Origin of the sequence: Acidovorax sp. Leaf160 (assembly GCF_001424265.1) — a bacterium.
Classification (GTDB): Bacteria; Pseudomonadota; Gammaproteobacteria; order Burkholderiales; family Burkholderiaceae_C; genus Paracidovorax.
In genome coordinates, this window is the sequence record NZ_LMOV01000028.1 from 56629 (window position 1) to 112979 (window position 56351).

Genomic DNA, 56351 nt, shown 5'->3' on the forward strand with positions numbered 1-56351 from the left:
CGGCGTCGAACGATTCGGCATGCAGCACCTCCTCGGCACGCTCGCCGCTGCCAACCCAGTCCACCGCGTAGCCGGCGTCCGTGAGGCCGAGCTTGATGCCGCTGGCCAGCATGACGTCGTCTTCGACCAGGAGCAAGCGCATGGCAGAAGCCGTGGAAGCGGTCGGTCGTTGGGCAGCGGGGCGACGGGAGGAAGGAGCCGGATCAGTGGCTGCGGATCATCGTGCCGTAGGCCTGCTCGGTCAGGATTTCCAGCAACATGGCATGCGGCACGCGGCCATCGATGATGTGCACGGCGTTGACGCCCGCCTTGGCGGCGTCGAGCGCACCGGCAATCTTGGGCAGCATGCCGCCGGAGATGGTGCCGTCGGCGAAGAGGCCGTCGATCTCGCGCGAGGTCAGGTCGGTGAGCAGCTCGCCCGCCTTGTTCAGCACACCGGGAATGTTGGTGAGCAGCACCAGCTTCTCTGCCTGCAGAACAGTCGCCAGCTTGCTGGCCACCACGTCGGCGTTGATGTTGTAGCTCTCGTTGTCTTCGCCGAAGCCGATCGGGCTGATGACGGGGATGAACGCATCGTCCTGCAGCGCCTTGACCACGCTGGGATCGATCGAGACGATGTCGCCCACCTGGCCGATGTCGTGTTCGATGCTCGGGTCCTTGTTGTCCACCATGCGCAGCTTCTGCGCGCGGATCATTCCGCCGTCACGGCCCGTCAGGCCCACGGCCTTGCCGCCGGCTTGGTTGATCAGGCCCACGATGTCCTGCTGCACTTCGCCGGCCAGCACCCATTCGACGACCTCCATGGTCTCGGCATCGGTCACGCGCATGCCCTGGATGAATTCACCCTTCTTGCCCAGCCGGTTCAGCGCCGTCTCGATCTGCGGGCCGCCGCCGTGCACCACCACCGGGTTCATGCCCACCAGCTTGAGCAGCACCACGTCTTCCGCGAAGTCGGCCTGCAGGGCCGGGTCGGTCATGGCATTGCCGCCGTACTTGATCACCATGGTCTTGCCATGGAACTTGCGGATGTAGGGCAGCGCCTGGGCCAGGATTTCGGCCTTGTCGCGCGGGGCAATGGATTGGAGGTCGGTCATGGAAGGCGCGCCGTCAGGCACTGGAGCGATGGAGAAGATGGGCAAATTGTGCCGCAACTGCGGGGCATCGCCGCGACAGGCGTGCCGGGGGGCGGGCTGCGCGGGCCGCCCGGGCGTTCAGTGGCGCAGCCAGTGCGGCACCTTGAAGCGCACGATGCCCAGGTAGGCCGCCACGTAGAGCGCTCCGAAGATGCCGCAGAACGTCATGAGCACCAGCGTGTTGTTCCAGAACAGGACGGCTGGAACCACGGTCAGCATGGTGAAACCCCAGAGATACGGCGAGGTGCGGTTGTTGCGCATCAGCACCCGCCGCGCTTCGTCGTCGTGAAACACCCCGCGCACGATGCGGCGGTAGATCAGCTGGTGGAAGTGCAGCGCATCGGCCACGCCCGGCGACACCCCGCGCGCCAGCTTGCGGTAGATGGAAAACAGCGTCTCCCAGACCGGGTAGATCAGCAGCAGCAGGGGAAACCAGGGAGAAACGTCGGGGTTGCGCTGCACCAGCGAAATGCTGGCCAGCGCGATGACCACGCCCCACACATAGGCCCCGCCATCGCCCGCGAACAGCATGCCGCGCGGGTAGTTCCACACCAGGAACCCCCCCGTAGCCGCGGCGGTGCACACCAGCAGCGCGGCGAGCGAGCGGTCGCCCACCTGGATGCACACATGCGCCAGGGCCAGGCAGATGATGAGCGCCACCATGCCGGCAAGGCCGTTGTAGCCATCGATGATATTGAAGGCGTGGGGGAGTCCGGTGATGGCGAGCAGCGAGATGCCCAGCCCCAGCCAGGGAATCCAGTGCAGCAACGTGTCGAGCCAGGGCAGCCCCAGGCGCGGGATGCTCACGCCCAGCAGCACCAGCGCCACCAGGCCCGAACAGCCTGTCAGGAGAAGCCGGTAGCGCACGGCCAGCCGCTGGGTCAGGTCTTCGACGATGCCGCCCATGGCGGCGGGGGTCAGCGCCAGCAGCCACCACCAGACCCAGCTGCCCAGCCGCAGGGAGCCTGGGTCGCCGGACGAGGTCTGCCAGATGCCCAGAAGCCAGCTGACGGTGATCGCCAGCCACAGCGCAAGGCCGCCCAGGCGCGGCACGTCGCCGACGTGAAACCGCTGCGGCATGCTGTCGCTGTAATCAGCCGCACTTCCGCCAAGCCAACGGACAATGGCTCCGGCAGCCACGAGGGCGACGAAGAAGCTGACAAACGACAACCAGATCATGAAGCGGCGATCGTATCCGACCGGGGTGTAGGGAAATGCAACAAAGCTGGTGGGCACGAACCGGGCGGGTGCAGCGTAGGCGCCAGAAAGCGCGCACCAAAACAGGCAGGAGTTACAGATGCAGAGGAGATCTGCGACCGCCGCATCACATCAGCGCGCGGAAGTATCGGCCGCCAATGCTCGTCCACGTGTAGTCGGACACCGCGATCTGCGCCATCTGCCCGCCCACCGCTGCCGCCCTTTGCGGTGTGAGGGCGCGGACTTGCTGCACCACGTCCTCAGCCGTCTGGAAGAACAACGCGGCCTCGTGGGTCGTGTGGCGATTGAACGCGCAATCGAAAGCCAGCACGGGCACGCCGAAGTGCATCATCTCCACCAGCGAAGGATTGGTGCCTCCGGCGGAGTGCCCATGCAGATACAGGCAGGCGCCTGCGCGCAGCGTCCGCAACGCTCCCAGGTCGTACTCCGGGTCGTGCAGGGAGATATTCGCGCAGTGCCGGTATCTCGACCGCACCGTGCGGCCGAATTCGCTCGCGTTCCAGTTGCCGATGAAGACCAGCGGCCGATCCGGCAGCCGCGCATAGGCTTCCAGGATCATCTCCACATTGTTCTCGGGCTCGATGCGGCAGAGAGCCAGCGCGTAGCCATCGGGGAGGGGCCGCGGATAGGGGGTGGCCGGGACGGCCATGGCGTGATCGCCGCCATAGGCGATCACCGTGCACGACACGCCGTAGCGCGACCTGACATGTTCGGCCACGGCCTCGTTGTCCGCCACGACCTCATGCGACCAGTGCACGGCCGCCCATTCGGACCAGCGCAGGAAGGTGCGCGCGAGTCGGCCCCACTTGGCTCGTCGCCATTCGATGCCATCGATGTTGGTCACGATCCGCGTGCGCGTCAGCAGGCGCATCAGGCCCAGGCCGATGGCACCGGACACGCCCAGTACCAACACGGCATCCGCACGCTCGCGGGCAGCGACCGCCAGTGACCACAGGTCATAGGGAATGCTCGACAAACCGTTGGCCTTCAGCGGCAGATAGCGCAGCCGGGCCCCGTGGAACTGGTCGGGCCGGTCCAACGGAAGCGGCTCCCCGCAGAACACGGTCAGCTCGACGGGCAGGGCCGAGCGCTCGCTGTAGACCACCAGGTTTTCCGCCAGTGTTTCGAATCCGCCGTAGGCAGCGGGCACTCCGGCGCAACCCACGATCATGATCTTGCGGCGGCGCTCCCCAGCTTCCGTCCGGTGCGACACGGTGGGGCTCATGGTACGAGGACCGCACGGCGGATCGCGGCCTGGAATGCATGGGGCGACAGACGCCGCGCCACGGCACGGCCCGCATGCGACATCTGCATGCAGAGCGCCTCATCGCCCGCCAGCGCCAGAACCGACTGCCGCAACGCGTCCGCGTTGCGTGAGTCCACCAGGTAGCCCTGCACACCGTGCTGCACCAGCTCCGCCGGGCCTCCCACGGGCGGAGCGATCACCGGGATGCCGAACGCCATCGCCTCCAGCAAGGTCAGGCCGAACGTCTCTTCGCACAGGTCCACCCGCGACAGGTTCACCACCACACTGGCACGGGCGTAGGCGATCGATGCGTCCGTCAGGCCCTGGGTCAGGACGAGATTGGCGGGACGGTCTCGGTCCGCGAAATAGGCACTCACCGCCGGGGCTTCGTCGCTGACGACCAACTCGAATTCGATGTCCGGCCGGTCGGCCAGTTGATGCGCCAGGCGAAGCAACTCCGGCACACCCTTGTAATCGCGCAGCGAGCAGAGCATGCAGACCCGAAAGACTGCGCCGCGTCGGGCGGTATAGCCGTGGCGCAAGCCGGTCGCGTAGAGATCCGGCTCCACGGCGTTGGGCACGACCAGCGCCCCCGCCACGCCCAGGGCCTGCTTCTGGAAATCCGACACGCAGATGACGCGGTCCGCGCTCCACAGCGCGGTGCGCAGCAGGAACCATTGCAGCAGCCGCGGCCGCATGGAGGCTTCGTGCAGATGGCACACCACGCGCCGCCCGGTGAGCCGTCCGAACATCGCGGCAGCGAAAGGCAGCAGGGTGTTGACGTAGATCACGGCGTCCGTGTCGATATCGCGCGCCTTGCGCAGCAGGCGCAGCAGGCTCCACTGGCTGCCGAGATAGGCCCAGAGGGTCGCCCATCTTCTGGAGTGGCGGCGGTAGGGATAGCGACGCGCGCCAGGCACGGCTTCGCCGAGGAATCCGTCGCCGCCCTCCCCCAGATACAGCAGGTGGTCAGGATCGACACCCTTGAGCGCCCCCATCACGCTGAGCAGCACCCGCGGACTTCCGGAACGGTCATTCAGCAGGTGGGCAAATACGATCATCGGGCCTTGGGGTCGGGGGGAAGCGCTCGGGTGGGATTATCAAGGCTAGCAGGACCCGCTCCACACGGCGAAGCGCTGCCCTGCCGATGGGGCGTTGCCTGCAATGCATTCGTCATAATCGCGCCCCATGACTCAAAACGCCAAGGACCAGCACATCTATCTGCGCACCATCGATTCCGGTGAGCGCACCTCTCTTTCCGTGCTGGCAGGCCTCATTGAGCGTGGTTCGCGCGTGCTTGACCTGGGCTGCGGCAGCGGTTCGCTGGGCCGCTACCTCCAGGAAACCCGGGACTGCACCAGCGACGGGGTGACCTGGAGCGAAACCGAAGCCCGGATGGCGCGGCCCCACTACGACCAGGTCGAGGTGGCCGACCTGGAAAGCTGCGACCTGATTTCGATGTTCGGCACACAGCGCTACGACGTCATCGTCTGCGCAGACGTGCTGGAACACCTGCGCCAGCCAGAACGCGTGCTGGCCCAGTGCCGGTCGCTGCTGAAGGACGGCGGGCGGGTGCTGATCTCGGTGCCCAACGCCGCATACGCCGGGCTGATCGGCGAGCTGTCGCAGGGCGAGTTCCTCTACCGCGAAGAAGGCCTGCTGGACCGCACCCACCTGCGCTTCTTCACCCGCCGCTCGCTCGGCCGCTTCCTGGGCGAAGAGCGTTGGGCGGTGAAGTCGCTGGACACCATCCAGCGCGAACTGCCCGAATCCGAATTCCGCGTCGCCTTCGACCAGCTGCCGCCCGCCGCGGCGCGCTACCTGCTCGGCACGCCCGACGCCCTCACCTACCAGTTCATCGTCGAGGCGCACCCGGTCGAGGCCGTGGTCGACAACCACCATGCCGTGCAGGTCGAGGCCCGGGCCATCGGCCCCGAGAGCGCCGGCGCCGGCTTCACCGCGCAGCTCTACCTGGGCCGCGATGGGCATTACGAAGAAGACGACAAGCGCTCGGCCGTCGGCCGGATCGGCCTGACACGGCAGGTGCTGCGTTTTTCCCTGCCTGCGCAATCCAGCGAGCGGCCTTTCACGCAGATCCGCTTCGACCCGGCCGATCGCCCTGGCTTCATCCATCTGCATGGCATGGTGCTGACCAACGCTGCGGGCGACACCCTGTGGTCGTGGCAAGCCGGGCAGGGCGCACGGCCGCTGCTGGAATCCGCCGCGCACCAGCAGATCGTCGGGGGCGACATGCTGCCGGCGGTGGCCGCCGCCGCGCTGCTGCTGCTGACGGGGGACGACCCCTGGCTGGAGCTGCCCGTGCCCGCGCAAGCGCTGGCCCTGGCCAACGGCGGCGCACTGGCCGTGGACCTGGGATGGCCGATGTCGGCGGACTATCTGACCCTGGCTGGAAGCGTGCAGCCGCTCCAGCGCCGCGTGGCCGAGCTGGGCGACGAACTGCACCACGCTCAGACCGTCGTGCAGGACCGCGACGCCACCCTGCGCGAACTGCACGAGCAGATGGCAGCCAAGCACCAGGCCCTGATGGACGCCGAAGCCCTGCAGGCGAAGGAGCGCCACAAGCTCGAATCGCTGGTTGAAAAAGAACGCACCCTGGCCGCCGAGACCCGCAATCTGCACGCTGGCGAACAGCGCGAAATCGCCCACCTGCGCGGCGCCCTGTCCAACGTGGAACGCGAGCGCACCCGGCTGCAGCAGGAATACGCCCAATTGGTGGACACGGTGAAAGCCGTGGAGAACTCCGCCGTCTACCGTCTCAGCCGCCCCGTGGCCCGCATGAAAAAGCACATCGATTACTGGCGCGGCCGTGGCCCCCACCCCGACGCTGCCGCCCAGGCGGCGGCCCACACCGCCGTGTCGACGGCGCCGGCTGCGCAGCGGATCACGCCACCCGACCATCCGGTGGACGTCATCGTGCCCGTCTACCGAGGCCTGGCCGACACGCAGCTGTGCATCGACTCGGTGCTGGCCAGCCCGGTGCGCGTGCCCTACCGGCTCGTCGTCATCAACGACTGCAGCCCTGAGCCCGAGGTCACGCAGTGGCTGCGCGACCGCGCTGCGCAAGACAGCCGCATCCTGCTGCTGGAGAACCCCGAGAACCTGGGCTTCGTCGGCACGGTGAACCGGGGGATGGCGCTCAGCGACAGCCACGACGTGCTGCTGCTCAACAGCGACACCGAAGTCGCCAACGACTGGCTCGACCGCATCCGTGCAGCCGCCTATGGCGATCTGCGCATCGCATCGGTCACCCCGTTTTCCACCAATGCGACGATCTGCAGCTACCCCGAGTTCTGCAAGGACAACGCCCGGCCCCCGGGCTACGACACGGCGCGCATCGACGCGCTCTGCGCGCGTACCCACCCGGGCGCCGTGGTGGACGTGCCGACCGGCGTGGGTTTCTGCATGTACATCCGGCGCGACAGCCTCCAGCACGTGGGCCTCTTCGATACCGAGAATTTCGGCAAGGGCTACGGCGAGGAAAACGACTTCTGCCAGCGCGCTGCGCAGGCCGGCTGGCGCAACCTGCATTTGCTCGACACCTTCGTGCTGCACACCGGGGGCGTGAGCTTCGGCGACAGCAAGAGCCCGCGCGAGCAGGCCGCCATGGCCACGCTGGCACGCCTGCACCCGCAGTACGCACGGGACGTGCATGCCTTCGTGCAGGCCGACCCGGCCCGCCCCTACCGCCTGGCGCTGGACGTGGCACGCATCGTGGAGTCGGGCTTGCCCGTCATCCTGAACGTGCTGCATGACCGCGCCGGAGGCACGGTGCGCCATGTGCGTGAACTGGCCGCCCATCTGGCGGACAAGGCGGTGCTGCTCACCCTCACACCCGGGCCGGGATACACCGTGGTGCTGCGCTTCGCGCGCAAGGAGGAAGGCTTCGAACTGACGTTCCAGTCGGGCAGCCAGCAGGCGGAATTGCTCGACGTGTTGCGCCGTCTTGGCGTAGGCCACGTGCATTTCCACCACCTGCTCGGGCACGACCCGATCATTCGCGACCTGCCCCACCTGCTGAACGTAACGTACGACTTCACCGCGCACGACTACTTCAGCTACTGCACCCACATCACCCTCACCGGCACGAAGGACCGGTACGTCGAAGAGCTGGGCCCCGGCCAGTGCGGCTGCTGCCCGCCCGACATGGGCGCGCCCTCGCACGGCAACGTCGCCCACTGGCGCGCGGCCAATGCACGGCTGCTGGTGGGCGCGCGGCATGTGCTGGCGCCCAGCCATGACACGGCACGGCGCATCGCCGCTTTTGCGCCGGCGGTGACGGTGCTGCCGATTCCGCACACCGACGTCACCGACGTGGCCTCGCTGCCTTTGCCGGCGCCGCGGCTCGTACCCGCCCAGGCATCGCTGAAGATCGTGGTGATCGGGGCTTTGAGCGCCATCAAGGGGGCGGACGTGCTGGAAGCGGTGGCGATGGAGGCCGCACGGCGCAAGGTGCCCATCGAATTCCATCTGATCGGTTTCGCCTACCGTCAGCTGCAGACCCAGCCGCGGGCACGACTCACGGTGCATGGCGGCTACGCGGAAGAAGACCTGCCCGGCCTGATCGAATGGCTGCAGCCCGACCTGGCGTGGTTCCCCGCCCAGTGGCCCGAGACCTACAGCTACACGCTGAGCGCTGCCCTGCAGGCAGGCCTGCCGGTCGCCGTGGGAGACCTCGGCGCGTTCGCGGAGCGCGTCGCCGGGCGCCCCTGGAGCTGGATCTGCGACTGGGATCAGCAGCCCAAGGAGTGGGTCGACACCTTCCTCGCGATGCGCAACGCCCACTTCGTCACGGGAGAAGCCCCTTCGTTGGCGCACACGCAGCCCCAGCCGCTGCCGCCGATGGACGCGCCCGACTGGCACTACGAGTCGCACTATCTGCAAGGCCTGACCCGCCCTGTGGCCAGCGAGCCCGGCGCAGGCCAGCTGTTCGCGCCCGGCGAGCTGGAACGTTTCGTGGCGCAGCCCACTGCCGCCGACCACGCCAAGTCCGGCGTGCTGGATGCCATCGTGTTCCTGCGGTCGCTGCCGTTGCTGCGCAAGGTGGCGCAACAGGTCCCGCCGCACTGGCGTCGGCGCGTCAAGAGCTGGCTTCAGCGCTGACCTGGGCGGCCCGGGCCGGCGGCCGGAGCCGGTGCCGGCGCCACGGCCCGATTGCTATCTATTCTGTAGCTATACGCCCGCGATCAGTGGGCACACGAAGCCCGCAACGTTGCCAAACCTCGATCCTGCCAGCGCAAGCTGCTATGGTTTTCAGCGGAATGGCAGTGCCCTCCACTAGCACGCAGGGTCCATAACGGCCCGCCTTCGGCACGCCGCCGACGGCGCCCGCACTGCCCCGATTGCTGCGCCCTACTTGCTGAGCAGCAGGAAGATCTCGTTGTTGAGCAACCATTCGTCGGGATACCGGCCGCGCAGCTCTGCGGGAATCTCCATTTCCACGTTCCGGCGTTCCTGCCGCACCACGTGGAAGCCCGCCGCTGCGGTGAACTCGACCAATTCGTCTGCCGTGAGCCGGTTGAGCGCTTGGTACTCCTTGAACACGAAGCGCTTGTAGCCGTCCACACCGAAGTCGGCAAAACCGAAGTCCACCTCGGCCGCATCGATGGGGCCGTCGTGGTCTTCGATCACCTTCCACAGGGCTTCCTCGCTGGTCAACAGGTGGTGCCAGGGCACCTCGTCGTAGCGGCGCAGGTGGGAGCCATAAGGCGAGTAGAACAGTGGCTCGATCTGGATGAAGAAGAAGCCGCCAGGGCGCAGGCAGGCGTGGAGATCCTTCAGGATCGGCAGCAGCTGGTCGCGCTGCACATGCTCGAATGTGGACCAGCTCATGATCCCGTCCACCAGCGGACGCCGGCCCGCCAGCGGCGCGCCCGGCGGGATGGTCTCGAACGTCAGCGCGGCCGGAATGCGCGACATGCCGAGCTGTTCCCGTGCGATGCGGGGCAGCTTGGCGTATTCCTGGCGAATGTCCACGCCGTGGATGGACGTGGCGCCATGCCGCAGCACCAGGGACAGGTCGGTGATGCCGTCGCCGCAGCCGAAGTTGAGCAGCTTCGCAGTGCGCAGATCGAGCGCACTGCCGACCCAGTGGTGGACCACGTCGGACGCATAGTCGAAGTGCGCGCGAAACCATTCGTCGGTGATCTGCTTGGCGTCCCAGGGGGCGATGCCCCAGAGCTTTTCCTGCAGGCGCAACATCCAGTTCATGCGTGTTTCCTTGGTCGAAGATCTACGGGCTCGGCTTCGGCCATCGGCACCGCGACAGCAGAAGAGGCGGCAGCAGCAGCGGCAGCCAAGGCTTGCCGCATGGGGCTTAGGCCTTGCGCAGGACGTAGGCGTCCTGGTGGTTCCAGAAATGCACCAACGCATGGTGCTGGAGGGCATCCGGTCCCCACACCTCCGCGATTTCCTTGAGAACGAAAGCCTCGGACGTGAACGCCGTGCCGTATTCGTGGGCATCGATCGCATTCGATTCGCTCGATGGGGCGAAAAAGAACCCTTCAGCATCGAGCGTCACGCTGTCGAAATCGGCTGCCTTCACGCCGTGCGTGCTGAACACCAGCAACCCGCCCGGCGCCACCGCGTCCTGCAGCACGCGCAGCCAGCGCGACCAGGTGCTGCGTGGCAGGTGGCTGAACAGGGACAGCACGAACACCAGGTCGTACTGCCCCGGCCAACGCACGTCCTCCGGCCGGCTGGCCGACGGGAATCCCTCGACGCCGAACGTGTCACGCGCGAACTCCACCGCGCTCGGCACCACGTCAGACACCGTCACCCGCGGCGCCCCCAGGGCCTTGACAAGGTGGCGGGTGAAGCGGCCATGGCCGCTGGCGAATTCCAGCACGCGCGGGGTGCGCAGCAAGGGACGGTCCACCGCCTCCAGCAGCAGCATCAGCTCGGACAGGGTGCGCCAGCCGTCGGCGAAATAATCGCGCAGCGGATTCAGGCTGGAGGGGTGGCCGGCGAAGAAGTGAAAGATGTCGTCGCTGGGCGAGATGCGGCAATCCAGCCCGGTCATGTTGGTGAACGAGCCCACCAGGGCATGCTCTTCGATCAGCGCATGGGCTTCCAGCAGCGCGCTGCGGTCGGCGCGCGCGCGGGTCAGCACTTGGGCGGCGCCGGCGCGGTCGCCTTGCGCCAGCAGCTGGCGGCCTTCTTCCAGCAACTGCGCGCCGGAACTGCCGTGGGATGGGGGGGATGTCATTGTCATGGGAGCGTCATTATCCTTGGCGAGGCCGCGTCGAATGGACGAAGGCGGTCAGAGGGCGGGCGCCGGAGCCACCGGGCGCAGCGGTGCCTGCGCGGCACCGGCAGCGCACCGCCGCGCTCCGCCCGTGCATCACGCCCAGTGATGCGGCAACCGCACCAGACCCGGCAGCGGCTTGGGAAAGATGAAGCGGAAGTGCTTGAACTGAAACCACTCGTCGTACACCGCCAGCCCGGTTTCATCGAACAGGAAGGCGCTGATGACGTAGTCTCCGCTGTGCAGCGGCAGGTCGGGAAAGGTGAGCACCGACTGCCAGGTGCCGTCCGGCAGCTGCCGGGGCACGGCGCCGTCTTCGTGCGTGGCGAGCGAGGTGATGCCGACCCCCTTCGACTGCTCGATCATGAAGCCGATGTGGGGGCGCTCGTTGCCCCGGCCACGCGCAGTGATCGTGACCACCAGGTCCATGCTGTGGAGCACGGCGGGCTGGCTGCCTTCCGGCTCGCCCAGGTCCTTCACCTCGACCGACAGCAGGCAGGCCGCGCCCCCATCCACGGCCGCCACCGGCTGTGGTGGGTCTGCAGCCACGGCAGGGTCCACCTCCGCATCCTGAGCAAACGGCGTTTCACCAGCCGCCGGGGCTGCCACGGGTTGCTGCGCCGCTTCCAGCGCTTGCTGCTCCTTGGCCTGGCGCTCCCGCGTGTGCAGGTCGTAAGCCGCCAGGACGGGCTCGGTATCGCCAAACTGCTCGACATGCCCAGCCTTCAGCCAGATCGCCGCATCGCACAGGTGCCGGATGTGATAGGGGCTGTGCGAGCAAAACAGAATGGTGCAGCCGTTGTTGCGGAACGCCATGATGCGTTCGATGCACTTCTTCTGGAAGTGTTGGTCGCCCACGGCCAGCGCCTCGTCGATGATCAGCACGTCAGGCTGCACGGCGGTCACCAGCGCGAAGGCCAGCCGCACGGCCATGCCCGACGAGTAAGTCTTCACCGGCCGGTCGAGCGCTTCGCCCAGCTCGCAGAACTCGATGATCTCCGGCTCCAGCCGGGCCATTTCGTCATGGTCGATGCCGATCAGGCTGCCGCCGAAGTACAGGTTGTCGCGCCCGCTGAAGTCCGGGTGGAAGCCGGCACCCAGTTCCAGAATCGCCGTCACACGGCCAACGCGTTCGATGGTGCCCGTGGAAGGCTGCAGCGTGCCCGCCAGCAACTTCAACAGCGAACTCTTGCCCGCGCCGTTGTCGCCCACCACGCCGATGCACTGGCCCCGGCGCAGCTCGAAGGACACGTCGCGAAGCGCCCAGTGGCTGCGGTGCGTCGCCTTCCCGGTCACCAAGGCCCGCAGGCGCGCACGCGGTGACGGGTACAGCTTGTATTCCTTGCTGACCTGGCTCACCTTGAGCACGGTCTCGTTCAGATCGGGACCTGCGGCCTGGCTGGCACCGGCACCGTCACCGGCACTGGCACTACCCGCCTGCAGTTGCGCAATGGTCTTCACTGCTGCCTCGTTCATAGCCAATCCACCAGTTGGTCCCGGCTGCGCCGCACCACCACGTTCAAAGCCAGTGCGAGCACGGCCAGCCAGACCCCGAGCGCCATCCACACTGCCGCGGGAGGCCACGCCCCCTGCAGCAGCACCTGTTGGTAGCCGATGACGAGCGCCGTCATCGGGTTGAGCCACAGCACCCAGCGCCAGGCTTCCGGAAACATGGACAGCGGGAACAGGATGGGCGTGAGATAGATACCCACCGAGAGCAGAAAGCCGACGATCTGCACCGTATCACGCAGGGCAGCTGCCAAGATGGCCAGCAGATAGCCGAGCAACACACTGAGCAGCAATTGCCCGGCCATCAACGGCAGCAACCCGACCACCGGCAGCTTGAAGCCATGCAGCGGCGTGTAGGCCAAGGTGACCAGCGCCAGGATGGGGCCATAGATCACGCAGCTGGCGAGCACCGCCCGGGTGGTGAAGAGCACTGGCGGCAGCGGATTCTTCTGCAGCATGCCGCCCGCCTCGATGAGACTGTTCATGCCCCGCGAGACCGCGTCGCAGAAGGCCATCCAGGGCAAGGCGCCCACCACGAGGAAGGTGCCCACCGCATGCGGTACGCCACCGTCTTGAAGACGCATGGAGAACACGATGTCGAACACCAGGTAATAGGCCGCCACCGTGAGGAGCGGCTGAAGATAGGGCCACAAGATGCCCACGGCCGTGCCGGCGTGCCGCGCGGCGACTTCGCGCCGGGTCAGCACCCACACCAGGGCGCGCGCGCTGAAAACAGCGCGGCATTCGTTCAAAAGAGTCTGCATGCAATCACAATTGTTGGGGGCAACTCCCCCATGACATCACTGGCGAAAGCTGGGTAGCTTAAACCCTGTTCTTACCGTTCTGTAACTCGGGATTCGGCGCGCCGAAGTGGGACCGATTCCACCCTAATGGGCTAGCGATACCGCCTCACGGCCCACGAAAAAGGGCCGCCCTGTGGCGGCCCGAGATGAGAGCATGGTAGCGCGCCGTCTCTAGCGCTCGACCCTTACGGCTTGATCGGCACGTCGGTAGGTTTGAAACCGGCAGAGAACGCATTGATCGCCTCCTTGTCGATCTGCATCCCTTGCTGCAAGCGCTGTGCTTCCTCCGCGCGCGCCTGCTGCGTAACATTGGCGCGGATCTCCTTGATCAGATCCTCACGCACTTCTTCAAAGGGCCGTACCCCGGCTGGCTTGCGCTCTTCGAGCTTCATCACGTGGTAGCCGAACTGCGTTTCCACCACACCACTCAACTGGCCGGGCTTTTCCAATGCAAAAGCGGCTTGCTCGAAAGCGGGCACCATGCGGCCGGTCTGAAAGAAGCCCAGGTCTCCACCGCGGGCGGCGCTGGACTTGTCCGCAGAGCTGGCTTCAGCGAGCTTGGCGAAGTCAGCCCCGGCCTTGAGTTCGTCCAGCAACTTTTCTGCTTGGGCGCGAGACTCCGGCGTCGTGCCTGCAAACAAGATGTGGCGAACGCGCACCTGCTCCTTGTTCATGAACCGGTTCGGCTCGGCCCGGTAGACATTGCGGGCGAGCTTCTCCGCAGCCGCGTCTGTGATCTGGTGCTGCGCGTCGATGCGGGCAAGCCAGGCATCGGACAGGATGCGGTCCCGTGCAATGCGGAGCGCAGCCTGCATCTCAGGCGTGTTGGCAAGGCCAGCGGCTTCAGCCTCAGCGGCCATGGCACGCCGTGCATACAAGTTACCGGCAATCTGTGACACATTCGCAGAGCGCGACAGGACTTGATCGCGTGTCTCGGGAGGAATGCGCTCTCTGGAGTCAATCAGCACGTCACGATCGCTGATGGTGATGGAGCCGCCGCGAACCAAGGCTGAAGCAAGCTGTTCGGTTCCTGGCGCAGCTTGTAGTGCGGCGGGGGCCTGCGAGGTCATATGACCAGAGACAGGCACCGTGCCGCTAGAACCATGCTGCGCCACCGAGGCAGAAGTGCCCACCAAGCACACCAAGAAAATAGCGGCGCTCGGGAGCAACCGCCGACCACAAGGCATAGATGAATTCATCGAGCAATAGTTGAAAAGAGAAATGAAAAAAGGCGGGGAAAACCCCGCCTTTCGATTCGCTTAACAGCGATTTAGTGCCCTGACAGGGCAACTAAATGATTACTCCTGCACAGGAGCCACGAAACGCGTGAAGCGGTGAGGCCAAGTGATGCCGAAGTTGCCAGACACGCCGTTTGCCACGCTGCCGTTCGTCAGCTTCTGGAACGAGGAGCCCAGCACTGGCAGGCCAGGGCCGCCGTTGGTGGTGTCCATCACGCCCCAGCCATTTTCAGCGAAGCCGGACGTCAGGGTCTGACGTGCAACGTTGCCACCCAGCACCGAAGCGCCCGAGTCCTTGAATGCCAGCACGCTGGTTTCGCCGCAGAAGGCGAAGCCGGCGGTAGGCGTGCCTGGCGAGAAGATTGGGCCTTGGCCAGGTTGGCCGCCTTCTTCACGATCCAGGAACGTTTGACCGTCGGAAGCCACGCAGATGTTACCCACGGAGTCCACGCTGGTGTTGCCAGGACGGAACCAGTCGATCGCGGTGACGCCGGTGGTGCCAGTAGCCAGACGCGAGAACAGGCGGTAGTTAGCGCCGTTCAGGCCAGCTGCGTAGTTGGCAGCCACACTGTAGCGACGGGTAGGCATCGAGAACACCCAGTCCGTCTTGGCCGTGATGGCCGCGTCGGTAGCGTACTGGTTGGTGATCGACGTAGCAGCCAGAGCGCGCGTCAGTTCAGCAGCTTGCGTCAGAGGAGACGTGGCTGCGGTTGCGTCCACTGCAACGTAAGGCGTAGACATGTCAGGCAGGTCATAGAACGCAGCCTTCAGAACCTGGCTCACAGCCGTGGTGCCGTAGTCCGAACCGTTGGCAGGACGTGCGTCCGTACGGAACAGAGGGTCAGCGGTGTAACGGTCCACGTTGCCAACTGGCGTGCTCAGTTGTGGGAAGTGCACGAAGTTGCCGCGCGCGGCATTGCCGGCACCGTCAACTGCAACCACCGAGGTGGAAGCGCCCGAGAACGTCGTGGTTTGTGGGATGTTCAGGATGTACCAGTCACCCATCAGGCCAGTCGTAGGCGTGTTGAAACCCGACGTACCAACGTTTGCAGCCGTGTAGTTCGTGGAAGCAACGCGATCCAGCAGCGTGCGAGCGGCGGAGCCGGCCACCGAGCAAGGAGCAACGCCGTTCACGTGCTTGATAGCTTGGTACAGGGTAGGAGCAGCAGCGGTACCGGTCGTGTTGACAGGAATGTCAGCCATGCTGAACAGCTCGACATAACCTTCACGGGTCTGGTTAGCCTTGTCGCTGGCGACCAGGCTGGAGTTCAGACGGTCGGTCACAAAACGCTGGGGCACGTTCTTCGTCAGTGCAGGCACCGTGCAGCTGTTGTCAGCCGTGGTGATTTGCGCCACGCCGTCGGAGCCTTGCGTCACAGCAGCCGTCCACACGTCGCCGGGCGACAGGAACAGTTGGAAGTCAAGAATATCGTCGGAGTTGGAAGCGCTGCGGAAACGCACCTTCACGGCCTTGCCGTTGGAGGTGTCGGTGTTCACCACGTGGAACACGCTCATGTTGTTGTTTTGAGCGTTGAAGTATGGCACCAGCAGGTTGTGACCCACGCCAGCGTCAGAGATACGCAGCGTCGTAGCGTTGGCAGCAGTCAGACCGCCGCCAGTGCGGATGACGTCAGCCGAAGCGGTACCTGCCAGGCCCAGGCCACCAATCATGGCAGCAATGCTCAGAGCCAGAACATTTTTCTTCATACAAGGAACTCCAGTTAAAAAAGTTGGTAAGCGCAACTACCACGATTGATTACGCCGGGGAATGTTAGCACAGCGTACGAACGGGGAGGGTATCGGAGAAACTGTAAAAAAAAGCGTTGTTGATGAAATGCAACAACGCCCGGGGAGTAGCACGAACGCGTTCGCAACAAGCGAGGTCAGGGGGCCTCGAAGTGCCACCAGTTGCCATCCTCCAGCACCCAGACATCGTCCGAATACATCTCGATCGGGGCCATGTTCATCGCCACAATCGGTGGCACCACCGCCATCTTGATCCGAGCGACGCAGCGCTCTGCCTCGCACGTGACGCGCTCCACCTCCACCGCCTTCGCACCCAAGCCAGCATTGCGCACCCGGTACTGTTGCAGGTCCCGCACCTCACGATAGGAGGGAGCCGTCAATTGGTAGGCCTTGTCTGGCCGCCCTTCGAGGCGGGCTTGCCAGAAATCATTGGCGCGGCTCTTGACTGCACTTTCCGGGCCACCGAATGTAGCGCAACCGGCCAGCAAGGTGCTGACGCACGCAAAGGTAAGCGCCGCTGCGGCGCGCATCCGTCGATTGGGAGCAATTCTCATAGTCTTTTCCTCAAGGTTGCATCAGTTGTTGTGTCCAGCCGAGCATCGGTGCATCGCACCGTCACTGGGGCGGCAGCGGATTGATTGGAAGCGGCAGGTTCGCCGCCGGAGCCGGACTCGCACTTTGCGAACGCGGGTTCCGCTCTTCCACGGCGCGCAACCCGCGCAAACGATCCCGCAAGTCTTCGCTGACCTCGCGGATTTCCGGATCGGTCCGCACGACTCGAGGTGTGAGGATCACCAAGAGTTCCGTACGATTACCCCCCCGAGAGTTGGTGCTGAACAGGTTGCCCACGAGCGGAATGTCTTGGAGCAAGGGCACGCCGGACTTGTTGTTGGATTGCGTATCCTTGATCAGCCCCCCCAACACGACGGTTTCACCTGAGCGGACAGCCACCTTGCTCGCGATCTGGCGCTGAAGGAAGGTGGGCTGGGCCGCCCCGTTGGTGATATTCAGAGTGTCCGTCAGCGTCTGATCGATCTGCATGGTGACGAGGTTGCCCGCATTGACGGAAGGTGTCACCGCGAGGTTCACGCCGGTGTCACGATACTGGTACCCCTGCGTAGTGGCTCCGGTCGTGTCGCGTAGCAGGCTGGTAGGAACTGGGACCTGGTTGCCCACCGACATCTGCGCCACATGGTTGTCCAACACCATCAACGAGGGGTTGGACACCATTTTGACAAGACCTTTGCTTGCCAACGCGTTCAGAATGACGCGCACGTTTCCAGCAGAGTTCAGGAGTGAATAGGTGAACCCCTGACTCGCACTGATGGTGTTCAAACTGGTGACGCTGGGCGGGGCTTTCAGATCTCCTGATGCCAGGACTCCAGCGCCGTCGTAACTGCCAGACCCGCCGCTAAACGCCCATTGCAGGCCGTAGTTGAGTGTGTCGTCGAGCGTGACTTCCACAATGGAAGCATCAATCAGCACCTGGGTCGGCGGCAGATCCAGCCGCTTCAAGGTCGGCTCGATCTTCGAAAACTCGCTTTTCGTCCCCCAGACCAGGATGGAGTTGTTCAGCTCATCCGCCATCACGCGGATGTTGCCGATCAGTGCGGTGGAGGCTCCCTGGCCCGTTCCGCGGGTGTTGTTGGCGTTTTGCCCGAACTGTCCGCTCGACGTCCTGTTGCCGAAGGCGCTGCTGCCACCGAAGCCGCTGCTGCTGCCGAAGCCCGAGTTGCCGAAGCCCGAGTTGCCAAAACCGGAATTACCGAACCCGGAGTTGCCGAAGCCCGAATTGCCAAAGCCGGAGTTACCGAACCCGGAGTTGCCGGAGCCGCCGCCCAAGCCTGGCGCAATGCCGCTATTGGCAGAGGCGCCGCCGCCGGCCATGCCGCCGAAGATGCCGCTCAGCACCCCTGCCAGATGCCGGGCGTTTCCGTTCTGCACCTTATAGATATAGAGCTGCGGCTCGGCACCGTTGTCGATGGGCTGATCGATCTTCTCGATCCAGCGGCGCGCTTCTTCCAGCGCCGACGCGCGGGGCGTCACCACCAGGATGCTGTTCAGGCGTTCAACTGGCACGATGCGCACGCCGCCGAAGAAAGTCCCGCCCGTAGGCGCAGCCGCCCCTTGGCGACCGCCTGCGCCGCCCTGCCCCGCAGAGCCGGCCGCCACGGCCGACGAGCCGCCCCGGGCGGAGCCGGTAGCACCTGCAGCGCCGCTGCCCGCGGCCTCCAGCCCACTGCCTGTCATCAGGCGAATGGCGGTTTCGACGTCTTCGATCGAGATGTTCTTGAGCGGGATCATCCCGACGGACATGCCCTTGAGCAGATCCACGTCGAAGGTGTTCACCAGGTCCAGCCAGCCCTCTGCCTGCGTGCGCGTTCCGGCCATCACCAGCAGATTGCGCAGGGGATCGACCCGGATGATGGCCTCCGCAGGCACCATGGGCTTCAGGATGGCTGCCATTTCTGCAGCGCCGATGTACTGCAGCGGAACGATGATGGCGCCGTAGCCAGGTGGCAGCGGCGCGGTCTTGCCGGCCTGGCGGATGGTGCCGCCGATGCCGCGCAACAGGTCCGGCTTGCCCACGTGATAGGTACCCCGAGCGTCGCGCAACATGGCCAAGCCGTTGGCCTGCAGGGCGCTTTCCAGCAGGAACACCGCTTGGTCCGGCGCGATGGGCACGCGCGTGGAGAGCGTGACCGAGCCCGTGAGTGGCGGGTGCAGCACATAGGGCGTCTTGAGGATGTCGCCCAGCAGGGTACGAACCACCTCGGCCACTGGCGCGTCTTCGAAGTTGAAGCTGAGCGGGGCACCGGTGATGGGAGGCACCTCTTTCGCAGGAGCCACGACGACATCGTTGCCGCGCATGAAACGCGGCTTCGACTCGATCACCTCTTCTTGAGCAGGCTGCGCACCCGCTTGCGCAGGGACGATTTGCCCAGCAGGCGTGCCGGGCGCGGGCATGCCGCTCTCCGTCATGGCTGGGGAGGACTGCGCTGCTGCAGTGGCGGCGAGCGCGGCACAGGTCAAGGCGGTCAGTGCGGAACGGGGAAAGGTCATGTCTGAAGTACCGGTCATCACGGTGAAAACTTGCGCGCCGCGTGTCAGCGGCCGCCGAAGGTTGGCTGCGGAGGCGCCGGAGGCGCGCTGCCACCACCGTTGGCTTCTGCTGAATTGGCAGGCGACTGCTGTGCCGGCTGGGGGCTGACCCCCGCCTGTGGAACGGCCGCAGATTCGTACCTGACGGCCGGCACGGTGAACGCCGAGCCCGGCGAGCCCCGCCCAGCCCCAGCGCCACCACCCTCGCCCGTTTGCAGCAGCGAACGCTGCAGCGTCAGCACGCGCTGCTCGCCGCCCCGGACGAAAGTCACCGACTGTCCCTGAATGGACTTCAAGGTCCAGCCGTCCACCAGGTCGTTGATTTGGGCCCGCTGCTGCTTGCCCGCCACCTGAATGATGACACCGCCGGCGCCAGCGCCCTGAAACACACCCGAAAGCTTGGCAGTGCTGAGGTTATCTGGCGGGGGCGGCGGCACTGCCGCGGGCGGCGGCGGCGGAGGGGGCGGCGGACGGCGGGTAACGGAGAAGACCGGGCGGTCCAGCATGGCGATGAACCGGCTGGTGTCGGCAGAACCGGCGGCGGGCAGCGCCGGAAGCATCGCCTGGTAGTCAGTGCGCAAAGGCTCTGGCGGAACCCAGGCGCCGTTGCGGATAGATCCATCCGGCTTGAACCAGAGCGCCGCCAGAACCAGCGCAAGGCCCACGGCCAGCGCAGTCAGCAGGTGCAGTGCGTAACGCTTCATGAACGCTCCCGCAGCACACTGATGCCGAACTGGACGGACAACTTGGGGGCGAACTTGGGGTTGGCCGATGCCAGCCCGCCGATGACCTGGATTTCCAGGTCATCCAGGATCATGAGGGGCATCTGGCTGCTGAGCACGGCCAGAGCGCTCTGGACGGCGATCAAGTCGCCGTCGGTGCGCAGGGTGAGCGGTATGCGGTCGAAACCCTTTTCCTCTTTCGGGGGCAGCACCTGGCTGCTGCTGATCTGCAGTCCTGCAGCACTGAAGATATCGCGCACCCTTTGCTGGGCGATGTTGCCTGTCTGGTTGGAGTCCTGCGTCGCGGGATAGGTGTATTGCGCGCGCATCTGGTTGGCCTTGGCCAGCACGCTCGCGATGTCGGCACTCTGCGCCTCCAGCCCCAGCAGCCGCGCGTGACGCGGCTCCAGTGTGGCCATGTTGCCCTTGACCCACTGGTGCTTGGAATACACATACCAGCCGCCCGCTATCAAAGGCGCCAGCACCAGCAAAACACTGCCGGCCAGCAGCCCCCACTCACGCATGCGTAGCTTTTTCATCAGCGCGCCTTTCCACCGGCAGGGGCAGCGGGCGCGGCAGGCGCCGATCCGCCAAAGGTCGGGCTACCGCCAAATGTGGGCGCAGCTGCCGCTGGTGGCGCAGAAGGAGCTGCCGCCTGGGCAGCGGCAGCCGTGGGGGTTGCAGCGGCACCTGCGGCCGGTGCGTCACCGCCCGCCGGAACAGCGACCGCCACAGCCGGTGGCGTTGGCACCACGCCAAACTCTTTCAGATCCAGCATGAATTCGATGACAAAGGTTTCTTTGGTTGAAGCACCGACGCGCGTGGCGGGACTGGGCGCCTTCACGTCGCGCAGCCCGGGCTGCTCTCCCAGCAATTGCATCAAGGCCGACGCATTGCCGGCAATGCCGGACAAGGTCACCTTGCGGCCCTGCAGCTTGAAACCCTGCACCGCCGCGTCGTCCGGCAGCAATTTGGTGAGCATGTCGAGAACGCGCAGAGGCTCCACCCGATCGACTACCAATTCAGACAACGCGTTGAGCTTTTCGACAGACTTCATCATCGCTTCGCGCTGCTGTACTTGCGGCGCCACCCGGCCTGCCAGCGCAGCATGGGCGTCCAGTGCCTGCAGCGCACGCTTACGCAGTTGCAGACTGGGCGTCACGGCCATGGCCAGCAACAGCAGCGCGATGATCGCGAGCAACGCAAAGCCGGCGTTGCGCGACCGCCGGCCGTAGGCCTTGCGCGCGTTCTCGCCATAACCACGCAGCACGACCGGCGAGCCAGCAGCGCTCCGCACCCATACCTCATAGTCGGAGATGGCGCCCAGCCGGGACGCCTGCGAGGCCGAATACTCCGCCACCTGCTTGCGCGAAGCGATGGCGACGTCTGCCGCAATGCTGCCCTCGGCACCCGGACGGGTTGAATACCCCCAGACCAGATCGTCGGCAGGGAACGGACTGATGGACCGCGCCTGCAACGCGAGCGCGCTCTCCAGATCACTGGCGCCCAGCCGCGGAAGCGTCATCGTGCGGCGGAGCACCAGATCTTCTGGCAGCTCCAGCGCCGTAAAACTGGACTTGAGCCGCCCGACGGGCTGTGCGTGTCCCACACCGGCGCACCAGAACGACTGCCCGCCGTCTGCATGGAGCAGCACGACCTGCGGCTCAGGGGTCAGCCACGAAAGCGCAGGCGATTCACCCACGCTGGCCCAGGCCTGCCGGGTGTCTCGCCACAGCGTACGGAGATCGATACCCAGGAAGCGGGCGTCGGAGGAAAGGGACGGCATGTGTTATGGAGTAGTTGCGCGTTGAGTGGACTCCACACTGCGAAGGGTGCGGAAGGTATGCCACGGGGCGCCATCGGAGGCTCGGGTGTCGAGGGCGACGTTGCGAGCGACGCGCACCATCGACCCATCACCCATGGGAACTCTCGCCTGCACTCGGAATTGCCTCACTGCGGAAACGTCTGTCAGCGACCCATCGATAGACGAAGTGTCGACCCCCACCTGGCCCGCGGCTCTCTTGGATGCGATCTGTGCCGCAGCGCCTGCGTTGCCTCCGGTCAATACCTGCAGCACCTCAGGGGGGGCTGCCATCGGATTCACACGGCCCGAGCCGCGCAAGTCGGCCGTCAAAAGGCCAGCGAGTCTAGCATAGAGGTCATAGTCGATGCCGGGCACCTTGAGCAGGTCCTCTTCCGCCTCGAACCGCTGCCGTCCGCCCCGGGAATCGGGGGTATCGCGCACCGTGACCACCGCCTGCGCGGCCGCCTGGGCAGCGCCGGCAGGCAGTCCGCCAGCGACGGCAAACAAGCGCTCGAGGAGCGGCAGCGGCGCCGCATTGATGTCGATGTAGCCGTTCAGCGGAATGATCTCGACCTGCATCGACACGCCGCGGTAGACGACCGGGGACTGCACCAGTTGCTGCACCGGCTGGTTGTTGGCAACCAGCGCCTGCAATGCGACCTGGATCGCCCCGTCTCCCAGCGCCTGGGCCTGCACCGCCTGGCGGGACAGCGACATCATGCGCGCCTCATCTCGAATGGAACGGGTCAGCCCAGTCGCCAGAATGCTGAGCGACGCGACGATCCACAACACGGCGATCAGTGCCACGCCCCGGGAAGCAGCCTCATGCGCATGCCTGCGCCGCGCCATCACAGTGCCGTGCATGCTAGCGACTCCCGCCAAAAGTGGGCCGGCTGGAACGGGGGTCGCTCGCCGGCATGACGCGAAGCGGCACGACGAGTTCGGGCCACGCGCCCTCCTCCGTCTGTACCGACACCACCACCCGCTGCGGCAGTTCGTCGACCTCTTTCCATGCGGCGGACCATGCTGGCGGTTCGTAACGTGCGTCCTCGTACTGCATTGCCAGGCCGGTGACCCCTGTCGTCAAGGTATACGACTCGGCCACCGCCCAGTTGGGCGGCGTGGCGGCGTCTACCCAGGGGGTGTACTGGAGCACCAGCGCACCACCCGAATCGGCCGCATCGACGACTCCCAGACGGAAGTGATAGCGGCCGCCCACGCCATAGCGCCCCGGCATCACGCCGACCCAGGCCATCTGCTGCGGCTGCCCCAGGAAGAAGAACTGACTGGCGCCCGCTTCCACCAGCCCGGCGACCTTCTGCCCCGACACGCGCTCCAGCACCGAACGCAGAAAGGTCTGCGCCACACGCAGGTCGTCGGACCGCTGAAGGCGGGCATCCACACGGGTTTCAGTTTGCGCCGCCGTGCGCAGCGCGGACCCCAGGGCCAGCATGATGAGCGACAGCAGGGAAATCACCACCAGCAGCTCCACCAAAGTGAAGCCATGTCCACGGCGACGCGGCGCCCGTCTGCTGAAGGGAGCCAGCGGGCGACCAGGACGCTGATGAATGGGTTCTCGGGTGTTCATCGTGTGAACGCCGCTTCCGGGGGCTTGCGCTGGGGCCGCAGCGTGGCGAGTTCGAAACTGCGGTCACGCTCGCCGTCGAACCAGGTGACAACCACTTCCACCTCATGCAGCAGAGGAATGTCAGGCCCAGACAATCCAGTGCGATAAGGGGCGCTGCTGACCTCCCAACGATAGCCGCCGGATTCGCCCGACTGCCGCCAGCCTTGCTCTGGAACCGCATCGCGCAGGGCGGCGACGGATTCGGCCAACAGCACGGCGCGCTGGTAGCGCTCCACGTCGCCCGCGCTGCGCGCACTGCCGCCCATCGCCCGATAGAGCATGCCAAGCGCCAGCGCCATGATGGCGAAGGCCACCAGCAATTCGAGAAGCGTCAGCCCCCGCTGACGCGTGCTGGGCATCATGGCGTCAGAGCCTCCTGGCTCACCCGACCTGAAAGCCAGTCCACACGCAGGCGCGTACCCACCTGGGGAGAGCGCAGTATTTCGATGCTGCCACCAGTGGCGCCACCACTCGGGAGAAACAGGATGGAAGCCTTGCCGTCGGATCCCAGCTCGCGACCGGCGACGATGGCACGCAGTTGCAACGGCTCGGGCAGCGGCTTGCGCACGCCGTCCACTCCATAGGACCGGCTCTGCAGGTCGACAGTGAAGCGCACTTCGCGGCCTTCCGCGAGGGCAGTGCCCCTGGCCGCCCGCATCTGGCTGAACATGGTGCGGACGGCATCGCGGTACTGCGACGATTCGCGGAACCGCTCGAATGCGACTGGCACCAGCCCAATGACGAGTGCCAGGATCGCAAAGACCACCAACAGCTCTACCAACGTAAAGCCGCGCGCGCGACGCATGCTGCTGACGAAGGAAGAGAAAGCGCGTGCTTACTGCGTGTTCCGGATGTCAGCGGCCTCGCCGTCACCCCCGGGGGCGCCGTCAGAACCCAGCGACAGGATTTCGATACCGCCGTTGGCACCAGGACCGGTGTAGCGATAGGCGTGGCCCCAGGGGTCGGTAGGCACGCCTCCCTTCAGATAGGGGCCTGCCCAGCCATTGACGGCGCCGGGGCGCTTGACCAGGGCTTCCAGGCCCTCTTCGGTGGTGGGGTAGCGACCGACGTCGAGCTTGAACAGCTCAAGGGACTTGTCCAGATCAGCGATCTGAACACCCGCCGTTTTGGACTTGGCGCCGCCGAGTTGATTCAACACACGCGGCCCCACGAGGCCGGCCAGCAGCGTCAGGATGGCCAGCACGACCAGCAGCTCGATGAGGGTAAAACCGCGCGCGGACCGGCGGGAGGGCATCTGGCCGACGGTACGGCTTGCACGGGATTGCGCCATGAAAAACGGCTCCTTCAGTAAACAAAAAATTATACGGCGAGGTCGTTGATCGACAGGATGCCCAGCAGGATCGACACGATGATGGCGGCAATCAGCACGCCCAGCACGAGAATCAGCACGGGCTCGACCAGCGTCAACAGGCGTTTGATACCTGTTTCCACCTCACGGTTCAATATGTTGGACAGCTCCAGCATCATGGGCCCGATGCGGCCTGTTTCCTCACCCACACGGATCAGGTTGATGGCAAGGGGTTCGAAGATGCGGGTGGCGGAAACCGCCTGCACCACCTTGCCGCCCTCCTTCACGATGGGCGCCACCTTGCCCAGGGACTGCTGCAGCACGGTGTTGCCCACGGTATCGGTCGCGATGTGGAGCGCGGTCAGCATTGGAACCCCATTCCCGAGCAAGGTGCCGAGAGAACGGGAAAAAAGTGTCAGCTGGTATTTCAACGTCAGGCGGCCGACGAGTGGCAGCCGCAGGAGCCATGCCTGCCACCAAGCGCGCCCACCGGGGGAGCGGAGCCAACGCATCATCAGCGAACCCAGACCGAACAGCAGCACCGCAATGACGAGCCCGTAGCTCTTGAACGCATGGCCAAGCGCCATGACCCACTGGGTGGGCAGGGGCAGCGCATCGCCCATGTCGGTGAACAGCTTCTCGAACTGCGGCACGACGAAACCCAGCATCGCGATGAGCGAGAGCACTGCCACGCCCAACAAGATGGCGGGATAGATGGTGGCCGAGATCACGCTTTCGCGCAGGGCCCGTTGCCGCTCCATGTGCTCGACCAGCCGCTCCATCACCGCGGACATCTGCCCGCTGGCCTCCCCGGAGCGGATCATGTTGATGTAGAAGTCGCCGAACAGGTCGCGATGCGCCGCCAAGGCGCGGCTCAGCGGCGTGCCACCCTTCACGGCGTCGAGCACGCCCTGCAGCATCGCAGCCACGCTGGGCTTGTAGCTCATCTCGATCAGCACGCGCAGCGCGTTGTCGAGCGCCAGCCCGGCCCGCAGCATGATGGAGAGTTCGGAGGTCAGTGCCAGCACGTCGGAGGACTTGACGGGGCTCTTGTCGACCCGGCCCTTGCGCACCGGAGCGATGGCCGCCGCCCCCGCGGCAGTCGACGATGCGGCACCCTTGCTGATCGCGGCGCCGGGCGTGATGCCCTCCGTCACTGCCAGGGGCGTCATTCCCTGCTCCCGCAGCAGCTTCAGCACGGCAGCCTCGCTGGCCGCGTTCAGGTGGCCTTCGGTGATCTTGCCCGCCGCGGAAACACCCCGCCAAGAGTAATCAGGCATCGGACTGATCCTGCGTCACGCGCGCCAACTCGTCCAGCGTGGTCATGCCCGCCGCCACCTTGCGCAACCCGTCCTCATACAGGTTCAGCATGCCCGCCTGGGAGGCCAGTGCGTTGAGCGCGTTCGCGTCGCGGCCTTCGATGATCGCGCGCCGCATGGGTTCGTCCAGCACGAAGAGCTCATGGATGCCGGTGCGCCCCCGGTAGCCCGATTGCCTGCAATGCTCGCAGCCGACAGCGCGGTACACCGGCTGCCCCATGGCGGAAAACCGGCCCAGTCCGGTGCTTTCGCGGACTTCCGGGCCGGGCTCGTACGCCTCCTTGCACTGCCCGCACAGGGTACGCACCAGACGCTGGGCCAGCACGCCGTTGACTGCGGACGTGATGAGATAGCCCTCGACGCCCATGTCCTTCATCCGGATCACCGCGCCTGCGGCCGTGTTGGTGTGCAGGGTGGACAGCACCAGGTGCCCCGTCAGCGCGGACTGCACGGCGATCTGGGCCGTCTCGCCATCGCGCATTTCGCCGATCATGATGATGTCGGGATCCTGGCGGAGGATGGAGCGCAGCGCATTGGCAAACGTCAGGTTGATCTGCGGATGCACCTGGATCTGGTTGATGCCCTCCAGCTGATATTCCACCGGGTCTTCCACGGTGATGATCTTGTTGGCCTCGGCGTCGATCTTGGACAGGGCGGCATACAGCGTGGTGGTCTTGCCGGAACCGGTGGGGCCGGTCACGAGCAGGATGCCGTGGGGACGCGCCAGCAGCTCGTTGAAACGCCCCAGCGTGTCTTTCGCGAAGCCCATCTTTTTCAGATCGAGCCGCACGCTGGCCCGATCGAGCACCCGCATCACGACGCTTTCGCCATGCACGGTGGGCACGGTGGACACCCGCAGGTCCAGCTCGCGCCCCTTGACGCGGGTCTTGATACGGCCGTCCTGCGGCAGGCGACGCTCGGCGATGTCGAGATGCGCCAGCAGCTTGACCCGGGAGTTGACCGCGGCACTCAGACGCGGCGGCACCAGTTCGCCGACGTGAATCACCCCGTCCACCCGGTAGCGCACATGCAGACCGTCGTCGAACGGCTCCAGGTGGATGTCCGAGGCGCGCAGGTCGATCACCCGCCCGATGATGGAATTGACCAGACGGATCACTGGCGCTTCGCTGGCCAGATCCTTCAGATGCTCGACGAAATCGCCGCCATCGGTCCCGTCGCCAAAGCCGTCGTCGGTGTCCTCTTCGTCCGCGCCCTGCTCCACCACGGGCTCGGCCAGGGCCTTTTCGATGTCGGTGTCGAGCGCGAGATGGGGAACGATCGCGTGGCCCGTGGCGAGACGCAACCCCTTCACCACGAAGGCATCCTGCGGCACCGCCATGGCGACGTGCAGACGGCCCTCGGTCACCCGCAGCGGATAGACGCTGTTCGCTTGCAGAAACTCGGGCAGCAGCCCTTCGACCTCCGGCATGACTTCCGGAAACTCGGCGGCCGTGACGATGGGCACACCCAGTTGCCGCGACAGCGCCTGGATGACGTCCAGCTCCGACACCAGCCCCAGCCGCACGAGGACGCGGCCCAGCATGCCGCCCATTTCCTGCTGCGCCGATAGCGCGCGCTCGAGATCGCGAGCGCTCAACTTGGCCGACTGGACCAGCAATTCACCCAGCGCAGGCCTGTGCACAGGCGTTGGATCTACCAGGGGTTCGATGCGTTCGGGGAGGGTGTTGGTCGTCATGAAGGTGTGCAATGGCTCGCCATGGGCCGCGCCGCACGCGGCCGAGCGCGCGGCGGGGTGCAAGTGTAGCCGCGCCGGTCGGCAGCACGGAATGGCCCGGCCCGGGCGCTACGCGGTGAAGTGACCGACGTTTACTCGCAAGCCAACCCGGGCCAGCAGCCCCATCCCTGCATCAGGCAAATACTTCCGCCTGGCGGAGGGACGTGCCGTTCATGTCCTTGGCAGACAGGCTCGGCGCCCCCTCGAAATGCCAATCGATGGCCAGATCGGGATCGTTCCATGCGATGCTGCGCTCGTGCTCGGGCGCGTAGTAATCCGTGGTTTTATACAGAAAGTCGGCGGTGGGGCTCAGCACCACGAAGCCGTGCGCAAAACCCGGCGGCACCCAGAGCTGACGGTTGTTCTGCTCGCTGAGTTCCACGCCAACCCACTGACCGAAAGTGGGTGAGCTGCGGCGGATATCCACCGCCACATCGAACACAGCCCCCTGCACCACCCGCACCAGTTTGCCCTGGGGCTGGACGATCTGGTAGTGGAGCCCCCGAAGAACGCCTTGGGCACTGCGGCTGTGGTTGTCCTGGACGAACTGGTAATGGGTGTGGGTCTCGGCGTTGAATTGCTTTTGGTTGAAGCTCTCCATGAAGAAGCCGCGCGAATCGCCAAAGACTCTGGGCTCGATGACAAGGACTTCGGGGATGCGGGTGGCAGTGATTTTCATGGGCTCAGTTCACGTGGATCGGCGTGTCGATTGGCTGTTGGGTGTGCAAGGGTCGTATCGCTCTGACCGAGAACTGCCGAGGCGGGAGCCCCTGTCTGTGCCAGGCGACCATTTGCTCGTAGGCTGATTCCAGATCCTGGGCAAACGCTGCAGCGTCGAACAAGGGCGAATGCGGCTTATTTTGTGCAAGCCGGTCCTTGAGAGACTGCAGTTTGGCGGGGTGACGCGCCAGATCCAATGCCAGAGCCTCGTAGGCTTGCAGGTTGTGCGTGATCAGCTTCGGCAGATCCACTGCCTGAAGCAGGCTGGCCGCAACGCGGCCTGCGAACGAATCACCCAGACATGTCAGAACGGGCAGGCCCGCCCACAACGCATCGCTGGCCGTGGTGTGGGCATTGATGGGCAGCGTATCCAGGAAGAGATCGGCCAAGCGGTGCCGTGCCAGGTGGATGTCCACCGGCCTGCGGGGAGAGAACACCAATCGCCGCCCAGCCACACCTCGCCGCTCCGCCTCTTGGCGAAGGTTGCGAGCGACGCCTTCACATTCGCTGATGAACCACAGTGAGCTGTTTGGCACAGCCTTCAACAGCCGCATCCAGACGTCGAACACCTCAGGGGTGATCTTGTAGGTGTTGTTGAATGCAGCAAATACGAAGCCGCTTTCGGGCAGGCCTTCGCTGGCCCTGGTGAAAACGTCGGTGCTCATTGCACGCAGACTGTCGTTCGGCTGATAGCAGTGCGGCATCTGCACGATGTGCTCGGCATACCGATCTGCATGATCGAACGGCGTGACGACCTCGTCGCCGATGATGTAGTCATAGGCTGCGTGGCCCATGCTGCCGGGGTAGCCGAGAAAGTTCACCGCGATGGGGGCGGGCTTTCTTAAAAATAGCTCGAATCGCTCTCCGCGCGTGTGACCCTTGAGATCGACGACGACGTCGATCTGATTGGCACGAAGGCTTTCCACGATGTCTTCATCGGAGTATTCCCGCACCTCGAGGAATTCGTCGAAGGCGGAACGCAGCCGTTGCCTCATCGCATCTTCCGAGTCTTGACCGAAAGAGTAGGCATAGCTTCGAACCCGGCGTCTGTCGTGCCTCTCGAACACTTGGGCCATCAGGAGCGCCGTGGCATGGGCGTGGAAATCTGCCGACAGATAGGCAATGCGAATGGGAGCGGACGTAGATTCGTTTCGAGAATCCATATCGGCACCGGCACCGGCACCGGCACCGGCATCGGCATCGGCATCGACATCAAGCCTCGGCACGGCACGCAGAGAAGACTCCGCTCTATAGGCAAACTGCTCCGCATACCGGCGGTGCTCCAGCGGGTCGTCGCTCAGCCAGAGCATGGCGAATGGGGAGACGGGCAACAGACCCGCGGCGACACAGGCCAGCACTCGCGGGCGCACCGCATCAAGCTCCGGCCAATCGCACAGCGCAGCGAGGGACTGGGCCAAGCCGCCAAGCGCCAGTGCCTCGTCGGGTGACAGCACGAGCACCTGGCGGTAAGCGGCACAGGCCTGCACATGGCGGCCGAGCACCTGCAGCGCCTCGGCCTTGTTGAGCCAGGCGGCGGTGTAGTGAGGCCTGCGGGCAATGGCGCGCTCGCTGGCCTCGAGCGCTTCTTCCTGGCAACCGAGCTCCTTGAAGGCATTTCCCAGGTTGTGATACGCCACCGGGTCCTCCGGCCAGATCAGCAGGCTCTGCTGAAAGCACCGCAATGCTTCCCTGGCCTGTCCCTGGTGCGCCTTCACGATGCCCAGCAGATGCCAGGCCAGCGCGTGCTGTGGCTGTTCCTGCAGCACGCCGCGGTAGACAGACTCCGCCTGGTCGAAAAGCGTCTGCTGCTGAAATTGCAACCCTTCCCGCAGGCGCTGGCCCCAGGGATCGACGTTCCCTGCCTGAAACGTCATGGCTGCACGGGGTCCCTCAGGATGCGCTCCAGATATTTGCCATATCCGCTCTTCAACAAGGGCTTGGCCAGCCGCTCCAGTTGGGCGCTGTCGATGAATCCCCGGCGCCATGCAATTTCCTCGGGGCAGGCGATCTTCAGCCCCTGGCGGTGCTCGAGCGTGGCGATGAACTGCCCTGCTTCGAGCAGGCTTTCATGGGTGCCAGTGTCCAGCCAGGCATAGCCGCGCCCCATGATTTCCACATGCAGCGCGTCCCGCTCGAGGTACAGGCGGTTCAGATCGGTGATTTCCAGCTCGCCACGCGCAGACGGCTTGAGCTGGCGTGCGAGCTCCACGACATCGCGGTCGTAGAAGTACAGACCCGTGACCGCGTAGCTCGACTTGGGCGCTTCGGGCTTTTCCTCGATGGACAGCACCTTACCGTTCGCGTCGAACTGGGCCACGCCGTATCGCTCCGGGTCCAGCACGTGGTAGGCGAACACGCTGGCGCCCTGCTCCCGCTGCATGGCGTGGCCCAGCAGGTCCTCGAAGTCGTGCCCGTGAAAGATGTTGTCGCCCAGCACCAGCGCGCAGGGGCTGCCGGCCAGAAACTCTTCTCCGATCAGGAACGCCTGGGCCAGGCCGTCCGGGCTCGGCTGCACCGCGTACTGCAGGCTGATGCCCCACTGGCTGCCGTCCCCCAGCAGTTGTTCGAAGCGTGGCGTGTCTTGCGGCGTGCTGATGATCAGGATGTCGCGGATACCCGCCAGCATGAGCGTGCTGAGCGGGTAATAGATCATGGGCTTGTCGTAGACCGGGAGCAGCTGCTTGCTGATGGCCAGCGTCGCCGGGTGCAGACGGGTGCCGGAGCCCCCGGCGAGGATGATGCCTTTGCGTTGGATCATGGGTTTCCTGGGGTATCTACAGCGTCTCGCGCAGCATGCGTGCCACGCCAGCCTGCCACGGGGGCAGTACGAGACCGAAGGTGTGCTGGAGCTTGAGGGTGTCCAGCCGTGAGTTGTGAGGCCGGCGGGCCGGGGTCGGGAAGGCACTCGTGGGGACCGCATCCACGTCGCGACTGGAGGCCTTCAGCGGAAGGCCTGCCGCTTCGGCCTGCTGCAGCACGAATTGCGCGTAGCCGTGCCAATGGGTTTCGCCACTGGCCACCACGTGGTAGAGACCGGCCTTGGAGCGGTCGGCCAGCGTAGCGCGCACGGCATGCGCCGTGACGTCGGCCAGCAACTCGGCGCCGGTGGGCGCGCCGAACTGGTCATCGATGACGGTCAGGCGGTCGCGCTCCTGCGCCAGCCGCAGCATGGTTTTGGCGAAGTTGCCACCCCGGGCCGCATAGACCCAGCTGGTGCGAAAGATCAGGTGATTCGGACAGTGCTGCGCGACCTGCTGCTCGCCTTCGAGCTTGGTGCGGCCGTAGGCGCTGAGCGGCCCGGTGGCGTCGCCCTCCGCCCACGGGCGGGAGCCGCTGCCGTCGAAGACGTAATCGGTGGAGTAATGCACCATCAGGGCACCCAGCTCGTGCGCTGCGCGGGCGACGGCTCCGGGGGTCGTGGCGTTCAGCGTTCGAGCGAAGTCTTCCTCGCGCTCCGCCTTGTCCACGGCGGTATGCGCTGCGGCGTTGACCACCACGTCCGGGCGCAGCCGGCGCACGGTCTCTGCCACCTCCTCGGGACGACTGAAATCGGCCACATGCTCCCGGCTGTCGTGATCGAGCGCGGTCAACTCACCCAGGCATGCCAGGCTGCGCTGCAGTTCCCAGCCGACCTGCCCGTTGCAACCCAGCAGCAGCACCTTCATGCGGCGGCCTTCGTGTCGTACTGCCTGGCCACCCACTCGCGGTAGGCACCGCTTTGCACGTCGCTCACCCAGTCGGCATGCGCCAAATACCATTCCACGGTCTTGCGAATACCGGTTTCGAAGGTTTCGGCGGGCTTCCAGCCCAGTTCGCGCTCGAGCTTGCGTGCGTCGATGGCGTACCGGCGGTCATGGCCCGGGCGATCGGTGACGTAGGTGATCTGGTCCTTGTAGGGCTTGCCATCGGCGCGGGGGCTCAATTCATCGAGCAGCGCGCAGACCGTGTGCACGATCTCGATGTTGGGTTTCTCGTTCCAGCCGCCCACGTTGTAGGTCTCGCCCACCCGGCCGGCATCGAGCACGCGGCGAATGGCGCTGCAATGATCCTTCACATAGAGCCAATCCCGCACCTGCATGCCATCGCCATAGATCGGCAGGGGCTTGCCTGCGAGGGCGTTGACGATCATCAGCGGGATGAGCTTTTCCGGGAAGTGGTAAGGGCCGTAGTTGTTGCTGCAGTTGGTGGTGAGCACCGGCAGGCCGTAGGTGTGGTGCCAGGCGCGCACCAGATGATCGCTCGCAGCCTTGCTGGCCGAATACGGGCTGTTGGGCTCGTAGGGATGGTTTTCCGTGAAGGCCGGCGCATCGGCAGACAGGCTGCCATACACCTCATCGGTCGACACGTGCAACAGCCGGAACGCCGATCTCTCCTCGGCAGGCAGTTCCTGCCAGTACGCCCGCACCGACTCCAGCAAGCGGAAGGTTCCCACCACGTTGGTTTGAACGAACTCGCCCGGACCGTGAATGGACCGGTCCACATGGGACTCTGCCGCGAAGTTGACGACCGCACGCGGGCGGTGCTCCGCCAGAAGCCGGGCGAGCAGATCGGCATCGCCGATGTCGCCCTGCACGAACACGTGACGCGGGTCGGACTGCAGGGACGCCAGCGTCTGCAGGTTGCCGGCGTAGGTGAGCTTGTCAAGGTTGACGACAGGCTCTTGCGATGCGGCAAGCCAGTCCAGAACGAAGTTGGCGCCGATGAAGCCTGCGCCGCCAGTGACGAGAATCATAAGAAGAGAGGAGTCGAGAGGGGCCGGGTCGGCAGGGCAGGAATTATCACACCTCGCCTCCTCCTTCCTTGCGGGAGCCCGTCGGCTGGCCCGGGCCCACGGGCGTGCTCACCCGCCTGCGGTCTGCCCGTCGATCGGGCCCTGGCGCGACAGGCCGTGCTGCACTGCAGCGTGTGCATCGATCAGGCGTGGGGTAGAGTGGTCGCGAGACACCTTAACGACGAGACAGTGGAGGCAGCAGATGGCGAAGAAACCACCGCGCCGCACGGCCGAACGCATTCTGGAAACGAGCCAGGAGCTGTTCAATCGCTATGGCGAGCCCAATGTCTCGACCACCGCCATTTCGGCAGAAATGCGCATCAGCCCGGGCAACCTCTACTACCACTACCCCGCGAAAGACGAACTGATCAACGCGTTGTTCACGCGTTTCGACGTGGCGCTGCAGGAGGCATTGCAGCAGTGCAGCCTGGCACGCACCGTGAACGAAGCGTCCCTCAGCCTGCACAGGCTGCTCGAGCTGGTCTGGCAGTACCGGTTCTTCTACCGGGACCTGAACCACCTGATGTCGAGAAACCGGCAGCTGGAGGCGGCCGTCCAGCCGCTCATCGATCGCAAGCAGCATGCCCTGCAGGAGATGCTGCGTGGCTTGCGCAGCGAAGCGCTGCTGGACATCGACGATCAGGGCATCACTGACACCAGCAACAGCATGGTCGTCATGGCCACCTACTGGATCAGCTTCGAATACGCGCGCAATCCGCGCCAGGCACTGGAGCCAGAGAGCGCGCAACAGGCCTTGTCGCGCGGGGTCCAGCTGGTTCTCAATTTGCTGAAACCCTATCTCCATCCGCGCGTGCGGAGTGGCCTCGCGCCGACCCAGCCAGCAGCCGTGGAACTGACGGCCTGACGGCCAGTGACTGCGATATTTCCTTATGCCCGCCTGGACTCCCTTCCGCTCGCCAGAGAACTTCACCATGGACGCGGCTGCATTGCGGGCCGCGTGGCCCCAGCTGCATGCGGGCGATGCAGAACCCTGCCCGGATGAGGCCGATGTGCTGCACGCCTGGGCGCTGTTCCATGCCGGCGACTTCCAGCAGGCAGAACAGGCAGGCCTGGCGGCAGGCGCAGCGGGATGGACCGCCGCCAACAAGGCCACCATCGTGTATGCGCTCTATCTGGAGCCCGACGGGCGACGCCAGCTCGAGCTGCTGCAGCAGGCCGCCGTTCGGGCAGGTCAACAGGCGCTGAAAGATCCGCTCAACCCCAATGCCTGGTTCTGGCAGGCCTATGCCCTGGGGCGCTGTGCCCAGCGCGGCAGCGTCACCCAGGCCCTGGCAGAAGGGCTGGGCACCAAGGTGCGCGACCTGCTGTCCCGGGTGCTGGCGCTTGCGCCCCGGCATGCGGATGCGCGACTGGCGCTGGGAACCTTCCACGCGGAAGTCATCGACAAGGTGGGAGCACTCGTCGGAGGCCTGACGTTTGGGGCGCGGCGAGACACCGGCCTGGAACTGTTCCAGGCGGCGCAGGCCATCGACCCCCACAGCATCATCGGCCAGCTGGAGCATGCCCGGGCCGTGGTCATGTTGAAAGGAGATGCTGGCAAGCCGGAGGCGATGCGCCTCTACGAGTCGGCAGCACAGGCCCGGCCGCGCGACGCGGCCGAGTACCTGGCGCTCACCCGGGCGCGCGAGGAGTGCGCCCGGTGCGTTGCTCACTTCAACCTGAGCAGCGAGCAGCCCCCGCCTTAGACCGTGAGCCGTCGGAGGCGGCCTCAGGCCACGACTGCAGCCCACCGGCGGGCTGCGATTTCCAGCAACCCGTCGAAGATCAGGTTCTCGACCAGCTCGAACGGCCGCGTCATGCTGGGCGCCATCTTCCAGCCCGCGCCGCCGGTCATCATGCAGGCCGGCTCTTCCCCGCAATGCGCCATGACGTGCTGCACCATGCGTTCCACCGCTCCCGCAATGGCATAGGTTCCGCCGCTCGTCAGGGCGTCACTGGTGTTGGTGGGAAAGAGTCTGACCTCGCCGGTCGGCACGTGCAGCCCGGCGGTGCCGGTCTCCAGCGCCCGCAGCATGATCCCGTGGCCGGGCAGGATCAGCCCGCCCAGGAAGCGCCCCTCTGCGTCGATGGCATCCACCGTCACGGCCGTACCGACCATCACCACGATCAGGGGCCGCGCCCGGCCGCCGGACAACATGCGATGGCGCGCGCCGATCATGGCCACCCAGCGATCCGAGCCCAGCCGCGAGGGGTGGTCGTAGCCGTTGACCAGGCCCGCCTCCTGGGCGGACGAGACCACCCACTGCGCCTGCACGTCCCACAGCTCCATCTGCTCGACCACCCGCCGCTTCACTGCGTCGCCCGCCACCACGCAGCCGAGCATGCGGGTGGGCGCAGGCAGACCCGCCCATGCGCCGTCGGCCAGCCGGTCGATGTTGTCCAAAAATTCGGCACCATGGGCTCGCACCGGCGCCGAGGCGTGCGGTGCGTCAAACAAGGCCCACTTGAGACGGGTGTTGCCAACGTCGATGGCCAGGAAAGTCATTTGGCGATTATCGTGAGTTTTGGTTTGCCGCCCCGCATCCGCCGGAGCGCGGATGTGGCGGGCCATGCGCTCGCCCGCATCTTCCGCGAAATGTCAAAGATGCTCGTTCGGCGCGATTTCCGACACAACAGCGCTTCCACCCGCCGCTACATTGCAAGCCTCGTTCAACATCACTGGAGGAATGAAACCATGGGTCTTTTCAATTTCATCAAGGAAGCCGGAGAAAAGTTGTTCGGCGGCAAGGACGCCCATGCGGCAACGCCCGCAGCCGCGGCGCCCACCCAGGACGAACTCAATGCCAAGGCCAGCAAGGCGATCGAGACGTACATCGCCTCGCAGAACCTGGGCACCAGCAACGTGCAGGTCGCATTCCAGGGCCCCGAGGGCAAGGTGACCGTCAAGGGCGACGCCCCCACCCAGGCCGCCAAGGAAAAAGTCACCCTGTGCTGCGGCAACGTGGCCGGCGTGACCAGCGTCGACAACCAGATGGGCGTGACCCAACCGGAGCCCGAAGCGCAGTACCACGACGTGGTGCGCGGCGACACGCTGTCCGCCATCGCCAAGAAGTTCTACGGCGATGCCAACAAGTACCCCGTCATCTTCGAAGCCAACAAGCCCATGCTGACGGACCCCGACAAGATCTACCCGGGCCAGAAGCTGCGCATCCCAGCGCTGTGATGCACTGAACCACGGCCAGAGGCAAGCCGATGCCGGCCTGCCTTGCCCCTGAGACGCCTGTTGCGGTCGACGCACAGGCGTTTTTTCTTTTGGGGCCCCCGCCTCGATCGATGGGCCCAACACGGCAAATCCATAAACCACCCCCCGGCCGGCCCTCGAATCGGGGGTCGCTGACCGACCCCTACAATCCCTGCTCTCCGCCACACAAACCGAAACATTTTCGAAAGTCATCCGTTGAATACCCACCCGGGGCCCGCAACGGCGGCCGACCTCTCCATTCCGCTCGTGGTCGACCTCGATGGGACCCTGATACTGACGGACATGCTGCACGAATCCGCGCTGCAGCTGGCGAGAACCCAGCCTGCCGCTGCGCTGCAGATGCCCGTCTGGCTGGCCAGCGGCAAGGCAGGGTTCAAGAAGCAGGTATCCGACCGCACGCATGCCCATCCTGCGTCGCTGCCTTTCAACGAACCCTTCCTGGAGTGGTTGCGCGAGCAGAAGGCGGCGGGGCGGTCACTGGTGCTGTGCACGGCCTCCGATGCATCGATTGCCCATGCCATCGCGCAACATCTGGGCCTCTTCGACCAGGTCATGGCCAGCGACGGCGTGCTCAACCTGTCCGGTAGCCAGAAAGCGAATGCCCTGGTCCAAGCCTTCGGGCCGCGCGGTTTCGACTACGCCGGCAACGCTGCGGTCGATCTGGCCGTCTGGAAGGTGGCGCGCCAGGCCATCGTGGTCAACGCATCGGCCAGCGTCACGGCGAAGGCACAGGCGCTGGGCAACGTGGCCCACGTGGTGCCCGGCGCCCCGGGCTCCCGCACCGTGCTGCTGTGGCTTCGCGCCATGCGCGTTCACCAGTGGCTGAAGAACCTGCTGCTCTTCGTGCCGCTGATGGCGGCCCATCAACTGCAGGATGTCGGAGCCCTCACCACGCTGCTGGAGGCTTTTCTCGCCTGGGGCCTGTGCGCGTCCTCCGTCTACATCGCCAATGACCTGCTCGACCTCGAAAGCGACCGGCAGCACCCGCGCAAGCGGCGCCGCCCCTTCGCGGCAGGCACGCTGTCTTCCCTGCAGGGCGCCATCGCCGTCCCGATCCTGGCGGGCGCCAGCTTGTACCTGGGCGCCCTGGTGGGCCCCGGGTTCCTGGCCTGGATGCTGGTCTACCTGGCGCTGACCTGGGCCTACTCGCTGTCCCTCAAGCGCATGGCGCTGCTGGACTGCATCACCCTGGCCTGTCTCTACACGCTGCGCATCGTGGCGGGGTCGGTCGCGGCCGACCTGCCCCTCTCGTTCTGGCTGCTGGCGTGCTCGGCCTTTCTCTTTTTGTCCCTGGCCTTCGTCAAACGCTATGCGGAGCTGCTGGTGCAGCGCGATGCCGGGAAGACGCGGGCCCATGGCCGGGGCTACGAGGTGTCCGACGCACCGATGGTGCAGTCCCTGGGCGTGGCGGCAGGCTATACGGCGGTGGTGGTGCTTGCGCTCTATCTGAACAGCGCTACGGTGCTGATGATGTACGACACGCCGGAGCTGATCTGGGGCACCGTGCCCATCATGTGTTTCTGGGTCAGCCGCATGTGGCTGTGCGCTGCGCGGGGCCAGATGCATGACGACCCGCTGGTGTTTGCGTTCAAGGACCGCGCCAGCCTCGTGGCGGGCGCGCTCTTTTGCGCGGTGCTGATGGCAGCCAGCGCGCATTACCCATGGTAGTGGCCCGCTCCTGGGGGCGGCTGTCGGCAGACGAGCACACGCTGAGCCCACTGACCGATCACCCGCCGAAGGCGCTTGCGCTGCCCGCAGGCGGCAGCGGCCTGGCGCACGGCATGGGCCGCAGCTATGGCGACGTGGCGTTGAACCCTGGCGGCACCCTCTGGTTGACCGCGCCGCAGGACCGCATGATCTCCTGGGACGGGGCCACCGGCGAGCTGACGTGCGAGGCGGGCGTTCTGCTGCGCGACATCCAGCAGACCTTCGTGCCCCGCGGCTGGATGCTGCCGGTGACGCCCGGCACGCAGATCGTCACCGTCGGCGGTGCCATTGCCAACGACGTCCATGGCAAGAACCACCATGCGCGGGGCTCGTTCGGCGACCACGTCCGCGCCCTCGAGCTGCTTCGCACCGACGGTGCGCACATCCGCTGCGGCCCCGAGCAGCACGCCGATTGGTTCGCCGCCACGGTGGGCGGCATGGGCCTGACCGGCGTGATCACACGGGCGACGTTGCGGCTGGTGCGGGTTCCCAGCGCCTGGCTGGACACGGAAACCCTGCCGTACGGCTCGCTCGACGCCTTCTTCGACCTGGCCGACGGTTCGGAGCAAGGGTGGGAACACACGGTTTCGTGGATCGACTGCCTTTCGGCGCGGGACAAGGGCCGAACGGTGCGCGGCATCTTTCTGCGCGCCAACATGGCTGCACCAGGCTCCGGCGAGGCATCCCTCGCGGCGCCAGCGCCATCCGGACGGCCGCTCACGGTCCCGTTCGCGCCGCCCATCTCGCTGGTGAACCGCGCCACCCTGCGGCCTTTCAACGCCGCTTACTACCATCTGAACCGCCGCCGCGCCGGCCATGCGCGCCAGCACTATGTCCCCTACTTCTACCCGCTCGACAACGTGCAGGAATGGAACCGGATCTACGGCCGCCCGGGGTTCTATCAGTACCAGTGCGTGGTGCCCCGCGCCTCGGGCCCGCACGCCATTGCCGCTTTGCTGCACGAAATCACCGCTGCAGGCCAGGGCTCGTTCCTGGGCGTGTTGAAGACCTTCGGGCACCGCGAATCCGTGGGCTTGATGGGCTTTCCCCAGCCTGGCGTCACGCTCGCGCTCGACTTCCCCAACCAGGGTGCGAAGACGCTGCAGCTGTTCGCGCGGCTCGACAGCGTCGTGGCAGAAGCTGGCGGCCGTCTGTACCCCGCCAAGGATGCCCGTATGCCGCGCGCCCTGTTCGAGTCGGGGTATCCGAATCTTTCGCGGTTCCTGCCGTTCCGCGATCCTGGCATCCAATCGGCGATGTCGCAACGACTGATGGGCTGGTAGGCGCCCTCCCTGGCGCCCTCGACCCCCACCCTTGAATCACCTTCCATGCAGACCGCACCGCACTTCAACACCATCGTCATCGTCGGCGCCACCTCGCTCATCGCCCAGCATTGCGCGCGCCAGTGGCTGCAGGCCAGCCCAGCCCGCCGGCTGGTGCTGGTCGGACGGGATGCCGCCAGGCTGGAGAGCGTCGCCAACGACCTCCGGGTGCGCGCCCCGCAGGCCACGGTGGACGTCGCCCTGGCCGACCTGACGCACGCGGCATCCATCGAAACCATGGCGGAACGGGTCCAGGCGCTGTGCACGCCCGACGCGGTGCTCATCGCGCACGGCGACCTGCCGGACCAGGCGGCTTGCCAACAGCAGCTCGCCGACGCGCAGGCGGCCATGGTCGTCAACGGCCTCTCGCCCGTCCTGTGCGCCGAGGCGTTCGCCCGCGCCATGCAGCCGATGGGCCGCGGCACCATCGGCATCATCGGATCGGTCGCGGGCGACCGTGGCCGCAAGTCCAACTACGTCTATGGCGCCGCCAAGGGGCTGGTCGAACGGTATGCCCAGGGCCTGCAGCACCGCTTCGCGGGCACGGGCATCTCCGTGGTGCTGATCAAGCCCGGACCGACCGACACACCCATGACCGCCCACCTCAAGGCCGGCGGCGCGCGGCTGGCGAGCGTGGAGTCGGTGGCCGCCGCCACCGTCGCCGGCATGCAGCGCGGCACGCCCGTGGTGTATGCCCCCGCCAAATGGGCGCTGATCATGCTGGTCATCCGCAGCCTGCCCAGGGCTATCTTCAACAAGATGGACATCTGATCCATGGGCTTGCGGTTTTTGCGCCGGCCGCAGTGGCCGCACTGGGCCATGGCAGCGCTGCTGCTCTACGGCGGCTGTTTTCTTCTGGCGACGGCCGTGGCCGCGTGGCGCGCCTACACGCCCGTGCCCATCTGGGACATGTGGCACTTTGTCAGCTTCCTGCACCAGCTGGCGACCGGCGCGGGCTGGCCCGCCTGGTGGGAGCAGATGAATGAGCACCGGCTGGTGCTGACCCGGGCGCTGTTCTGGATCGAAAGCCATGTGTTCGGCGGCCGGCTGGTGTTCCTCATCGCGGTCAACTACCTGCTCGCCCTGACCTCGCTGCTCACCCTGCACGCCTATCTGCGCGCACGCGCGGTGGCGCTCACGCCGTTGCAGGCGGTGTTGTCCTGGGTGGTCATGGGTGCCTGGCTGCTGTCGTGGGTACAACACGAAAACCTGGAGTGGGCCTTCCAGAGCCAGTTCTTCCTGGCGCAGCTGGTGCCGCTCATCGGCTTCTACAGCCTGTACCGCTCCACGCAGGCGGGAAGGCCCCACACCTGGTTCGCGGCTGCCTGCGCCCTGGGCGTGGTGAGCATCGGCACCATGATCAACGGCATCATGGCGCTGCCGATGATGGTGCTGTATGCCGTACTGCTGCGCATGGGCTGGCGCCGGGTCGGTCTGCTGCTGGTTCTGACGGCGGCATGCCTCGCGCTCTATCTGCTGGACTACCAGTCGCCGCGGGGGCACGGAAGCCTGCTTGCCACACTGCAGCAGCGACCCCTCGGCATGGTGCAGTACATGCTGCAGTACCTCGGCAGCCCGTTTCAACTGCTGCTGAGACAGGAAGAGAGCATGTGGGTGGGCCAAGCCTTCGGCACAGTGTTCATCGCCCTCGCTGCCCGCCAGGCGATCGCTGCGCTGCGCTCGCCCCGGACGCATGCTCTGGAGCTGTCGCTGCTGATCTTCATCGCCTACGTCGCGGGCATTGCCTTCGCCACGGCCGGGGGACGGCTCGGGTTCGGGCTGGTCACCGCGATCTCGAGCCGCTACACGACGCCCACCATGATGGCCTGGACCGCTCTTGCCATCCTCCATTGGCCCGCAATCTCGGCGCTCAGGGACCGGGCCAGGGTAGTGTCGGTGGTGCTGCTCGTCGTGCTGCTCGCGTTGCTCATGAAGACCCAGACACGTGCCACGCGCAGCACCGACGTACCCCACCTGCGCATGACGGCCGCGCTGGCGCTCCTGCTGGACGTGCACGACGCCCGGCGCACGGGCATGCTGGTCTGGGATGAAAGCTATGCAGCGCGGCTGGCCCGCATTGCGGCCGAGCACGGCATCGGGGTGTTTTCCCACGCCCCGCTGGCAGGCGCGCAGCAGGTGCTGGGACAGCGCGAACCCGTGCCGCCACCCGCCTGCCGCGCGACCATCGACAGCGTCCAGACCATTCCACAAGACCCGCGCTTCCTGCTGGTGACAGGCGCTCTGCTGCCGCACGGGCATGCCGTGCAGGCGTCCATCTTCGACCCCATCGCCCTGCACCTCCTGCAACCCGACGGCACGGCGATAGGCATGGGCCTCAGTGATCGCTGGCGCAAGCGGCATGTGGCGGGCGAAGGCTCGCCGCGCCTGCGCCACCTGACCTTCACCGCCTATCTCCAGTCCGCGCCTGCCAGCCTGCCAGCCACGCTGGTGTTGACCGCGCCGGGCACGCCCTGCTCGGTCACCCTGACGCTGCCGGCTCCGCAATAAGAGCGCCACGCCATCGCCCCGCCCCACGCATCCAACACGCCATGCATTCACCCAAGATCATTCTCCCCGGCGGCGCCGGCCTCGTCGGGCAAAACCTCGTCGCCCACCTGAAGCTCCACGGTTTCCACAACCTGGTGGTGATCGACAAGCACACGGCCAACCTCGCCATCCTGCGCCAGATGCATCCGGACATCGTCACCGAACTGGCCGACCTGGCCGAGCCCGGCGACTGGGCGCGCCACTTCGAGGGAGCCGACGCCGTGGTGATGCTGCAGGCGCAGATCGGCGCCCCGCAGCTCGAACCCTTCGTGCGCAACAACCTCACCTCGACGCAGCACATCCTCGCGCTGATCCAGCAGCACCGCATTCCGCACACCGTGCACATCAGCTCGTCGGTGGTGGAGTCGGTCGCGCAGGACCACTACACCGATACCAAGCGCAAGCAGGAAGAGATGGTGCTGGCCAGCGGCATTCCCTGCATCGTGCTGCGGCCCACGCTGATGTTCGGCTGGTTCGACCGCAAGCACCTGGGCTGGCTGTCGCGCTTCATGCGCAAGGTGCCGGTGTTCCCCATTCCCGGCAGCGGCCGCTACATGCGCCAGCCGCTCTACGCGGCGGACTTCTGCCGCATCATCGTGCGCTGCATCGAGGAACGCCGCGTGGGCGGCGTGTTCAACATCACCGGGCTGGAGAAGGTCGACTACATCGACATCATCCGCACCATCAAGTCCGCCACGGGCGCGAAGGCAGCCATCGTGAAGATCCCCTACGGGCTCTTCTACCTGCTGCTGAAAGTGTGGGCGCTGTTCGACCGCGACCCGCCCTTCACCGCCGACCAGCTCAAGGCCCTGGTGGCGCACGACGAATTCGAGGTGATCGACTGGCCGGGCATCTTCGGTGTGCGCGCCACACCCTTCGCCGAGGCCATCCACGAAACCTTCCACCACCCGGAGTACAGCCGCGTGGTGCTGGAGTTCTGATGAACGCCACCGCTTCCTCTTGCGCCGAACCCCAGGCCACGCCCGGCCAGCGCATCGCCGTGCTCGGCGCCGGCCCCATGGGCCTGGCCGTGGCCTACCAGCTCGCACGCGACGGCCACCGCCCCGTGGTGTTCGAAGCCGACGACCGCGTGGGCGGCATGACCGCGATGTTTGATTTCGACGGCCTGCCGATCGAGCGCTACTACCACTTCCACTGCACCTCCGACCATGACTTCCTGCAGGTGCTGGACGAGCTGGGCCTGGGCGAAAAGATGCGCTGGCGCGCCACACGCATGGGCTACTGGTTCCAGAAGCGCCTGCAGGCCTGGGGCAACCCGGTGGCGCTGCTGCGCTTCCAGGGCCTGGGGCTGGTGGCGAAGTTCCGCTACGGCCTGCACGCGTTCCTCTCCACCAAGCGCAACGACTGGAAGCCGCTCGACGGCGTCGAGGCCACGGGCTGGATCCGCCGCTGGGTGGGCGCGGAGGCCTACGAGGTGCTATGGCGGCGCCTCTTCGAATACAAGTTCTACGAGCACACGGGCAACCTCTCGGCCGCCTGGATCTGGAGCCGCATCCGCCGCATCGGCCGCTCGCGCTACAGCCTCATGCAGGAAAAGCTCGGCCACCTCGAGGGCGGCTCCGCCACGCTGCTGGACGGCATGGCCGCGGACATCCGCGCGCACGGCGGCGAGATCCGCCTCTCCACGCCCGTCACCCGGGTGCGTATGGACGCAGGCCGCGTGCAGGGCGTGGAAACGGCGCAGGGTTTCGAGGCCTTCGACAAGGTGATCAGCACCGTGCCCCTGCCCTTCGTGCCGCGCCTGATGCCGGACCTGCCGCAGGACGTGCTCTCGCGCTTCGCGGCATTGAAGAACATCGCCGTGGTCTGCGTGATCGCCAAGCTGCGCAAGCCCCTCACCGGGAACTTCTGGCTCAACGTGAACGATCCGGACATGGACATTCCGGGCCTGGTGGAATACAGCAACCTGCGCCCCCTGCCGGAATCCATCGTCTACGTGCCGTTCTACATGCCCGGCGAGCACCCCAAGTACGCCGAGCCCGACCAGGCCTTCCTCGACAAGGTGCGCCGCTACCTGCGCACCATCAACCCCGCGCTGCAGGACGAGGATTTCCTCGCGATGCGCGCGAGCCGCTACCGCTACGCGCAGCCGATCTGCCCGCCCAACTACCTGGACAGCCTGCCGCCCGTGCAGTTGCCGGTGCAGGGCCTGTGGGTGGCCGACACGTCCTACTACTACCCCGAGGACCGTGGCATTTCCGAGAGCATCGGCTTCGGCCGGCGCATGGCGCGGGACGCTGCCGCCGCAGCGCCGGCAGCGTCCATCACGCCCGCCACGTCCACGACGCTCCAGGCGGGCGCCTGAATCCCATGCTGGCCCTGTTCCGATCCCGCCAGTTCGTGGCCTTCCTGGTGACGGGCGGGCTGGCCGCGCTCGCCAACTTCGGGGCGCGCATCGTGCTGAACCAGTGGATGCCTTTTTCCTGGGCCGTGGTGCTGGCCTATGGCGTGGGCATGGTCACCGCCTTCGTGCTGGCGCGGGCCTTCGTGTTCACCGACAGCCGCCAGCAGACGCACAAGTCCGTGCTGTTCTTCGTGCTGGTCAATCTGGTGGCCGTGGCGCAGACCTGGGCCGTGAGCATGCTGCTGGCCCAGTGGCTGCTGCCGGCGCTGGGCGTGGATCGCTTCGTGCGCGAGATCGCCCATGGCGTGGGCGTGGTGGTGCCCGTCTTCACCAGCTACCTGGGGCACAAGCGCTGGTCGTTCTCCAACCGGGACTGATCGGCTCTGCCCTCAACCGCCTGACGGCCTTGGTTCGCCTCGCCATGCTGCAGCACGGTCTTCGGCCTTGCGCCTCGTCATCCGATGCAAGGCCAGCCCGCCAGAACGCCCGTCAGCCCTGTCGCCACGGCAGGCCGTGGAAGCGCCAGCCACCGCGGCGGTTGCGGTGGCCGTTCTCGTCGGGATCGCCCTCGAAGCCTTCCAGCACGTTGTAGGCGGCGATACCCAGTTCCGCCGCGCGCCGGGCCGCGGTGACCGAGCGCACGCCGCTGCGGCACAGCAGCACCGCCTTGCCGCCCGGCGGCACGGCCGCGCGCAGGGTGTCGTCGAAGGCCGGGTTGGGCGTCATGCCGGGCCAGTGCTTCCAGGGCGCGGCGATGGCACCGGGCACGAAGCCGACCCAGTCGCGCTCCGCGTCGGTGCGCACGTCGACCAGCACGGCCTCGCCCGACTGCACCCAGTGCCAGGCCAGTTGCGGCGACACGTCGCCCGCATAGCCGTCGGCGGGCCGAGGAGCCTCCAGCGCAGGCGAAGCAGCATCGGATGACGAAGACGAAGAAGAAGCAGCGGCGTCGGTGGGGATCGGGGTCATGCGCCGCATTCTGTCAGAGGCTTCGCCAGCCCCCACCGCGGCATGGTCAAGCCGGCCCAGGCGCGCCACCAGCCACCAGCCACCAGCCACCAGCCACCCCCCACCAGCCACCCGTCAATCCCAGAGCGGCGCCGGTTGGTCGCGCAACTGGTTGCGCAGCCCGGCGTAGTCGGGCATGACGCTGGCCACCGTGTCCCAGAAGCGCGGGCTGTGGTCCATCACCCGCAGATGGGCCAGCTCGTGCGCGACCACATAGTCGATCACCGCCGGCGCGTAGTGCAGCAGCCGCCAGTTCAGGCGGATGGAGCCGTCCGTCTTGGCGCTGCCCCAGCGGGTTTCCGCGCTCGACAGCCGCAGCCGCGTCCAGCGCACGCCGAGCAACGGCGCGAAATGGTCGAGCCGGCGCGTGAAATGGCTGCGCGCATCCCGCATCAGCCAGGCCTGGACGGCGTCGCGCACCTGCTCCGCAGACGCACTGCGCGACAGGCCGACGCGCAGGGTGCGGCCCGGCAGCGGACTGCCCTCCCCTTCTCGCTGGCCCTCGCTGCCGGGCTCGAACAGCGCGGCGCCCTGCCCGGTGAAGCCGTGCGTCGGGTCCAGCACCACCGTCAGCGGCGCGCCCAGGTACGGCAGCACGGCCCCATCGCGCCACACGATGCGGCCGCTGGCCTGCTTGTCCTGCCGCACCTGGGCTTCCGCCAGCTTGCGCAGGATCCAGTCCGACTTGTCGTGCAGCGCCTGCTCGATGCCGGCAATGGTGACCCAGCCGGGCGCGCGCACCGCCAGGCCGTCCGGGCCGACGGTGAAGCCGATGCTGCGGCGCCGGGCGCGCTGCAGCGCGTAGCCGACCAGCGCGTCGCCCAGCAGCACCTCGCGCTGGGCGCGGGGATGGCGAAAGATGGCCGGGGTCAGCAGGGTGCCCAGGGGCTCGGCCGCGGGCGCAACCGCCGGCCGGGTGCCAGCGGGGAGATGGCGATTTTCTATCTTTTTTATAGCATCAGAACCAACTGCATCAAGCGCCGGAGCCCGATTGGGCTCTGAAGTGGCCGGCGGGGTGTCCGCCGCCGGCGCACGCGGCGCAGAGGCAGGCGGCGCAGAGGCAGGCGGCTCGTCACCGGGCCCCGGGGACGCAGGGGTGCCGCCGCCCCAGAGATCCAGCGCCAGCTGCACCAGCCGCTGCATGGCTCAGCGCCCCGCCTGCCCGGGCCGCGCGCCCGCCGCGGCACCGTTCGTCGCATAGGCCTCGGGGTCGAGCCGGCGCATCTCGGCCTCGATCCACTCCTCCACTTCGCGCATCAGCTCGTCGGGCGACCGGCCGGTGGTCGGGATGACGCGGCCGATGGACACGTCCACCGTGCCCGGCCGCTTCACGAACGCCTTGCGCGGCCACACCTTGGCGGACGTCACCGCGACCGGCACCACCGGCACGCCGGCTTCGATGGCCAGGCGCGCGCCGCCGCTCTTGTACTGGCCGCGCTCGCCGCGCGCGGCGCGCGTGCCCTCGGGGAACATGATCACCCAGGTGCCCTGCGCCAGCAGCCGCCGCCCCTGGGCCAGCACCTTGCCAAAGGCCTCGGCGCGCTGGCCCCGGTCGATGTGGATCATGTCCAGGCTGCCGATGGACCAGCCGAAGAACGGAATGCGCAGCAGCTCGCGCTTGAACACGTAGGCCAGCGGCCGCGGCATGATCGCCGGCATCAGGAACGTCTCGTAGGTGGACTGGTGCTTGACCAGCAGCACCACGCCCTGCGACGGGTCGGTCGGCAGGTGCTCCATGCCTGTCACGCGGGTGCGGATGCCGATGAACCACCGCGCCGCGTCCACGCTCAGCTTGAGCCAGGCGCGGGCGATGCGGTAGCGGGACCGGCTGTGGCCACCGAACGCCCGCACGACCAGGATCGCCAGCGTGTAGGGCACCACGGTGACGGTCATCCACAACAGGTGAAGGAGAGACGCGAGAAAAGCCATGGCGGATTCGCTTGAGCGCGCGGTGGTGAAGGGTTTCGGGGCTCCGGCGCCCCGTCTGGAAGCGCAGGCAGCTATCGATTCAATAGCATCAAACGGCCACGAGCAGTCCGCCCGCATCGGGCGCATCGCCCGGGCGGGGTGCGGCGGTGGCCTCCAGCAGGGCGTCCACCAGCGCTGCCAGGCTGGCGTGCAGGCGGGTGCCGGCCGGCCAGTCCTGCGGCACGGGCTGGCCAGGCGAGAGATCGGCCGCGCGGCCGGTGCACACCCCATGCAGCTGCCGCGCCCCGATGGCCGCAGCCGCCTGCAGGTGGATCGCGCAGCTGCCGATGGCGACCACGTCGCCGCCTTCCACGCCGTAGCGGTCGCGGATCTGCTCCATCAGGCCCGGCAGGGGCTTGCGGCAGGTGCAGGGCTCGCTGTCGGCATGCGGACAGTAGAACACCGCGTCGATGCGCCCGCCGGCCGCCGCCATCAGCCGGTGCATGCGCGCGTGGATGGCGTTGAGCGCCAGCACGTCGAAGAGGCCGCGCCCGAGGCCCGGCTGGTTGGTCGCCACCACCAGGTGCCAGCCCGCCCGGTTCAGCCGGGCCAGGGCCTCGAAGGCGCCGGGCACGGGGTGCCAGTCGGTTTCCGAGGCGATGAACTCCTCGTCGCCCAGGGCATTGAGCGTTCCGTCACGGTCAAGGATGGCGATTTTCATGGCACGGCGCTCGTGGGTTGACGGACGGTGGACGGCGAGGGGCGGCAAGGCGGTGCGGGGCGACGAGCGTCGTCGGGCCGCGTCAGGCCGCCAGGCGCGAGAGGTCGGCCACGCGGTTCATCGCCACGTGCAGCCGCTTGAGCAGCCCCTGGCGGTTCAGGCGCAGGTCCAGCTGCTCGGCATTGACCATCACGTCGTCGAAGAACGCATCGACTGGCGCGCGCAGCACGGCCAGCGTCTGCAGGCTGGCGGTGAAGTCGCCGGCCTCGAACTGCGCATCGGCCTCGGGCACGAAGCGCTGCAGCGCGGCGTACAGGTCCTGCTCGGCCTTTTCCTGCAGCAGGTCGGGGTTGACGTGCGGGTCCACCGGGCCTTCGGCCTCGGCCTTCTTCAGGATGTTGCCCACCCGCTTGTTGGCGGCGGCCAGCGCCGGCGCCTCGGGCAGCTTGGAGAAGGCGCGCACCGCCGCCAGCTGCTTTTGCACCAGCGCCAGGCGCTGCGGGCGCAGGGCGATGACGGCGTCGACTTCCTGGGCGCTGTAGCCCTGCTCGCGCAGGCTGCCGGCCAGGCGGTCGTAGATGAAATCGGCCAGCGGCGTGCTCGCATCCTCGATCTTGCTGCCGAAGGCCGGCACGGCGCTGGCCAGCACGGCCTGCAGGTCGAGCGGCAATTCCTTCTCCACCAGCATGCGGATCACGCCCAGCGCGTGGCGGCGCAACGCGAACGGGTCGCGGTCGCCGGTGGGCAGGTTGCCGATGCCGAACATGCCGACCAGCGTCTCCAGCTTGTCGGCCAGGGCCACGATCACGCCCACGTTCTCGCGCGGCAGGTCGTCGCCGGCGAAGCGCGGCTTGTAGTGGTCCTCGATGGCATGGGCCACCTCGTGCGCCAGGCCGTCGTTGGCGGCGTAGTAGCCGCCCATGATGCCCTGCAGCTCGGGGAATTCGCCCACCATGTCGGTGACCAGGTCGGTCTTGGCCAGCAGCGCGGCGGTGTCCACGCACGACAGCAGATAGTCGCGGGCGATCTCGCCGTCGGGCGAATCCAGCTCGGGGTTCTGCGTGCCGATGCCTTCGAAGAGCTGCCCGGCGATCGCGCGGGCGATGGCGCGCACGCGCTCGACGCGCTCGCCCTGGGTGCCCAGCTTGTTGTGATAGACGACCTTGCCCAGCGCCTCGACGCGCGAGTGCAGCGTCTTCTTGCGGTCCTGGTCGAAGAAGAACTTGGCGTCGGCCAGGCGCGGGCGCACCACGCGCTCGTTGCCGCCGATGACGGCGCTGGCGTCCGAGGGGCTGATGTTGCTCACCACCAGGAACTGGTGCGTCAGCTTGCCGGCGGCGTCCAGCAGCGGGAAGTATTTCTGGTTGGCCTTCATGGTGAGGATCAGGCACTCCTGCGGCACGTCCAGGAATTCCTTCTCGAACTCGCAGACCAGCACGTTCGGGCGCTCGACCAGGGCCGTCACTTCATCCAGCAGCGCGTCGTCGTCGATCGGACGCACGCCGCCGCCCACGCGCTCGGCAGCCGCCTGCAGCTGGCGCACGATCTCGGCGCGGCGTTCGGCGAAGCTCGCGATAACGGCGCCTTCACGCTGCATTTGCTCGGCATAGCTGTCGGCGCTCTGGATGACGACCGGGTCCACGGCCGCCTCGAAGCGGTGGCCCTGCGTGGTGTTGCCGGCCGACAGACCCAGCGCCTTCACCGACAGCAGCACCTCGGTGCCGTGCAGCGCCACCAGGCCGTGCGCGGGACGCACGAAGTTCACGCTGCTCCAGCCGTCGGCCAGCTGGTAGCGCATCACCTTCGGGATGGGCAGCTTGGCGATGGCTTCCTGCAGCGCCTTCTGCAGGCCGTCGGCCAGCGTCGCGCCGCGGGCGGTGCTGTTGTAGAACAGCACGTCGGCCTTGCCGTCGTTCACGCGGGCGAGGCTCGGCACGGCCGAAGCATCGGCGCCCAGCGCGGCCAGCTTCTTCAGCAATGCGGGCGTGGGGGAGCCGTCGGCGGCCAGGCCCACGGCCACGGGCATCAACTTGTGCGAAACGGCCTTGTCGTCGGCAGCGGGCGCCACTTCGGTGATGTGGGCGGCCAGCCGGCGCGGCGAGGCATAGGCCGTGAAGCGCGCACCGGTATCGGTCAGGCCCTGGGCCTTGAGCTGCTCGAACAGCACGCCGGCGAAGGCGTCGCCCAGTTTCTGCAGCGCCTTCGGAGGCAGTTCTTCGACGAACAGTTCAACGAGGAGGTTGGGATAGGTCATGTGCTGGGTACTCCGCGCTGCGCCTCAGGCGGCCTTCTTGTTGTTGTTGTTGTGCTGCTGTTGCTGTTGCTGCTGCTCGGCACGGGCCAGGTCGGCCAGCACCTCGCCGGCCCAGTCCTTGGGCGCCATGGGGAAGCCCAGGCGCGCCCGGCTGTCCAGGTAGCTCTTGGCCACGGCGCGCGCCAGGTTGCGGATGCGGCCGATGAAGGCAGCGCGTTCGGTCACGCTGATGGCGCCGCGGGCGTCCAGCAGATTGAAGCTGTGCGCCGCCTTCAGCACCTGCTCGTAGGCCGGCAGGGCGAGCTGCTGCTGCATCAGGTGCTGGGCCTGTTTCTCGTGGGCGTTGAAGGCGGTGAAGAGGAAGTCCGCGTCCGCATGCTCGAAGTTGTAGGTGGACTGCTCCACCTCGTTCTGCTTGTACACGTCGCCATAGCTGAGGCCGTCGGTCCAGGTCAGGTTGTAGACGTTGTCCACGCCCTGCAGGTACATGGCCAGGCGCTCCAGGCCGTAGGTGATCTCGCCGGTGGCGGGCTTGCAGTCGATGCCGCCGACCTGCTGGAAATAGGTGAACTGCGTCACCTCCATGCCGTTGAGCCAGACTTCCCACCCCAGGCCCCAGGCGCCCAGCGTGGGATTTTCCCAGTCGTCTTCCACGAAGCGGATGTCGTTCTTCTTCAGGTCGAACCCCAGCGCTTCGAGCGAGCCCAGGTACAGCTCCAGGATGTTGGCCGGCGCGGGTTTCAGCACCACCTGGTACTGGTAGTAGTGCTGCAGGCGGTTGGGGTTCTCGCCGTAGCGGCCGTCCTTGGGCCGGCGGCTGGGCTGCACGTAGGCGGCCTTCCAGGGCTCGGGGCCCAGCGCGCGCAGGAAGGTGGCGGTGTGCGAGGTGCCGGCGCCGACTTCCATGTCGTAGGGCTGCAGCAGCGCGCAGCCTTGTTCAGCCCAGTACGACTGCAGCTTCAAAATGATTTGCTGGAAGGTCAACATGCGTGTTCTGGCATGGCCGGGGCCATGCGGTGGATGAGGGAGAAAAGCACGCGGGCGGGCGCGCGCGGAACCGCCGATTTTACGAGGCCCGGCCGACGGTGCCTGCGCGGCGGACTGCGGCCCGACGGTTCAAAGCAAAAATAGCCACAAGCGCCCGGTATACAGGCGCATGCAGCTATTATTTTCATAGCAACACACCCGGTCGGTGCGTTGCCGCGTCACTCAGGCCGTCCAGCGGCGCAGCACCAGGCTGGCATTGGTGCCGCCGAAACCGAAGCTGTTGGACAGCACGGTGGTCAGCTCGGCATCGCGCGAGGTCCGCACGATGGGCATGCCTTCGGCCGCCGGGTCCAGGTTCTCGATGTGGGCGGAGCCGGCGATGAAGCCTTCCTGCAGCATGTAGAGGCAGTAGATCGCCTCCTGCACGCCGGTGGCGCCCTGCGAGTGGCCGGTGAGCGACTTGGTGGACGAGAACGGAGGCACCTGGTCGCCGAAGACCTCGCGCAGCGCGCGCAGCTCGGGCAGATCGCCCACCGGGGTGGAGGTGCCGTGCGTGTTGACGTAGTCGATGGGGCCGCCGCCGGCTTCTGCCACGGCCTGGCGCATGCAGGCGATGGCGCCGTCGCCCGAAGGCGCGACCATGTCCTCGCCGTCCGACGAGAGGCCGAAACCGACGATCTCGCCCAGGATGGTGGCGCCACGGGCCTGGGCATGCTCCAGGCTTTCCAGCACCAGCGCGCCGCCGCCGCCGGCGATCACGAAGCCGTCACGGTCCACGTCGTAGGGGCGCGATGCCTTTTCGGGCGTGTCGTTGTACTTGGAGGACATGGCGCCCATGCCGTCGAACAGCGTGGCCAGGCCCCAGGACAGCTCTTCGCCGCCACCGGCGAACATCACGTCCTGCAGGCCGAAGGCGATCTGCTGGGCCGCCATGCCGATGCAGTGCGCGGACGTGCTGCAGGCCGAGGTGATCGAGAAGTTGATGCCCTTGATGGCGAAGGCCGTGGACAGGTTGGCCGACACGGTGGAACCCATGCAGCGCGTCACCTGATAGGGCCCGACGCGGCGGATGCCCTTGGAGCGCAGCGTGTCGGCGGCCTCGATCTGGTGGGCCGGCGAGCCGCCGCCCGAGCCCATGATGAGGCCGGTGCGCGGGTTCGAGACCTGTTCGGGCGCCAGGCCCGACTGGGCGATGGCGTCCTTCAATGACAGATAGGCGTAGGCCGCCGCGTCGCCCATGAAGCGGCGCAGCTTGCGGTCGATCAGCGCGTCCAGGTCGATCTGGGGGATGCCCGCCACCTGGCTGCGCAGGCCGAGCTCCTTGAACTCGGGCATGGCGCGGATGCCGGAGCGGCTTTCGCGCAGCGACTGCACCACCGCCTGCTGGTCATTGCCGATGCACGAGACGATGCCCGCACCCGTGATGACGACGCGCTTCTTGCTGGTCATGCCGTGGCTCCCGCTGCGGGTGCTCCGTTCTTCCCGTCTTCTTCACGCTTGAAGAGGCCCACGCGGAGGTCGTTGGCCACGTAGATTTCCTGGCCGTCGGCCAGCAGGCGGGCGTCGCCGATGGCCATGACCAGCTTGCGCTTGATGACGCGCTTGATGTCGATCTCGTAGGTGACCAGCTTGACGTTCGGGCCCACTTCGCCGGTGAACTTGACCTCGCCCGCGCCCAGGGCGCGGCCGCGGCCGGGCAGCTGCAGCCAGGTCAGGTAGAAGCCGATCAGCTGCCACATGGCGTCCAGGCCCAGGCAGCCGGGCATGACGGGGTCGCCCTGGAAATGGCAGTCGAAGAACCACAGGTCGGGCTTGACGTCGAGTTCGGCACGAATCTTTCCCAGCCCGTGGGCGCCGCCATCCGCATCGATGTGCGTGATGCGGTCGAACATCAGCATGGGCGGCAGCGGCAGGCGGCCGCTGTCGGGGGTGAACAGCCGGCCTTCACCCGAGGCGATCAGTTGTTCATAGGAAAAGGAATCAGCCATTGTCAGTCGTGCTCCAGATCGGCGCCTTGCCGTCGCGGGGGAGGGGTGGGAGATAAAAAATTCGCAAAAAACCGAAGGGCGCCGCCAGGCGACCCGCGCATCGGGGCCCATATTGTGCCGGGTTGCCGCCCTGCATTATCCAGGGTGCCGATGGCCCGGGCATCCGCCAGGGACAAGGGACTTCACCGATCCTGCCTCCGATGCGCGGCCGCATCGGTAGGCCAGAACCCACAAAAGCCCCGGATGGGGCTTTTGTCGACAGGAATCGCGGGCTTTTCGCCGGGGTGGCGCGCTGCCCCGCGTTGGCTGCGGCGGCTCAGTACTGCCAGAAGATGCGTTGCAGTTCCTGGCTGGTCTGCGGGCGCGTCAGGGCCACGGCCGCCAGGATGCGCGCCTTCTGCGGGTTCAGGTCGTGCGCGACCACCCAGTCGTACTTGTCGTCGGGCTGCTCGGCGTTGCGCAGCACGAAGCCGTCGGCCACGCGCGAGGAGCGCACCACCTGCACGCCCTGGCTGCGCAGTTCCTGCAGCGCGGGCACCACGCGGTCGGCCACCGAGCCGTTGCCGGTGCCGGCGTGGATCAGCGCCTTCACGCCCGAGCGGCCCACGGCCTCGACCGTCGAGCGCGGCACGTTGCCGTAGCCGTAGACGATCTCCACCGGCGCCAGCGTGTCGATCTCGTCGATGTTGAACTCCGACTGCGCCGTGTGGCGCTTGACCGGCGCGCGGAACCAGTAGCTCTTGCCTTCCACCACCATGCCCAGCGGGCCCCACTGGCTGCGGAACGCCTGGGTCTTGATGTTGACGCCCTTGGTCACGTCACGTCCGCTCTGGATCTCGTCGCTCATCGTCACCAGCACGCCCTTGCCGGCCGATTCCGGGCTGGCGGCCACGGTCACCGCGTCCAGCAGGTTCAGCGCGCCGTCGGCCGACAGCGAGGTGCCCGGCCGCATCGAGCCCACCACCACGATGGGCTTGCTGGTGCGCACCACCAGGTTCAGGAAGTAGGCGGTCTCCTCCAGCGTGTCGGTGCCGTGGGTGATGACGATGCCATTCACGTCGGGCTGCTTGGCCAGTGCGGACACGCGCTTGCCCAGCGCCAGCAGCTGCGCGTTGGTGAAGCTCTCGGACGCGATCTGGAACACCTGTTCGCCCCGCACCGTGGCCACGTTGCCCAGTTCGGGCAGGCCGGCCAGCAGCTTGTCGACGGGCACCTTGGCCGCGGCGTACGACGCACTATTGGTGGCCGAGGCGCCCGCCCCGGCGATGGTGCCGCCGGTGGCCAGCACCACGACCTGCGGCTTGGCGACCACGACGGCCGGCTGCGCGGCTGGCGCGGCGGGAGCCAGCTGCTGCGCGGGCGCGGCGATGGCCCAGGCGGCAAAGGCGGCGCCGGCCAGCAGGCGCTTGAGTTTCAGGTGCGAGAACATGGATGTCGATCCTCCAGAAGGGTCAGGAATAGCTCGTTGTGGTGCGGCGAAGCCGGGCCTGTGGCGGGATCGGCCCCGCCGCAGGCCCGGCTTGCGCCCCCGCGCCGATCGCCGCGGGTGCCGTATGGTAGGGAGGCACTGAGAGGCCGGTGGGGAATAATCGCCGCGCGGGTGTGACCGGGAGTCATATCCGGGAAAACACTGCCCGCCTTACTGAGCCCTCCATGAACCTGCGGCAACTCGAAGTCTTCCAGGCGGTCATGCAGACCGGCAACATGAGCGCGGCCGGGCGCCTGATCCGCATCACGCCGTCGGCCGTGAGCAAGACCATCGCCCATGCCGAGCTGCAGCTGGGCTACCCGCTCTTCAGCCGGGTGCGCGGCACGCTGGTGCCCACGCCCGAGGCGCAGGCGCTGTTCGCCGTCTCCAGCCAGATCCACCGCCAGCTGGACGAGCTGCGCCACACCGCCCTCAACCTGCGCCAGCCCGAAGGCTGCCTGGTGCGCATCGCCGCGATTCCCTCCGTCACGCATGAATTCCTGCCGACGGTGCTGGAGCAGCACGCCCTGCGCGCGCCGCGCGTGCAGATCGAGGTGCGCACCCTGCACCAGGACCAGATGGCGCAGGCCCTGCTCACGCGCGCGGTCGATGTCGGCCTGGGCTTCTACCCGCACCCGCACCCGCAGGTGCACAGCGAGATGCTGGTCAGCGGGCCGCTCTTCATCGCCATCACGCGCGAGATCTGGCAGCGCGCCGTGCGCGTGAACCGGTCCGACCCGATCACCTTCCTGGCCAACACGCCCATGATTCCGCTGCTGGGCGACGACCCCATGCGCCCGCACATGGCGGAACTGGCGCGCCAGCTGGGCGTGCATCAGGAGCTGGGCATCCAGGTGCAGACGTCGCAACTGGCGCTGGAGCTGGTCAAACGCGGCATGGGCTGGACGATGGTGGACTTCCTCACCGCCAGCAACCTGGACGCCGCCACCATGGCGGCCGTGCCGGTGCGCGACCTGCCCCCCATTCCGTTCTACGCCTATCACGCGACCCGCTGGCCGCCCGACCGTCAGGCGGCGGCGCTGCTGGCCTCGCTGCCCGGCCTGCTCGGGCGGGCGCTGGCGCGGCTCCACGCCCAACCGGCGGGGTGAGGACCGATCAGCCCCAAGGTGGCGGCTGCCGGCGCCGCAGCCGCGCCGCCCACGCCGCGCCCGCCACCGCCAGGCCCAGCGCCCAGAACGGCCACAGCCCCCAGCGCGACACCCACCAGGCGAACGGCGTGACGGCGCCGCTGCGCCCCTGCACCTCGGCCGCCAGCACGCCGCGCGTGTGCGGCGCCAGCGTGTGCGTCACCACGCCCCGGTGGTCGATGACGGCGGTGGCGCCGGTGTTGGTGGCGCGCACCATGGGGCGCTCGAACTCCAGCGCGCGCATGCGGCTGATCGCCAGATGCTGGTCGATGGCCAGGCTGTCGCCGAACCAGCCGATGTTGCTGAGGTTCACCATCACCGTCGGCGCGGTGGACGCATCGGCAAAGCGCGCGCCCAGTTCCTCGCCGAAGAGGTCCTCATAGCAGATGTTGGGCGCGATGCGCTCGCCCTGCCAGTCGAAGGAGGGCTGGCCCACGGC

Annotated in this window: 51 protein-coding genes (2 of these 51 only partly in view); 12 read left to right on the plus strand and 39 right to left on the minus strand. The window is 66.8% G+C overall.

The genetic code is table 11. The features are described 5' to 3' along the window. From ASF94_RS18640 to ASF94_RS18660, 5 genes are all read right to left on the minus strand, one after another. A protein-coding gene (locus ASF94_RS18640) for a response regulator transcription factor (protein ID WP_056670083.1) crosses the window boundary here: on the minus strand, positions 1-142 show its start. Its footprint begins 566 nt before the window's first position; the window shows 142 of its 708 coding nt (coding positions 1-142); the start codon lies at positions 140-142; the stop codon falls past the left edge of the window. A gap of 61 nt (positions 143-203) precedes the next feature. Next, positions 204-1094 carry an acetylglutamate kinase gene (argB, locus tag ASF94_RS18645; protein ID WP_056670086.1) on the minus strand — a complete coding sequence of 297 codons (891 nt, stop codon included), beginning with the start codon at positions 1092-1094 and terminating at the stop codon, positions 204-206. Positions 1095-1211: 117 nt separating this feature from the next. Continuing rightward, positions 1212-2312: a glycosyltransferase family 4 protein gene (locus ASF94_RS18650; protein ID WP_056670089.1), complete on the minus strand. Its 1101-nt coding sequence runs from the start codon at positions 2310-2312 to the stop codon at positions 1212-1214. Positions 2313-2457: 145 nt separating this feature from the next. Then, positions 2458-3576, minus strand: coding sequence for a DUF1972 domain-containing protein (locus ASF94_RS18655; RefSeq protein ID WP_056670091.1), 1119 nt, complete (start codon positions 3574-3576; stop codon positions 2458-2460). Continuing rightward, positions 3573-4658 (minus strand): glycosyltransferase family 4 protein, encoded by a 1086-nt coding sequence (locus ASF94_RS18660; RefSeq protein WP_056670093.1) that lies wholly within the window; start codon positions 4656-4658, stop codon positions 3573-3575. Before ASF94_RS18660 ends, ASF94_RS18655 begins: the two co-directional genes overlap by 4 nt. Positions 4659-4785: 127 nt before the next feature. On the opposite strand from ASF94_RS18660, the gene ASF94_RS18665 reads away from it, so the two are divergent. Further along, positions 4786-8718, plus strand: a complete 3933-nt coding sequence (locus ASF94_RS18665; protein WP_056670096.1) for a methyltransferase domain-containing protein — start codon at positions 4786-4788, stop codon at positions 8716-8718. A 249-nt stretch (positions 8719-8967) separates the two neighbouring features. Here the strand turns inward: ASF94_RS18665 and ASF94_RS18670 are convergent, their stop codons facing one another. The 23 genes from ASF94_RS18670 to rfbB all read right to left on the minus strand — a co-directional run bounded on the left by ASF94_RS18670 (position 8968) and on the right by rfbB (position 33227). After that, entirely contained in the window at positions 8968-9825 is an 858-nt protein-coding gene (locus ASF94_RS18670) for a bifunctional 2-polyprenyl-6-hydroxyphenol methylase/3-demethylubiquinol 3-O-methyltransferase UbiG (protein WP_056670097.1), read from the minus strand. Positions 9826-9931: 106 nt separating this feature from the next. Next, on the minus strand, positions 9932-10828 hold the full coding sequence (locus ASF94_RS18675; protein WP_056670098.1) for a cyclopropane-fatty-acyl-phospholipid synthase family protein: 897 nt from the start codon (positions 10826-10828) through the stop codon (positions 9932-9934). A gap of 129 nt (positions 10829-10957) precedes the next feature. Continuing rightward, complete coding sequence (locus ASF94_RS18680; protein WP_082493412.1) at positions 10958-12337, minus strand: ABC transporter ATP-binding protein; 1380 nt, start codon at positions 12335-12337, stop codon at positions 10958-10960. Further along, positions 12334-13134 carry an ABC transporter permease gene (locus ASF94_RS18685; protein WP_056670101.1) on the minus strand — a complete coding sequence of 267 codons (801 nt, stop codon included), beginning with the start codon at positions 13132-13134 and terminating at the stop codon, positions 12334-12336. Before ASF94_RS18685 ends, ASF94_RS18680 begins: the two co-directional genes overlap by 4 nt. A gap of 224 nt (positions 13135-13358) precedes the next feature. Next, entirely contained in the window at positions 13359-14243 is an 885-nt protein-coding gene (locus tag ASF94_RS18690) for a peptidylprolyl isomerase (RefSeq protein ID WP_056670104.1), read from the minus strand. Positions 14244-14471: 228 nt separating this feature from the next. Beyond that, the gene (locus ASF94_RS18695) at positions 14472-16118 is read right to left on the minus strand and encodes a hypothetical protein (RefSeq protein ID WP_056670106.1); all 1647 of its coding nucleotides are present in this window, start codon (positions 16116-16118) and stop codon (positions 14472-14474) included. A gap of 176 nt (positions 16119-16294) precedes the next feature. After that, the gene (locus ASF94_RS18700) at positions 16295-16711 is read right to left on the minus strand and encodes a hypothetical protein (RefSeq protein ID WP_156382597.1); all 417 of its coding nucleotides are present in this window, start codon (positions 16709-16711) and stop codon (positions 16295-16297) included. A 61-nt stretch (positions 16712-16772) separates the two neighbouring features. After that, the gene (gene gspD / locus ASF94_RS18705) at positions 16773-19220 is read right to left on the minus strand and encodes a type II secretion system secretin GspD (RefSeq protein WP_056670112.1); all 2448 of its coding nucleotides are present in this window, start codon (positions 19218-19220) and stop codon (positions 16773-16775) included. A 44-nt stretch (positions 19221-19264) separates the two neighbouring features. Continuing rightward, entirely contained in the window at positions 19265-19924 is a 660-nt protein-coding gene (locus tag ASF94_RS18710; protein ID WP_156382598.1) for a hypothetical protein, read from the minus strand. A 35-nt stretch (positions 19925-19959) separates the two neighbouring features. After that, entirely contained in the window at positions 19960-20520 is a 561-nt protein-coding gene (gene gspM / locus ASF94_RS18715; RefSeq protein ID WP_056670118.1) for a type II secretion system protein GspM, read from the minus strand. Next, on the minus strand, positions 20520-21767 hold the full coding sequence (locus ASF94_RS18720) for a PilN domain-containing protein (RefSeq protein ID WP_056670121.1): 1248 nt from the start codon (positions 21765-21767) through the stop codon (positions 20520-20522). The genes gspM and ASF94_RS18720 overlap by 1 nt, the downstream gene beginning before the upstream one ends. 3 nt (positions 21768-21770) lie before the next feature. Next, the gene (locus ASF94_RS18725; RefSeq protein WP_235505431.1) at positions 21771-22649 is read right to left on the minus strand and encodes a general secretion pathway protein GspK; all 879 of its coding nucleotides are present in this window, start codon (positions 22647-22649) and stop codon (positions 21771-21773) included. Position 22650: 1 nt separating this feature from the next. After that, a complete protein-coding gene (locus ASF94_RS18730; protein WP_056670124.1) occupies positions 22651-23373 on the minus strand; it encodes a prepilin-type N-terminal cleavage/methylation domain-containing protein in 723 nt (240 codons plus the stop codon). Continuing rightward, positions 23370-23774, minus strand: a complete 405-nt coding sequence (locus ASF94_RS18735; RefSeq protein ID WP_235505432.1) for a type II secretion system protein — start codon at positions 23772-23774, stop codon at positions 23370-23372. Before ASF94_RS18735 ends, ASF94_RS18730 begins: the two co-directional genes overlap by 4 nt. Continuing rightward, positions 23771-24217: a GspH/FimT family pseudopilin gene (locus ASF94_RS18740; RefSeq protein WP_056670128.1), complete on the minus strand. Its 447-nt coding sequence runs from the start codon at positions 24215-24217 to the stop codon at positions 23771-23773. The genes ASF94_RS18735 and ASF94_RS18740 overlap by 4 nt, the downstream gene beginning before the upstream one ends. A gap of 30 nt (positions 24218-24247) precedes the next feature. Next, positions 24248-24703: a type II secretion system major pseudopilin GspG gene (gene gspG, locus ASF94_RS18745; RefSeq protein WP_056670130.1), complete on the minus strand. Its 456-nt coding sequence runs from the start codon at positions 24701-24703 to the stop codon at positions 24248-24250. Positions 24704-24732: 29 nt separating this feature from the next. Then, entirely contained in the window at positions 24733-26001 is a 1269-nt protein-coding gene (locus ASF94_RS18750; protein ID WP_056670133.1) for a type II secretion system F family protein, read from the minus strand. Next, the gene (gspE, locus tag ASF94_RS18755; protein ID WP_056670595.1) at positions 25994-27736 is read right to left on the minus strand and encodes a type II secretion system ATPase GspE; all 1743 of its coding nucleotides are present in this window, start codon (positions 27734-27736) and stop codon (positions 25994-25996) included. The genes ASF94_RS18750 and gspE overlap by 8 nt, the downstream gene beginning before the upstream one ends. Positions 27737-27908: 172 nt before the next feature. Further along, the gene (rfbC, locus tag ASF94_RS18760; RefSeq protein ID WP_056670135.1) at positions 27909-28454 is read right to left on the minus strand and encodes a dTDP-4-dehydrorhamnose 3,5-epimerase; all 546 of its coding nucleotides are present in this window, start codon (positions 28452-28454) and stop codon (positions 27909-27911) included. 4 nt (positions 28455-28458) lie between these two features. Further along, complete coding sequence (locus tag ASF94_RS18765; RefSeq protein ID WP_056670136.1) at positions 28459-30369, minus strand: tetratricopeptide repeat protein; 1911 nt, start codon at positions 30367-30369, stop codon at positions 28459-28461. Beyond that, positions 30366-31253 carry a glucose-1-phosphate thymidylyltransferase RfbA gene (rfbA, locus tag ASF94_RS18770; RefSeq protein ID WP_056670137.1) on the minus strand — a complete coding sequence of 296 codons (888 nt, stop codon included), beginning with the start codon at positions 31251-31253 and terminating at the stop codon, positions 30366-30368. The genes ASF94_RS18765 and rfbA overlap by 4 nt, the downstream gene beginning before the upstream one ends. Before the next feature lie 16 nt (positions 31254-31269). After that, entirely contained in the window at positions 31270-32160 is an 891-nt protein-coding gene (gene rfbD, locus ASF94_RS18775) for a dTDP-4-dehydrorhamnose reductase (protein WP_056670138.1), read from the minus strand. Next, positions 32157-33227: a dTDP-glucose 4,6-dehydratase gene (gene rfbB, locus ASF94_RS18780; RefSeq protein WP_056670139.1), complete on the minus strand. Its 1071-nt coding sequence runs from the start codon at positions 33225-33227 to the stop codon at positions 32157-32159. Before rfbB ends, rfbD begins: the two co-directional genes overlap by 4 nt. A gap of 241 nt (positions 33228-33468) precedes the next feature. On the opposite strand from rfbB, the gene ASF94_RS18785 reads away from it, so the two are divergent. Together ASF94_RS18785 and ASF94_RS18790 are read left to right on the plus strand one after the other, a co-directional pair. Then, on the plus strand, positions 33469-34131 hold the full coding sequence (locus ASF94_RS18785; protein WP_056670141.1) for a TetR/AcrR family transcriptional regulator: 663 nt from the start codon (positions 33469-33471) through the stop codon (positions 34129-34131). Positions 34132-34156: 25 nt separating this feature from the next. Continuing rightward, on the plus strand, positions 34157-34972 hold the full coding sequence (locus ASF94_RS18790) for a hypothetical protein (protein WP_056670144.1): 816 nt from the start codon (positions 34157-34159) through the stop codon (positions 34970-34972). Between the two features lie 23 nt (positions 34973-34995). Here the strand turns inward: ASF94_RS18790 and ASF94_RS18795 are convergent, their stop codons facing one another. Beyond that, a complete protein-coding gene (locus ASF94_RS18795) occupies positions 34996-35772 on the minus strand; it encodes a type III pantothenate kinase (RefSeq protein WP_056670147.1) in 777 nt (258 codons plus the stop codon). A gap of 189 nt (positions 35773-35961) precedes the next feature. Here ASF94_RS18795 and lysM point away from each other — a divergent pair, with 189 nt between their 5' ends. The 8 genes from lysM to ASF94_RS18835 all read left to right on the plus strand — a co-directional run bounded on the left by lysM (position 35962) and on the right by ASF94_RS18835 (position 44807). Continuing rightward, positions 35962-36450 carry a peptidoglycan-binding protein LysM gene (lysM, locus tag ASF94_RS18800; RefSeq protein WP_056670150.1) on the plus strand — a complete coding sequence of 163 codons (489 nt, stop codon included), beginning with the start codon at positions 35962-35964 and terminating at the stop codon, positions 36448-36450. Between the two features lie 234 nt (positions 36451-36684). Continuing rightward, on the plus strand, positions 36685-38157 hold the full coding sequence (locus ASF94_RS18805; protein WP_082493415.1) for a UbiA family prenyltransferase: 1473 nt from the start codon (positions 36685-36687) through the stop codon (positions 38155-38157). Beyond that, positions 38151-39479: an FAD-binding oxidoreductase gene (locus tag ASF94_RS18810; RefSeq protein WP_056670155.1), complete on the plus strand. Its 1329-nt coding sequence runs from the start codon at positions 38151-38153 to the stop codon at positions 39477-39479. Before ASF94_RS18805 ends, ASF94_RS18810 begins: the two co-directional genes overlap by 7 nt. 45 nt (positions 39480-39524) lie before the next feature. Further along, a complete protein-coding gene (locus ASF94_RS18815; protein WP_056670157.1) occupies positions 39525-40289 on the plus strand; it encodes an SDR family NAD(P)-dependent oxidoreductase in 765 nt (254 codons plus the stop codon). Between the two features lie 3 nt (positions 40290-40292). Next, positions 40293-42026: a hypothetical protein gene (locus ASF94_RS18820; RefSeq protein ID WP_056670159.1), complete on the plus strand. Its 1734-nt coding sequence runs from the start codon at positions 40293-40295 to the stop codon at positions 42024-42026. Between the two features lie 41 nt (positions 42027-42067). Beyond that, on the plus strand, positions 42068-43006 hold the full coding sequence (locus tag ASF94_RS18825; RefSeq protein ID WP_056670162.1) for an NAD(P)-dependent oxidoreductase: 939 nt from the start codon (positions 42068-42070) through the stop codon (positions 43004-43006). Continuing rightward, on the plus strand, positions 43006-44391 hold the full coding sequence (locus tag ASF94_RS18830; protein ID WP_056670165.1) for an NAD(P)/FAD-dependent oxidoreductase: 1386 nt from the start codon (positions 43006-43008) through the stop codon (positions 44389-44391). Before ASF94_RS18825 ends, ASF94_RS18830 begins: the two co-directional genes overlap by 1 nt. 5 nt (positions 44392-44396) lie before the next feature. Then, on the plus strand, positions 44397-44807 hold the full coding sequence (locus ASF94_RS18835; protein WP_056670167.1) for a GtrA family protein: 411 nt from the start codon (positions 44397-44399) through the stop codon (positions 44805-44807). A gap of 112 nt (positions 44808-44919) precedes the next feature. Here ASF94_RS18835 and ASF94_RS18840 read toward each other — a convergent pair whose 3' ends face one another. The 9 genes from ASF94_RS18840 to ASF94_RS18880 form a co-directional block, all read right to left on the minus strand. Next, positions 44920-45399, minus strand: coding sequence for a rhodanese-like domain-containing protein (locus tag ASF94_RS18840; RefSeq protein WP_156382599.1), 480 nt, complete (start codon positions 45397-45399; stop codon positions 44920-44922). Between the two features lie 114 nt (positions 45400-45513). Beyond that, positions 45514-46581: a M48 family metallopeptidase gene (locus tag ASF94_RS18845; protein WP_082493416.1), complete on the minus strand. Its 1068-nt coding sequence runs from the start codon at positions 46579-46581 to the stop codon at positions 45514-45516. Positions 46582-46584: 3 nt separating this feature from the next. After that, on the minus strand, positions 46585-47367 hold the full coding sequence (locus ASF94_RS18850; protein WP_056670171.1) for a 1-acyl-sn-glycerol-3-phosphate acyltransferase: 783 nt from the start codon (positions 47365-47367) through the stop codon (positions 46585-46587). Positions 47368-47455: 88 nt separating this feature from the next. Continuing rightward, entirely contained in the window at positions 47456-48067 is a 612-nt protein-coding gene (locus ASF94_RS18855; RefSeq protein ID WP_056670173.1) for an HAD-IIIA family hydrolase, read from the minus strand. Positions 48068-48149: 82 nt separating this feature from the next. After that, positions 48150-50321: a glycine--tRNA ligase subunit beta gene (glyS, locus tag ASF94_RS18860; protein WP_056670176.1), complete on the minus strand. Its 2172-nt coding sequence runs from the start codon at positions 50319-50321 to the stop codon at positions 48150-48152. A gap of 24 nt (positions 50322-50345) precedes the next feature. Beyond that, entirely contained in the window at positions 50346-51308 is a 963-nt protein-coding gene (gene glyQ / locus ASF94_RS18865) for a glycine--tRNA ligase subunit alpha (protein ID WP_056670179.1), read from the minus strand. Between the two features lie 222 nt (positions 51309-51530). After that, positions 51531-52757 carry a beta-ketoacyl-ACP synthase I gene (gene fabB, locus ASF94_RS18870; RefSeq protein WP_056670181.1) on the minus strand — a complete coding sequence of 409 codons (1227 nt, stop codon included), beginning with the start codon at positions 52755-52757 and terminating at the stop codon, positions 51531-51533. Next, a complete protein-coding gene (fabA, locus tag ASF94_RS18875) occupies positions 52754-53296 on the minus strand; it encodes a 3-hydroxyacyl-[acyl-carrier-protein] dehydratase FabA (protein ID WP_056670184.1) in 543 nt (180 codons plus the stop codon). Before fabA ends, fabB begins: the two co-directional genes overlap by 4 nt. Positions 53297-53612: 316 nt before the next feature. Next, the gene (locus tag ASF94_RS18880; protein WP_056670186.1) at positions 53613-54725 is read right to left on the minus strand and encodes a type II asparaginase; all 1113 of its coding nucleotides are present in this window, start codon (positions 54723-54725) and stop codon (positions 53613-53615) included. Between the two features lie 224 nt (positions 54726-54949). Here ASF94_RS18880 and ASF94_RS18885 point away from each other — a divergent pair, with 224 nt between their 5' ends. Continuing rightward, positions 54950-55873 carry a LysR family transcriptional regulator gene (locus tag ASF94_RS18885; protein WP_056670190.1) on the plus strand — a complete coding sequence of 308 codons (924 nt, stop codon included), beginning with the start codon at positions 54950-54952 and terminating at the stop codon, positions 55871-55873. Between the two features lie 7 nt (positions 55874-55880). Here ASF94_RS18885 and lnt read toward each other — a convergent pair whose 3' ends face one another. Then, positions 55881-56351, minus strand: partial view of an apolipoprotein N-acyltransferase gene (gene lnt / locus ASF94_RS18890; protein ID WP_082493417.1) — the final stretch only. 1161 nt of this gene lie beyond the right edge of the window; the window shows 471 of its 1632 coding nt (coding positions 1162-1632); its start codon lies off the right edge, out of view — the gene reads right to left on this strand; the stop codon is at positions 55881-55883.

What these genes read in the sequence shown, in the direction of transcription:
- ASF94_RS18825 (WP_056670162.1), top strand. Translation starts at nt 42,068, where the DNA reads ATGCATTCACCCAAGATCATTCTCCCCGGCGGCGCCGGCCTCGTCGGG.
- ASF94_RS18695 (WP_056670106.1), bottom strand. Translation starts at nt 16,118, where the DNA reads ATGAAGAAAAATGTTCTGGCTCTGAGCATTGCTGCCATGATTGGTGGC.
- ASF94_RS18655 (WP_056670091.1), bottom strand. Translation starts at nt 3,576, where the DNA reads ATGAGCCCCACCGTGTCGCACCGGACGGAAGCTGGGGAGCGCCGCCGC.
- argB (WP_056670086.1), bottom strand. Translation starts at nt 1,094, where the DNA reads ATGACCGACCTCCAATCCATTGCCCCGCGCGACAAGGCCGAAATCCTG.
- ASF94_RS18795 (WP_056670147.1), bottom strand. Translation starts at nt 35,772, where the DNA reads ATGACTTTCCTGGCCATCGACGTTGGCAACACCCGTCTCAAGTGGGCC.
- ASF94_RS18830 (WP_056670165.1), top strand. Translation starts at nt 43,006, where the DNA reads ATGAACGCCACCGCTTCCTCTTGCGCCGAACCCCAGGCCACGCCCGGC.
- ASF94_RS18785 (WP_056670141.1), top strand. Translation starts at nt 33,469, where the DNA reads ATGGCGAAGAAACCACCGCGCCGCACGGCCGAACGCATTCTGGAAACG.
- rfbC (WP_056670135.1), bottom strand. Translation starts at nt 28,454, where the DNA reads ATGAAAATCACTGCCACCCGCATCCCCGAAGTCCTTGTCATCGAGCCC.
- ASF94_RS18810 (WP_056670155.1), top strand. Translation starts at nt 38,151, where the DNA reads ATGGTAGTGGCCCGCTCCTGGGGGCGGCTGTCGGCAGACGAGCACACG.
- ASF94_RS18690 (WP_056670104.1), bottom strand. Translation starts at nt 14,243, where the DNA reads ATGACCTCGCAGGCCCCCGCCGCACTACAAGCTGCGCCAGGAACCGAA.
- glyS (WP_056670176.1), bottom strand. Translation starts at nt 50,321, where the DNA reads ATGACCTATCCCAACCTCCTCGTTGAACTGTTCGTCGAAGAACTGCCT.
- ASF94_RS18650 (WP_056670089.1), bottom strand. Translation starts at nt 2,312, where the DNA reads ATGATCTGGTTGTCGTTTGTCAGCTTCTTCGTCGCCCTCGTGGCTGCC.
- ASF94_RS18815 (WP_056670157.1), top strand. Translation starts at nt 39,525, where the DNA reads ATGCAGACCGCACCGCACTTCAACACCATCGTCATCGTCGGCGCCACC.
- ASF94_RS18700 (WP_156382597.1), bottom strand. Translation starts at nt 16,711, where the DNA reads ATGAGAATTGCTCCCAATCGACGGATGCGCGCCGCAGCGGCGCTTACC.
- ASF94_RS18735 (WP_235505432.1), bottom strand. Translation starts at nt 23,774, where the DNA reads ATGATGCCCAGCACGCGTCAGCGGGGGCTGACGCTTCTCGAATTGCTG.
- ASF94_RS18680 (WP_082493412.1), bottom strand. Translation starts at nt 12,337, where the DNA reads ATGAACGAGGCAGCAGTGAAGACCATTGCGCAACTGCAGGCGGGTAGT.
- gspM (WP_056670118.1), bottom strand. Translation starts at nt 20,520, where the DNA reads ATGAAAAAGCTACGCATGCGTGAGTGGGGGCTGCTGGCCGGCAGTGTT.
- ASF94_RS18685 (WP_056670101.1), bottom strand. Translation starts at nt 13,134, where the DNA reads ATGCAGACTCTTTTGAACGAATGCCGCGCTGTTTTCAGCGCGCGCGCC.
- glyQ (WP_056670179.1), bottom strand. Translation starts at nt 51,308, where the DNA reads ATGTTGACCTTCCAGCAAATCATTTTGAAGCTGCAGTCGTACTGGGCT.
- rfbB (WP_056670139.1), bottom strand. Translation starts at nt 33,227, where the DNA reads ATGATTCTCGTCACTGGCGGCGCAGGCTTCATCGGCGCCAACTTCGTT.
- ASF94_RS18730 (WP_056670124.1), bottom strand. Translation starts at nt 23,373, where the DNA reads ATGAACACCCGAGAACCCATTCATCAGCGTCCTGGTCGCCCGCTGGCT.
- gspD (WP_056670112.1), bottom strand. Translation starts at nt 19,220, where the DNA reads ATGACCTTTCCCCGTTCCGCACTGACCGCCTTGACCTGTGCCGCGCTC.
- ASF94_RS18835 (WP_056670167.1), top strand. Translation starts at nt 44,397, where the DNA reads ATGCTGGCCCTGTTCCGATCCCGCCAGTTCGTGGCCTTCCTGGTGACG.
- ASF94_RS18850 (WP_056670171.1), bottom strand. Translation starts at nt 47,367, where the DNA reads ATGGCTTTTCTCGCGTCTCTCCTTCACCTGTTGTGGATGACCGTCACC.
- ASF94_RS18740 (WP_056670128.1), bottom strand. Translation starts at nt 24,217, where the DNA reads ATGCGTCGCGCGCGCGGCTTTACGTTGGTAGAGCTGTTGGTGGTCTTT.
- ASF94_RS18720 (WP_056670121.1), bottom strand. Translation starts at nt 21,767, where the DNA reads ATGCCGTCCCTTTCCTCCGACGCCCGCTTCCTGGGTATCGATCTCCGT.
- ASF94_RS18885 (WP_056670190.1), top strand. Translation starts at nt 54,950, where the DNA reads ATGAACCTGCGGCAACTCGAAGTCTTCCAGGCGGTCATGCAGACCGGC.
- gspG (WP_056670130.1), bottom strand. Translation starts at nt 24,703, where the DNA reads ATGGCGCAATCCCGTGCAAGCCGTACCGTCGGCCAGATGCCCTCCCGC.
- ASF94_RS18845 (WP_082493416.1), bottom strand. Translation starts at nt 46,581, where the DNA reads ATGCAGCGGCTGGTGCAGCTGGCGCTGGATCTCTGGGGCGGCGGCACC.
- gspE (WP_056670595.1), bottom strand. Translation starts at nt 27,736, where the DNA reads ATGACGACCAACACCCTCCCCGAACGCATCGAACCCCTGGTAGATCCA.
- ASF94_RS18750 (WP_056670133.1), bottom strand. Translation starts at nt 26,001, where the DNA reads ATGCCTGATTACTCTTGGCGGGGTGTTTCCGCGGCGGGCAAGATCACC.
- ASF94_RS18675 (WP_056670098.1), bottom strand. Translation starts at nt 10,828, where the DNA reads ATGACAATGACATCCCCCCCATCCCACGGCAGTTCCGGCGCGCAGTTG.
- ASF94_RS18765 (WP_056670136.1), bottom strand. Translation starts at nt 30,369, where the DNA reads ATGACGTTTCAGGCAGGGAACGTCGATCCCTGGGGCCAGCGCCTGCGG.
- ASF94_RS18660 (WP_056670093.1), bottom strand. Translation starts at nt 4,658, where the DNA reads ATGATCGTATTTGCCCACCTGCTGAATGACCGTTCCGGAAGTCCGCGG.
- ASF94_RS18855 (WP_056670173.1), bottom strand. Translation starts at nt 48,067, where the DNA reads ATGAAAATCGCCATCCTTGACCGTGACGGAACGCTCAATGCCCTGGGC.
- ASF94_RS18820 (WP_056670159.1), top strand. Translation starts at nt 40,293, where the DNA reads ATGGGCTTGCGGTTTTTGCGCCGGCCGCAGTGGCCGCACTGGGCCATG.
- rfbA (WP_056670137.1), bottom strand. Translation starts at nt 31,253, where the DNA reads ATGATCCAACGCAAAGGCATCATCCTCGCCGGGGGCTCCGGCACCCGT.
- ASF94_RS18725 (WP_235505431.1), bottom strand. Translation starts at nt 22,649, where the DNA reads ATGCACGGCACTGTGATGGCGCGGCGCAGGCATGCGCATGAGGCTGCT.
- fabB (WP_056670181.1), bottom strand. Translation starts at nt 52,757, where the DNA reads ATGACCAGCAAGAAGCGCGTCGTCATCACGGGTGCGGGCATCGTCTCG.
- lysM (WP_056670150.1), top strand. Translation starts at nt 35,962, where the DNA reads ATGGGTCTTTTCAATTTCATCAAGGAAGCCGGAGAAAAGTTGTTCGGC.
- fabA (WP_056670184.1), bottom strand. Translation starts at nt 53,296, where the DNA reads ATGGCTGATTCCTTTTCCTATGAACAACTGATCGCCTCGGGTGAAGGC.
- rfbD (WP_056670138.1), bottom strand. Translation starts at nt 32,160, where the DNA reads ATGAAGGTGCTGCTGCTGGGTTGCAACGGGCAGGTCGGCTGGGAACTG.
- ASF94_RS18790 (WP_056670144.1), top strand. Translation starts at nt 34,157, where the DNA reads ATGCCCGCCTGGACTCCCTTCCGCTCGCCAGAGAACTTCACCATGGAC.
- ASF94_RS18880 (WP_056670186.1), bottom strand. Translation starts at nt 54,725, where the DNA reads ATGTTCTCGCACCTGAAACTCAAGCGCCTGCTGGCCGGCGCCGCCTTT.
- ASF94_RS18840 (WP_156382599.1), bottom strand. Translation starts at nt 45,399, where the DNA reads ATGACCCCGATCCCCACCGACGCCGCTGCTTCTTCTTCGTCTTCGTCA.
- ASF94_RS18670 (WP_056670097.1), bottom strand. Translation starts at nt 9,825, where the DNA reads ATGAACTGGATGTTGCGCCTGCAGGAAAAGCTCTGGGGCATCGCCCCC.
- ASF94_RS18665 (WP_056670096.1), top strand. Translation starts at nt 4,786, where the DNA reads ATGACTCAAAACGCCAAGGACCAGCACATCTATCTGCGCACCATCGAT.